We start from the raw sequence: 44,307 nt of genomic DNA on the forward strand, positions 1-44,307 counted from the left end.
TCAGCGTTCGCAGCCTCGATGTCGCCTTCGACGACAAGATCATTCTCGATCACCTCGACCTCGATATCATGCGCGGAGAAATCCTCGGCGTGATCGGAGCATCCGGTTCCGGTAAATCGGTTCTGACCCGTACCATCCTGGGTCTCGTGCCGAAGCGCAGTGGCACCATCGAAATCTTCGGCCAGGACATCGACCCGCTGCCGGAAGCCGAGCGCCGCGTGATGGAGCAGCGCTGCGGCGTGATGTTCCAGCAAGGCGCCCTCTTCTCCTCCTTGACCATTACCGAGAATATCCAGCTCCCGATGCGCGAATGCCTCTCGCTGTCGCCCAGCCTCCTCGCGGAAATGGCGATGCTGAAGCTCGAAATGGTCGGGCTGCCGCGCGACGCGGCAGGCAAATATCCGGCTCAGCTCTCAGGCGGCATGACCAAGCGCGCCGCCTTGGCGCGTGCGCTCGCTCTCGATCCCGAGATCCTGTTTCTGGACGAACCGACCTCCGGGCTCGATCCGATCGCGGCGGATGCCTTCGACCAGCTCATCCTGACGCTCAAGGCCAGCCTCAACCTCACGGTGATGATGATCACGCACGACCTCAGCACCCTGCACACAGCCTGCGACAGGATCGCCGCCATTGCCGGCGGCAAGATCGTGGCGATCGGCACGCTTCAGGATTTGCTCTCCTCTCAGCACCCTTGGGTCAAGGCCTATTTCGAGGGCGAGCGCGGCCGGACAATCTTCGCGGACCGGATTGTGCGCACTGATGTCGCGGCAGCATAAAAGATGATCTTCGCCAAGCCTTCACGTCTCACAAGGCTTGGCGCGGATGACCCTCTGCCCACTTCATTCTATGCCTTTGTGCTTCGTTGCGGAGGTTGGCATCAGCTGCTGCTCTGCTTCCTCTCGATCGCGGTCTTTCTGCTCAACGCCGCACCGATCGAACTGCAGCGGCGCATTATCGATATGGCGGTGAAAGGCGGGCCGGCGGGCGCGATCATGACCGCTCTGCTGGTCAACTGCGCAGTCATTCTGTCCTTCGGCCTGGTCAAGCTGCTGATGAATATCTATCGGGCCTGGCTCGGCGAATGCGCCACCCGGATCCTGCGGCTCACCGTAGACCGGAGTCTCTTCGCGCGGTCCGAGCCGCGACAGAGCCATGCCGGAGATGGCACGGGGCTGTCGATGATCCTCGCCGAGGCCGATGATGTCGGCGCCTTCGTCGGATCCAGCATCAGCGTGCCGATCGTGGAAGCTGGATTCCTGATCAGTGTCTTCATCTACCTCGCCCGGCTCGATTCAGCGATGCTGCTGCTCAGCCTGGTCGTTCTGGCATCGCAGTTTCTATTCGTGCCGATCATGCAGAAGGCGATCAACCGGCGCGTCGCCGACCGGACGCTGGTGCTGCGCCAGCTTGGAGACGGGCTGGTATCGCCCATGGGGATCGAGGCCGGAGCACCGCTCAACGCCGCCTTCGCCCTCGCCATGGGGATCTTCAAGCTGAAATTCTCGCTGAATTTCCTGATGAACCTCAGCTATTCGCTCGGGAACGTCCTTGTTCTCGGTATTGGCAGCCTGTTGGTGCTGCGCGGGGAGTTGGAGATCGCCACGGTCGTCACCTTCGTCTCGGCCATGTCGAAGGTGGTCGACCCTTGGAACGATATGGTCGATTGGGCGCGCAGCCTTGCAGTCACACGAGTCAAATATCGTCTGATTGTCGACGGGTGCTCGCCCATGGACGGCGATCCCGCGGCACCCGGGCGGGCTCCCCTCAGCCCTGCGGCCGCTGGCCCTGCGTGATCCGCCCGTCGACGACCTCGATGATCCGGTCGCAGCGCGTGGCCAGCGCCATATTATGCGTCACGATCAGGAAGGTCGTGCCGGAGGCGAGGTTCTCGTCCCGCATCAGCTGGAAGACGCCTTCCGCCGATTGCGTATCGAGATTACCGGTCGGTTCGTCGGCAAGGATCAGCCGGGGGCGCATCGCCAGGGCCCGCGCGATCGCGACGCGCTGCTGTTGCCCCCCCGACATGTTGAGCGCGCGGTTATTGGCGACCGGCGTGAGTCCGACACGATCGAGCAGATCAAGCGCCCGCTGCTCGATGGCTGCACTTGCGCGGCCATTGGCCACCACCATCGGCATCATCACGTTCTCGCAGGCCGTGAAGGCCGAGATCAGCATATGCGACTGGAAGACGAAACCGATCTCATGGCCGCGCAAATGGGTGATCTCGGCATCGTCGAGGCGGCTCGTCGGCTCGCCGGCGATCGAGAGCGAGCCGCTGGTCGGGCGGTCGAGCAGACCGATGATGTTGAGCAGCGTGCTCTTGCCGGAGCCCGATGGCCCGACCAGCGCGAGAAACCCGCCGGCCTCAAGCTCGAGATCGATCGCATGCAGGACCTCCGTCTCGTTCGGCTCGCCGACATTATAAGCCTTGCAGACCTGTTCGAGCCTGACGATCGCCTCAGCCACGGATCGCCTCCACGGGATCGAGCCGCGAGGCGCGCAGCGCCGGCGCCATCGCCGCGACGACACCGGTCAGCGTCGCCAGCAGCGCCGTGGTCACGAAGAGCTGCGGCTCGATGATCAGGGGAAACAACTCGCTGCCATCCGCCTGCCGCGTCGTCTGGTGCCAGTACACCAGGGCAAGGGCACCGAATGTCGATCCTGTCAGGGAACCCGCAAAGCCGAGAAGCCCGCCCTGGAGCAGGAACAGCTTGAGGATCTGGGTCCGCGTCGTGCCCATGGCGCGCAGGATGCCGATGTCCTTGGAGCGCTGGATGACCGAGACGACGAGAACCGCCGCGATACCGAAGGCGACCGAGAGGCCGACGAACAAGCGGATCAGGAGGTTGGTGTTCTTCTGCGCCTGAACCGCAGTGAAGAATTGCGCATTCGTCTTGATCCAGCTGTCGGCCTGCACGGCGTTCGAAGCCTGGATCTGCCGAGCGATCGTCTCGGCGGCATAGATGTCCCCGACCGAAAGCCCGATCTCGGTGACGCCGCCGATCATGCCGAGCAGGGACTGCGCCGTGCGCAAGGCGACATAGGTGTTGCGTAGATTGGCGCCCTTGTTGCCGAAATCGACGATTCCGCTGATCGTCAGAACCCGGCTCGATCCGCTCGCGCCGTTCAACAGCAGCTTGTCCCCGACTACGGCGCCGAGATCGGCAGCGAGCTCGGTTCCCACCACGATATCGTCGCTGGTCAGGCGAATGCGGCCGGCGACGAGATAGTCCGGCAGCCTCACGATCCGAAGATAGGTCTCGGGCTCGATGCCCAGGACAGAGACCGAGCGGCTGGCACTGCCGCGCACCGCCAGCGCGGCACCCGACATGCTGATCGCGACCACCGTGACCTCCGGCAAGGCCTCCATCCGACGCGCGATCATCTGCCACTGGTCGATCGACAGCACGCGCTGGCTCGGACGCTGGACGAGCGCATCCTCGATTTCGCGCGACGCGCCGCGCAGCGGCCTGGCGACCTGGTCGGGCGGCAGAAGCTGGATCTGCGGCTGCGAGGTCAACACGCGCCTGATGAAGTTCGCCTCGAGCCCGGCCAGCATCGCCGACATGAAGACGATGACGGCGACGCCGATCGTGATGCCACCGACGATGAAGCCTGTCTGCAGACGCCCATCCGCCAGGAAGCGCAACGCGCCCGTCCAGACGAAGGGCATCCAGCGGATCATGGCAGGATCGCCCTGAGCTTCTGTCCGGTGACGATGCCGGCATTGGCCGGGACTGCCGTGTCGCCCTCGGCAAGCCCGTCGAGGATCTCGACGCTGGTCGCGCCGCGCAGACCGAGCCGGACCGGCTGCTTGGCCGCGCGTCCGTTCCTGACGCGCATCACCCACGGGGCCTGAGACACAGCATCGCGCACCGAGCGCGTGGGCAGGACGAGCGTAGCGGCCCGACGTGCCGTCTCGATATCGACCGACACCGTCATGTCCTGGCGCAGATAGGCCGGCGGATCTTCTACCTTGAGCTTCGCCTCGACCGAGGCCCGGCTGATGTCGATGCCGGGATTGATGTAGACGAGCGTGGCCTTCATCCGCTCGTCGGGATAGGCATCGGCCGAGGCCAGCGCCGTCTGGCCGATCGCGATGCGGCCGAGATTGCGCTCGTCGATCTGGATGACCAGTTGCGTCTCGCCGTGCGGCGCCAATACCATCAGAGCCTTGCCCGGCTGGGCGACGCTGCCCCGCTCGACAGCGCGCGAGATCAGCACGCCATCGCGCGGCGCGACGATCCTGGCATAGGACAATCGGGACGAGGCGGTGTCGAGGCTGGCACGCGCCTGGTCCAGCTGGGTCTGGGCCATGACGGCGTCGCTCCCCCCGGGGCTCGCGGTGAAGACCTGCAGTTCGGCGCTGCGAACCTGTGTCCGCGCCACGTCGAGCGCCTTGAGCGCATCGTCGAGCGTCGCCCTGGTGGCGGAACCGGTCCGGGAGAGCTCGGCCACGCGGTCATAGCTGTGCTGGGCATTGAGAAGCACGGCCTGGGCCTGAGCGAGCGTCTCCCGCGCCGACGGCAGGGTGAGTTCCTGGATCTGGCGCAGCCGCGCCTGCGCCTGTGCGACCGCAGCCTGTGCCTGGAGGAAGGCCGCGCCGAGTTCGCGCGCCTCGAGCGTGACGAGCGGCTGTCCCTTCACGACAGGCTGCCCCTCCTCGACGAGCACCTCTTCGACCGTCCCGGTGATCTGGCTGGCGATCTCGACGCGATAGGGCGTCTCGACATGGCCGCTGGCCACGACCGTCTGCACCAGATCGGCCCGCCTGACGACATCGACCACGACTGCGGGGCCGATCAGGACCCGCGCCATTTGCCACGTCCCCACTCCGACAAGAGCGATGACGGCCAGCGCGAACCAGCGATGGGTCCAGAGCCAGTGCAACGCCCGGACCGCCCCGGCGCCGCGGTGGGGCTCCGATGCCGCGCGGGATGCGGGCCGCTTCGGCCCCGCCTTCGGAAAGGCTTGTGCCGCGCCCGACGGATCGACCGGCGGCGGCGCCTTGTCGCCGGAGCCTGGCTCCTGGGGGCGCATATGCAGAGTCATCGTTGGCGGCCATACATGGCCTGAGCCCGCGCCCGGAGGATGGGCTGGCCGTCTTCTCGAAGATCGACTGCGGTATGGCTCATCTGCACCTCAAGTCGGGACGGGAGTCGTGCTTGGCGCCATCTTTGCTCAAAATCGGCCTTACTCATTGATCTCGCGCAAGCCGGCCATGTTAGACTGAAGCCAGCCTGCTCAATGGCGGCGCGCCGTTCCGACGCGCCCCGCCGACTTCGATGACTTAGCGAGGATCAAAGCCCGGGCTCTCGCGATCGCCGTGGAGATTTGGATATCCAGCCTGATTTGCGCGAAGGCGTGTTCCGCCGACACACCTCAAGCTGGATACCGCCTTGGCTGAGGTTGCCCCCTCGGCGGCCAGCCGCCGAGTCTCGCGCCATATGTCAGCGAATGCTTCGAAATTCCGACCATTAACCATCCGAGCGAGTCTGCCGGCGCAGCCAGTTGCAATCGCCTTACGTCATCACGCCTCTATCGAGGGAGTGGTGCGGGGTCACCGAGCCACCAGACTTCGCAACGCCTGTGAATTTTCGACGGAAAGCCAGGAGGTTGCACCGCTATCGGAGCATTCGGTGATTCCTAAATTGGTCGGCTCGATCACGCTGCGCTACTTCTCCGAGGTAGCCGAGCGTGGTTCCTTTCGAGCTGCGGCGGAATCGCTTCGGATCGCGGCGTCGGCGATCAACCGGCAGGTCAGCAATCTCGAGACCGACCTCGGCGTGAAACTGTTCGAAAGAGCGCGCGGCCGCGCCGGGCTGCAATTGACGGATGCAGGCCGCATCCTGCAGTTTCGCCTGCGTTCGGCGATCAACGAACTGCGCATCGCCAACGATGAAATCATTGCGCTGCAAGGACTGCAGCGCGGGCATGTGACCGTCGGCTTCAATGATGTCGTCGTGAATTCAATATTGCCGGGCGCGATCAAGACATTCAACCGGATACATCCGGGCATTACGTTCGGAGTCAGGGTCGATAGTACGCGCGGGCTGGTTTCTCGGTTGAAGGATGGCGATATCGACTTCGCGGTCGCCTATAATTTTGCCTCCGACGTCGAGCTGTCCTGCCTGGAGAGCGTCTCTCTCAGGATGTACCTCGTCGCCTCGCCCGATCATCCGCTGGCCGTGCGCGCGTCGGTTGCGCTTGCCGACCTTGCCGGCTTCAACCTCATCCTGCCGGACGGCTCGGGCTTTCTGCGCCAACTCTTCGACGTCGCGTTTCGTGGGTCGAATGCGCAGATCCATTCTCTCGTCGAGACGAACTCCTTCGAGCTGATCCATTCGCTGGTGGAATACGGCGTCGGTATCAGCATCGTGACGGGACGAGCACAAAGGGAGGATGGCCGGCCGCGGCTTGTTCATGTCGAGATCAAGGATGCACTTCTCTCGCAGAACGTGCTCGCATGCTGCAGATTGCCCGACCGCAGCCTGTCGCCGGCCGCGGCGGCCTTCGCGGAGGTGGTCTGCGATGCTTTAAGGGCCTTCGGACATCGCGAAGCCCGCGCCGGTCAAGCTGGAGAAGGATAGGCAGCTCCCAATCCTGCGGCTCCGTGCCGTGGGCAATTTCGGAGAACGCCAGGGATTCCGAACCGCCAAGCTCGGCATGGCGTCGCGCGGACGAGAACGTTGCCGGGCAAAACGGCAAGGTGCCATGCGGCGAGGACCCCGCCTTGCCAATGAGGCACTCCCCTCCGGTCAGTGAATGGCAGGTCCGCCATGATTTAGCAGCATGCCATATGTCCGAGTGATGCATGACTGATTGCGCGCCGATGCATGGTGGCTGGAGCGCCCGGTCGTGTTTCTCAATTTTTTCCTGATTTTTCTGGCCTCTACACGTCTTTGATCACGTCACAAATTCAATGCGCTAATTTTGTGTCTTCAAAGAGGCCAAATTGGCGCTTTACGCAGACGAGTGGTCATGAGTACGCAACGGAAGCTCAAATAAGCATCCGTCGCGACGATTGGCCAGAATATGAGCGAAAACAATTCGGAATTTGAAATAATTTGCTCAAAAGTCGACGCGGCATGGGCTGCTTTACAGACACAATACGCTGAGAGATTGACCGCGCCGGAGATCGATTTTCTGTTCTCCCGCCTCGTCCTCGGCCTGAGCTCACCATTCTACGCCGAGCGCGAGCCGGCGCTTCATTTCGATGTCTGCGGTGAACTCGTCGGGCGCAAGCTGCCGCCCGAGCGCGTCCACGCGGCGTTGCATGCCGTTCCGCAACCCAGCCAGCCATGGGTCGAAAGGGCCTTTGACCTGGCGGAAGAGCACGGAACCAAAATTGGAATGACGCTGGCCGAACAGCGCGATCGTACCAACCACACAGACGCCAAAGCCGATGCGGCACATCGAGAGCTTTCGAGCGGGGCCAAGGAGCAAGTGGGCTGATGACTGACGGCACTGACAGGCACGCACAGGGTAGGTTCCGTGGCGGCTTCGCCGGCAACTGGGTTTCAGGCGGCGACGGGAGCCGCTCGCTGCGCCGCCGGCTGATGGCGGTGCTGCGCATGGCCCATCGCGTGCTCGGCGTCAGCCGCAAGGACATGGGTCTCGGGACTTTGGGCGTCGGCGGCAGCCTGCGTTCGGCCAGCGCGATCGGCGGCCTGGCCGCGATCTTCGCGCTTTGCCTCTCTGCACCGGCGCAGGCGCAGTATCAGGCCGGCGGCGGCACGGCGTCAGGCGCCAACTCCGTCGCCGTCGGTAACGCTGCCAAAGCGAATAATCCGAACAGCGTGGCGTTGGGCACCTCCAACAGCGCAACGGGCGACGCTTCGATCGCCATCGGCTATTCGATGAGCGTCAATGGCCTCAACGCCATCGGCATGGGTGTCTTCGCGAACGCGACCGGCGTCAATGCCCTCGCCATAGGCGGGAACGCCCGTGCACTCGCGGACGGAGCCTCATCCTTTGGTGTCAATTCCACTGCCAACGGGGCGAACGGGACTGCCATCGGCTCCACGGCCACTGCCGGCGCCGCCGCTACGGCCGTTGGCGTATCGAGCCAGGCAACCGGCGGCAATACTGTCGCTATCGGCAGCCTCAGCCAAGCGACGGATAGTGCAGCCACCGCGGTCGGAAACGGCGCCCGCGCCACGGGAAACAGTTCGCTCGCGCTCGGCGCCCAGGCTCTCGCGATCGGCAGCAGCACGGTTGCGGTCGGACAGGGCGCCGGCGCCGGTTCAACCACCGGCAATTCCAGTTCGGTTGCGATGGGCGTCGCAGCCGGCACGCTCGTGAGCGGCGCACAGAACACCGCCATCGGCAGCGGCATTCCCAGTGTCATGCGGGGCGCCGGCTCAGGCGTCACCGGAGCACGCAACCTCGCCTTGGGAACCGGCGACGGCACCGTCACTTACGATGGCACGCTTTCGGCTTCGGCGGGCAATCTGGTGACGGGCAATGATAATATTGCGATCGGCACCAATGCCGGCATCGGCGTCTCCGCCAATACAACGACATCGATCGGTTTCCATGCCATGGCGACCGCCGCCAATACCATTGCGGTCGGCCCCCAGGCCAATGCCAGCGGGACCAACTCGGCCGCGCTCGGCAATGTCGCCAGCGCTTCGGGAAACTTCGCGCTGGCCCTGGGTAATTCGGCCGTGTCGAGCGGAGTGGGCGCGGTCGCGGCGGGGTCGGGGGCCCAGGCCACGGCCGTCTCCACCACGGCGCTCGGCAACAACGCGACGGCGACCGCCACGAACGCAGCTGCGCTTGGACTGGGCGCAACCGCGAGCGCTCAATCTGCCATCGCCGTAGGCACCAGCTCCGTTGCGAATGCCGTCGCCAGCACGGCCGTTGGCAACACGGCCGTCGCCAGCGGCTTAAACGCCTCCTCATTCGGGTCTGGCGCGAACGCGGCGGGAAACAATTCTCTCGCTGCCGGCGTCAGCGCCAACGCGAGTGGGATCAGCAGTACCGCGCTCGGTGTCGGCGCCGTAACCAGCGCTCAGAATGCGGTCGCTGTCGGCGCTGCGGCGACCGCGTCCGGGCTGAACTCCGTCTATATCGGCTCGCGCACCGTTGGAGCCGGCGCCAGCGCACAGAGCGCCATCGGCATCGGCACGGACGTGTTGGCGTCCGCGACCAACGCCATCGCGGTCGGTCGCGAGGCCACTGCGAGCTCCGCCGATGCTGTCGCCATCGGCACCAGCGCGACCGCGACTGGCGGCAAGGCGGTGGCGATCGGCGCCGGCAATGTCGCCTTTGGCGATGGCGCGGTGGCGATTGGCGATCCCAGCTACGCCAGCGGCGTCGGCGCCTTCACCGGCGGCGCGAACAACATCGCCAATGCCGACGGCACGGCGAGCGCCACCGCCGCCAACCAGGCCAATGGCGCGGTCGCGATCGGCAACAACAATGTGGCCATCGGCCAGGGCTCCGTGGCGCTCGGCAATTTCAGCCGCGCGGGGGCCGCTGGCGCGGTCGCCTTCGGTGACGCAGCCGTCGCAACCAACGCTCGCGACGTCGCTTTGGGCTCGGGCTCGGTCTCGGATACAGCGGTGGGCACGGCGAGTACCGCGATCAACGGCACGACCTATAATTTCGCCGGCACGACGCCGGGCTCGACCGTGAGCGTCGGCGCGGTGGGCACTGAGCGCACCATCACCAATGTCGCGGCAGGCCGGATCAGCGGCTCCTCGACCGACGCGATCAACGGCTCGCAGCTTTTCGCGACCAATCAGGCCGTCGACGCCATCGGCGTCACCGTCAACAACATCAGCACCGGCGGCGGCATCAAATACTTCCACGCCAACTCGACCCTGCCGGATTCTCAGGCGCTGGGGACGAATTCCGTCGCGATCGGCCCCAATGCGGTAGCCACCAACACTGGCGACGTCGCCATCGGCCTCAATTCGGTGTCGGGCACGACGACGGCTGTGGCGGGCGCGACGATCGGCGGCACGGCCTACAGCTTCGCCGGCGCGACGCCTGCGGGCGCCCTCTCGGTCGGCGCGGCGGGCGCCGAGCGCCAGATCCAGAACGTCGCGGCCGGGCAGCTCACCGCCGCATCGACCGATGCGGTGAACGGTTCGCAGCTCTTCGCGACCAATCAGCAGGTCACGGTGAACACGACCGACATCGCCACGCTCGGCACCACGGTCAACACCATCGCCGGCAATGTCTCGACCGTCTACACCGACGCCAATGGCGACGGCATCCGCTATGTCCGCACCAATGACCGGAGCCTTGCGATCACCGATTCCTTCGCCCAGGGGATTGCGGCGACCGCCGTCGGCTACCAGGCGACCGCCGTCGCCGATAATTCGCTGGCGCTCGGTCGCGCCAGCCAGGCCACCATCCTGGGCGGCGTCGCGCTCGGCTCCGGCTCGATCTCCGATCGTGCGCTGGCGCCCCTCACCGGCACGCTTCCGGCCGGATCGGCGATCATCCAGTACAACACGACAGACAAGACGCTGCTCGGCGCGGTCTCGGTCGGCACGGCGACCTCGTACCGGCAGATCACCAATGTCGCCGATGGCACGCAGGCTCAGGATGCCGTGACGATCCGCCAGCTCCAGGGCGCCATCGCCTCGGTTGCGACGACGCCGAGCATGTATTTCCACGCCAATTCGACCGGGCTCGACTCGCTTTCCGTGGGAGCGGAGTCGATCGCGGTCGGTCCCAGGACTGTGGTCAACGGTGATAACGGTATCGGCATCGGTAATGGCGCGACCGTCGACCAGATCGCGCCGGGTGGAACCGCAATCGGCCAGAACGCGCATGTCATGATGGCCGACGGCGTCGCGCTCGGCACGAATGCGACGGCGGGCGGCATCCAATCCATGGCGCTGGGCGCGGGTGCGACCAGCAATTTTGCCAACAGCGTAGCTCTCGGCGGAGGCTCGGCGACGCAGGCCACCGTGGCAACCGCGAGCACCACGATCCGCGGCACGACCTACAACTTCGCCGGGGCCGCCCCGGTCGGCACCGTCAGCATCGGCGATGTCGGCGCGGAGCGGACGCTGACCAATGTCGCCGCGGGCCGCATCTCGGCGACCAGCACCGACGCGATCAACGGCTCGCAGCTCTATGCGACCAATCTGGCGCTGGAGAGCGTGCAGGGCGGCATCGGCTCGATCAATAACAGCGCCGTCTTCTATGATCTCAACGTCGACGGCAGCAAAAAGAACAGCCTCACCCTGCAGGGCGGCGATCCCAATGCGCCGGTCGTCATCTCCAATGTCGCCGAGGGCGTGAAAGGGACCGACGCCGTCAACGTCAATCAGCTGAACAGGGGCGTCGCCGAGGCCAAGTCCTATACGGACAGCCAGATGGGCGCCGTGGCCGATGCGGCCAGGAACTATACCGACCAGAAGTTCGGGCAGCTCAACCAGCAGGTTCGCGCGGCCCGCCAGGAGGCCAGGCAGGCGGCCGCAGTCGGGCTGGCGGCGGCCTCGCTGCGCTTCGACGATCGTCCCGGCAAGGTCAGCGTGGCGGCCGGCGGCGGCGTCTGGCGTGGCGAGGGCGCGCTTGCCTTCGGCGCCGGCTACACCAGCGAGAACGGCCGCGTCCGCGCCAACCTGACAGGCGCGACCACCGGCGGCGAATGGGGCGTCGGCGCCGGCGTCAGCGTCACGCTGAACTGAGGGCGGCATGGCTGGCAGGCGCGCCCTATCCGCTTCGGCCATGGTCATGAGCTTGGCCATGACTTGCCTGCTCCTGTCCGGCCAGCGCTCGGCCGGACAGGCGCCGACCGGCTCCGACTACAGGATCAAGCCCTCCGACGTGACCTTGCCTGCCAATGCGAAGCTGGGCAGCTACCGCCGGATCACGCAGCCCTTCGAGAACTGGACGTTGATCTGCGACGAAAACCTGCAGACGCGGCAGAAGGTCTGCAACGTGACCCAGACCATCGAGGATTCGGCTGGTCGGCTGGCGTTCAGCTGGTCGCTCGCTGCCACGAAGGATGGCAAGCCCTACATGATCCTGCGCTCCACCTCGGATGCGAAGTACCCCGGATCGATCGCGTTGCGGTTTCAGGGCCGGACCGACCGGATCAAGGTCGAACTGGACGGCTGCAACGCCGCGGTCTGCGTCGGAATGCTGCCCGTTGGGCCGGCAGTGCGCGAGCAGATCGCGAAGAGCGCGGCCCCGGAGATCTCCTATGAAACGACCAGCGGAACGACGGTGACGCTTGCCGCCACCCTCAAAGGACTCTCGAAAGCGGTCGAGGCGATCAAATGAACAGGCGGTCCCGATGAATCAGCAATCCATCCATGATCGGATCATGTCGCGGCAGCAAAGCCGTCCGGTCCAGCTCGACAAGAGCCACCTGATCGAACCAAAGCGCAGTTGGGCCAAGGTCGCGGTCTATTCGGTCATCGGCATCACAGCCTTGGTCGGAGTTGCCTATGGCGCGATGAACTATGCCGCGATCCGCGGCCTGATCTCACAGCCGGCGATCGCGGAAACGAACAAGACCGATCGGTCCCGCCCCGAAACGCCCTTCCTGCAGCACGCCAGGCAGGCGGGGCTGAAGAGCTGCTCCACGGTGTTCCCGGTTCTCGGCGAGCTGCTGACGAATGGCGCCAAATACGACGTTCAGTCGTCCTGGAACAATGAAGCCGCCGACAGCCATGCCGTGCAGGCCCTGGTTGGCATGAGCTACACCACCCAGAACTATAGCGGGCCGGCCGCCGGCGTCGTCTTTGCCGCGCCGACGCAATCGACCTGCGAAGGCACGATGGTCCGGGTGGCGCCCTTCTCCGCCTCATGCGCCGAGATTCCGGCCGTTCTTCCGCAAGGCAGCAGGCTCGCCAGCAATCTCGGGCAGATTGCCGTCTACGCCCTCGCCAATAACGGCGGAAACGCCCTGCTTCTCCCGACTGGAAATGGCTGCGTCGTGGTCTCCGTGGCCGCGGCCGCGCGACAATAAGGAACCCATGATGAAACTCCGCTCTGCCATTGCAGCGATCGGCGTGCTTTTCGTCTGTTCAGGGCAACTCGGCGCGGCCGATCTGGCGACGCGGCCGATCAAGGGGCCTGTCCCGCCCCAGACCAAGGAGAGCGGCATCTGGGCGGCGATCGCCTATGCGAGCGCCAATGAGAAGCACGGCTTCTTCTGGGGCGCGGACAAGCGGCAAGAGGCGGCGGAGCTGGCGCTCGAGCATTGCCGGCGGGCCGGAGGCGAAGACTGCATCGTCGTGAGCGTCTTCCGCAATCATCGCCATTGGGACGACGATGACCGCACCGGGTTTCCCTATCATCACTGTGGCGCGCTCGCAGTCGCAAAGGACAAGGGCGACCGCATATCGAGCGACCGGGCCAGGCCTTGGAGCGCAAAGGCAGCCCCCACGCGCCAGCAGGCCGAGGATCAGGCCGTGCAGGCTTGCGAGCGGACAGGCACGCAATGCGCGGTGCGCGAATGGGTCTGCACGTGATGCGCCGCTGACGGCACGAACTGAAGCACGGCCTAAGCTTTTATTATCGATCGCGCCGCATTCGGGCGACACCATCCGAATGCGTCGCGTTTCCTCCGCTCAGGCGTTTTCCAGCTCCCGCTTCATCTCCTCCATGTCCTGGAAACGATCGGCGAGACGCGGATGGGCCCGGCTGCTGTCGCAAGCGCCGATCGCAACCAGGACCTCGTCGGCGGCCGGCGCATCCGGAATTTGGAAGTTCGCGGTCAGGAAATGCGAGCGCTTGCCGGTTTCGCTCTTGTGGATCATCGGCAGCGAGAGCAGCGCGCCTGGCGCATTGCGCGTATTGGTAAAGCTCAGATAGGCCGTGCCTTTGACGGCATCGCGAAACATGTTGCCGAAGCGCAGCGTGTGAATCAGCGCCGAGGCATGCTCGATCTCGCCATTGGTGCCGACTGCCGCGGCCTTGCCGTAAGCCTCGACCTGTTCGGCCGGCATCAATGCGACGAGACGCCTGGTCAGCTCGGTGCCGAGATGGGGCGCGATGCGCAGGATTTCGGGCCGAAGGTTCTCGACGAAACCCTGGCCCGCCCAGGGATTCCTCAGGACGGCGGCGACGATGACCATGCGAACCGGCCGGTCTGCAGCCTTGCCGCCTTCGATGAAGGTTTCCTCGACGAAGGTCGAGATCTTGCGCAAGCCGAAATCCATGGGGTGTTCACCTGTTGTGATAGTCCGATGCGACTGGAGGGTAACGGCCCGATCGCGCGAACGTCTTCCGTCGGATCGCCGGAAGATTCTACGGACGGACCCTGCGATGCGGGGTAAGGTCAGATGCTGGCGTGGGAGGATTGAATGCCGGATCAGGCATCGCAAATGCGTTCGTTGCGGGATGTCGCAAGCCGGATCAATTCCGACGGCGATCTCGAGACGATCCTGCGCGACCTCATCCATGCCGCCTGCGAGCATGGCGGCTGGACGCTGGGGTCGGTCATGGCGATCGACGCGACCCATGGCGAGGCGCATGTCATGGTGCGGCATGACCCGACGCTGTTGCGCCGGCCGCTCGAGAACCGCTGGGAGCTGGCGACGAGCCCCGCCTTGATCGCGCTGCAACGCAACGAGCCGGTCTATATCCGCGACGCTCGCGCCTCCGACGAGTTCCCCGGCTATCGACGCGAGGCCTTCGAGCGCGACTACCGCACGGTGCTCGTGCTGCCGATGAGCTGCGCCGATGCCGAGAACCGGCCGATGGTGCTGAACGTCGTCTCGCGCGGCATCACCGAGGTGTCGCCGGATGACCTCGCCTTCATGAGCATGATCGTCCATCTCGGCGGCATCGCGGTCGAGCGCGAGCATCGGATCAGGGCCCAACGCGAGGCGGCCGAGCAGTTGCAGAAGGCACTACAGACGCAGACGACGCTGCTTCAGGAGGTTCTGTCCGGTGGGTCGACCTCGGCGCTGGCGGCGATGCTGGCGGACCTCCTGCCGGCCCCCGTGCTGGTCGTCGATTTCTCCGGCAATGCGCTGGTCGCCAGCCGCTCGCCGGCACCGCTTCATTTCGACGACACGGCCTGGCAGCGGGCAATCGACACCAGCCTTGGCAGCCAGATCATCACAGCGGCGCGCGACGCCGTCGCCACGCAGCGCAGCGAACCGCGGGGCTTACGGCTCGATGACGGCGAGCGGCAGCTGCAGCTCACGGCCAGGATCGAGCCCCTGAATGTCGATGGGCAGGCCGTCGGCGCGCTCGTGATCTTTCCGACTGCGCAGGCTGCCGGCGATCTCGAGCGGCTCCTGCTCGACAGCGTGAAGTTCGCCCTGAGCGTCCAGATGATGCGCAGCGTCATCCGTTTCCGCTTCGAGACACGGACATTGACCGAGCTGTTCTTCGAGATCATCGAGCGCCGCTGGCGCGATGCCGACGACGTGCGCCTGCGCGGCCGGCGGCTCGGCCTCGCACTCGGCGCGCCGGCGCGCATGGTGGTCGTCGATTTTCCGGACATGCCGTCCCTGCCGGCCGACATCAGCGTCGATTGCCACCATGCGGTGACGCGGCTGGCACGCCAACTGAACGTTCCCGCAAGCGTCGTCGCCGTCGGCGGCGGACTGGTCTGCCTCCTGCCGCATGACGAGGACGGCGACCAGGAACGGATCGGACGCCTGGCGCGCCGCATGGTCGAGACGTTGCGGCACAGCTTCAACCGGGAGCCGATCGTCGTGCTCGGCGGCATCTGCGACGGTCTCGACACCTATCCCAAGGAATGGGAGCGCTGCTGGCGCATGATCCGCATCGCGCGCGCCTTCGGCCGCACGGGGACCCTTTCGGCCTCGGATTTCGGGCCGATGCCGATGCTGATCGGCGCGGCGGAATCGGCCGATGTGCGCAGCTTCGTCGATGGCAGCATCGGCGCGGTCGTCGCCCATGACCGCAAGCACGACACGCCCTATCTGGAAACGCTCGCTGCCTATCTGCGCGAGGGCTGCCGCGCCCAGGCTTGCGCCGATGCGATGGGGCTGCATGTGACGACGCTGCGTTACCGGCTGTCGCGCATCCAGGACCTGTTCGGCATCGACCCGGAGACGGCGGATCGCCGCTTCGCGATCGAACTGGCGATCCGGCTGCATGGCGTCATCGAGAACGGCAACGCCGCTAGCAGCTAGCACGGCCATGCCTTCCTGCTCTTCGCAGAGGAATTCTGCGAATCCATCCTTCTTTTCGCAGGAAGATGCGGACTGCATCGCCGCCTAGCCTTCACCGGTCCCGACTTGATCGAGGTGAAGCGCATGCTCGCTGCAGCCACTAACGCCCCCAATACGATCGATCCCGTCGCGCTGCGTCGTGCACTCGGGACGTTCGTGACGGGCGTGACCATCATCACGACCCGCGATGCCGACGGCGCGCCGCGCGGCATGACGGCGAACTCGTTCACCTCGGTCTCGCTCGATCCGCCGCTGCTGCTGGTCTGCGTCGGCAAGGGCGCGCACAGCTTCGCAGCCTTCAACAGCTCGCCCGCCTTCGCGGTCAACCTGCTGCATGAGGGGCAGATCGACGTCTCGAACCTGTTCGCCTCGAAGGCGGCCAACAAGTTCGACACCGTCAGCCATGACCGCATCCATACCGGCTCACCGGTCCTGACGGACTGCCTGACCTGGTTCGACTGCACGGTCCACCGCCGCGTCAATGCCGGCGACCATGTCGTGCTGATCGGCGAGATTCAGGCCTTCGGCACGAGCCCGTCACCGCCACTCGGATTCTGCCGGGGCCGCTACGCCAACGTCAAGGATCCGCTGCCACCGGGATGGCTCGCCTCGCATGGCATGATCGTGGGCTATCTCATCGAGGCCGATGGGCATCTGCTGTTGCGCTCGGACGGCAAGGGAGGCTGGGTGCTGCCCACGGCGATGCGCCGGATCGCCGATAACGAACTCAAGCTCGACGGCGGCGACGCGCTGACGCTGGTTCCCGACGACACCTTTCTCTACTCGGTGTTCGACGTCTCCGATGGCGACCCCGGATACCTGATCTACCGCGCCCGCCTCGCACAGGACGTCAGCTCGGCGCCCCTGTCGGCGGGGCTGAAATTCTTCCCCGTGGACCAGCTTCCCTACGACCAGATTCCGACGCGCGAGATCAGCGCGATGCTGCGCCGTTATGTGCGCGAGAGCGCCAGCAAGCGCTTCGGGATCTACATGGATTCCAACGATGGCGGGCGTCTCGCCATGGTCGGCGAGGCCCAGCCCTGGGCGCTACCTCCGCAATCCTGAGCCGGCAGAGCAGATATGCAGACCACGGTCAAAACCCTCGAAGGCTCACGCCAGGATCTCTTCATCGACGGCCGCTTCGTCGCGCCGAAGAGCGGCGTCTACCTGCCCTCCTACGATCCGACGACCGCCGAGCCCTGGTACGCCTTCGCGCAAGGCGATGCCGCCGATGTCGATGCCGCCGTGCGCTCGGCGCGCGCCGCGCTGGTCGACCCGGCCTGGCGGCGCATGACCCAGACCGAACGAGGCAAGCTGGTGCGCCGCCTCGCCGAGCTCGTGCTCGAGAACACAGACGAACTGGCGATGATCGAGTGCCGTGACAACGGCAAGCTGCTCAAGGAGATGCGCGCCCAGATGCGGGCGATCCCGGATTCCTATCTCTATTTCGCAGGGATGGCCGACAAGCTCCAGGGCGACACGATCCCGGTCAACAAGCTCGACACGCTGAACTTCAACCTGCGCGAGCCGATCGGCGTCGTCGGGATGATCATCCCGTGGAACTCGCCATTGATGATGCTGACCGGCACGCTGGCGCCCTGCCTCGCGATCGGCAACACCATCGTGGTGAAGCCCTCCGAGCACGCGACGGCCTCGACGCTGGCGCTGGCCGAGCTCGTGATCGAGGCCGGCATTCCGCCTGGTGTCGTCAATGTCGTCACTGGCGACGGCACGACCACGGGCGACGCGCTGACGCGCCATCCCGGCATCGCGAAATATGTCTTCACCGGCTCGACCTTCACCGGCCGCAAGATTGCCGGCAACGCCGCCGAAAACCTCGTGCCCTGCCAGATGGAGCTGGGTGGCAAGTCGCCCCATGTCGTCTTCTCCGATGTCGACATCGACAAGGCGGTGAACGGCGTCGTGTCCGGCGTCTTCGCGGCGGCCGGGCAGACCTGCGTCGCCGGCTCGCGCTGCTTCGTCGAGCAGCCGATCTATGAGCGCTTCGTCGAGGCGTTGGTCGCGCGCACCCGGCGCATCAAGGTCGGCCACCCGCTGATCGAGGACACCGATATCGGGCCGCTGGCGCTCTCCGCACAGCTCGCCAAGGTCGAGGATTATGTCGCCTCCGGCGTGCGGGAGGGCGCGAAGGTCGCGGCCGGCGGGCGCAAGCCGCAGGACGGCGAACTGGCGCGCGGCTGGTATTTCGAGCCGACGGTGATGACCGAGGCCAGCAACGACATGCGCTTCATGCGCGAGGAGATCTTCGGGCCGGTCGTCGGCGTCGTGCCGTTCAAGAGCGAGGAAGAGATGATCGCTCTCGCCAACGACACCGAATACGGCCTGGCGTCGGGCATCTGGACCCAGAACATCGACCGCGCGATGCGCTTCGCCCGCAACATCGAGGCCGGCACCGTCTGGATCAACACCTACCGCTCCGCTGCCTACATGTCCGCCAATGGCGGCATGAAGAACAGCGGCTACGGCCGCCGCGGCGGCTTCGAGGTCATGCGCGAGTTCTCGCGCCTGAAGAATGTGGTGATCGATTACTCGGGCGCCATGCAGGATCCCTTCGTGATCCGCTTGCGCTGAGCAGCCACGACAACAACGCCAGAGCAATTAAGTGTTCTGGATCATTGTTTTAACGCGTTTTCTTCACGCGAACCACAGGCCACTTCGCTCGAAAACGCTCCAGACCGGAGGAACGCCATGAAATTCGCCGTGTCCATCAGCATGGAACGCTTTTCGCCCGACGACTCCATGCAGGATGCCGTCAATAATTTCCGGACCCTGGCGCGCATTGCCGATGAAGGCGGGTTCGAGACGCTCTGGACCGCCGAGCACCACACCATCGAGTGCACGATCTCGCCCAATCCCTTCACGGTGTTGACCTGGCTCGCCCAGCACACCGACCGGATCAGGTTGGGCACAGCAACGCTGGTCGCCCCCTATTGGTCGCCGATCCGGCTCGCAGGCGAAGCGGCGCTTTGCGACCACCTGACCGGCGGCAGGCTCGAATTCGGTATCGCGCGCGGCGCCTATCAATACGAGTTCGACCGCATGGCCGGCGGCATCCCGCAGCAGGAGGGCGTCGCCTTCATGAAGGAGCTGGTGCCTGCGGTGCAGAAGCTCTGGGCCGGCGACTATGCCCATGACGGGCATTACTGGAAATTCCCGGTGGCAACCTCGGTGCCCAAGCCGTTGCAGCAGCCGCATCCGCGCATCTGGGTCGCGGCGCGCGACCCTGGCACCTTCGACTGGGCGATCGGCATCGGCGCCAACATCCTCTCGACGCCGCTCTCCTCGCCTCCAGCCGAGGTCGGCGTGCTCGGCGAGAAGTTCCGCAAGGCCCTGGCCGACCATCCCGAGCGGCCCCGCCCACGCCTGATGATGCAACGCCGGACCTGCGTCTATGACCGGCAGGAGGATTGGGAGGTCGCGGTGCGGCACTCCGTCGATTACGGGCGCTATTTCGAGAACCTGATGCAGAACATCGGCACCGTGACCAACGGCTTCCCCGAAGCGGTGCCGTTCGAGGCTGTGGCCAATCGCGCCAACTACAATCCGCAGGCCGTTCGCGACAATCTGATGTTCGGCACGCCCGACGAGGTCATCGAGAAGCTGCAGGTCTATGAGGACGCCGGCGTCGACCAGTACTGCCTCGGCTTGTCCTTCAACCTGCCCTTCGAACTGCAGGTGAAGACGCTGCGATTGTTCATCGACGAGGTGATGCCCCATTTCGCCGCCCGAGATCGGGATCGCGCGCGGGATCATGCGCAAACGGCGCCGCGCCGCGCCGCTGTGGGGCACTGAGATGGGTGCCGCGACAGGCGCTGCCCGCGTGCCGCAGACCGCTGGCGTCACGAGCCTGAGAGTTGGCGAGGTCACACTGAACTACCGGCTGCAGGGCTCGGGCGAGCCATTGGTCTGCATCCATGGCGTCGGCTCCTATCTGGAGGCCTGGGACGGCGTTGCCGAGCGCCTTTCCGACCGGTTTCGGATCCTGAGCTTCGATCTGCGCGGCCATGGCCGCTCGAGCAAGGTCAGGGGGCGCTACGAGATCGACGATTTCGTCGGGGACGTGCTGGCGCTCGCCGACCATGCCGGCTTCGAGACCTTCCACCTCGCCGGCTTCTCGCTGGGCGGGTTGATCGCGCAGCGCATCGCGCTGACGCATCCGGCGCGGCTCAGGCGGCTCGTGCTGCTGGCGACCGTGGCGGGGCGCACCGAGGAGGAGCGCGAGCGCGTTGCCGCCCGCCTCGCCGCCCTGCAGGCCGGTGATCGCGGTTCGCATTACGACGCCTCGCTGTCGCGCTGGCTCACCGAGGCCTTCCAGGCGCGCAACCCGGATCTCATCGCGACGCTGCGGCAGCGCAACGCCGAAAACGACCCCGAATGCTACGCCGCCGCCTATCGCGTGCTGGCGCAGACCGATTTCGGCGGTTTGCTCGACCAGATCCGCATGCCGGTCCTCATCGCGACCGGCGAGGAGGATGCCGGCTCCAACCCACGCATGGCGCGCCACATGCACGAGCGCATCAGTGGCTCGCAGCTGCACGTCCTGCCCGGCCTGCGTCACTCGATCCTGACCGAGGCTACCGAGCAGGTGGCCGCGCTGATGCGCGGATTTCTCAGCAGCAGCGCCGGAGATGCACAATGATCGTCGAGGAACGGATCTATCGTATCCGCAATGGGCGGATGGCGCGCTATCTCGCGCTTGTGAGGGATGAAGGCCTGGCGATCCAGCAGCCCATCCTCGGCCATCTGATCGGGTACTTCACCACCGAGATCGGCCTGCTCAGCCATGTCACCCATCTCTGGGCCTATGCCGATTTCGAGGATCGGGTGCGGCGGCGCCAGCAACTGGCTGACGATCCACGCTGGCAGGCGTTCCTCCCGCAGCTGTCGGAGAACATCGAGCAGGCGGAAAACCGCATCCTGCTGCCGACCGATTTCTCGCCGCTGCGCTGAGCGTAGGGACCCGCCGGAGCGTCACGGCGTTTCTTAGCGCTTTTCCGACAAGGGACGACGGCATCCGTCCTCCGGATCGCAGGAAGACGGGCCGCGCCGGCCGGCTCTTAATCGATCGCGGCGGGAGTCGGACAAGCCCGAAGACATCGGGCGCCGAAATGAGGGGTTTTCGGACATGACCGAGCGACTGCAGATTCAGAATCTGTACAAGATCTTCTCGGCGGCGCCGGAGGCGGCGCTGCAGATCCTCGCCAATGGCGGGGACAAGAGCACCGTGTTCGACAAGCTCGGCGCCGTCGTCGGGCTCAACAATGTCTCGCTCAGCGTGCCCCAGGGCGCCATGTACATGGTCATGGGCCTGTCCGGCTCCGGCAAGTCGACGCTCGCGCGCTGCATCAACCGGTTAAACGAGCCGAGCGCCGGGAAGATCCTGCTCGATGGGCGCGATATCGTTCCCCTAAGGGAAGAGGACCTGCGCGAGGTTCGCCGCACGCGCATCTCGATGGTCTTCCAGCATTTTGCGCTCCTGCCGAACAAGCGCGTCATCGAGAATGTCGAATTCGGGCTGAAGCTGCGTGGCGCCTCGCCGGCGGATCGCCGCCGCCGGGCCGACGAGGTGCTGAGCGTCGTCGGGCTTGCGCGCTGGGGCTACCATTTCCCCCATGAGCTGAGCGGCGGCATGCGCCAGCGCGTCGGCCTTGCCCGCGCGCTCGCGACCGATGCCGATATCCTGATCATGGACGAAGCCTTCAGCGCGCTCGACCCGCTGATCCGCACCGAGATGCAGGACGAATTGCTGCGCCTGCAGCGCACGCTGAACAAGACCATCCTGTTCATCACCCATGATTTCCAGGAGGCGCTCAAGCTGGGCACGCGCATCGCGATCATGTCTGAAGGCGAATTGGTTCGCGAGGGCACACCGCAATCGATCGTGCTGGAGCCGGGCAGCGACTATGTCGCGGCCTTCACCCGCGAGATCGACCGGGCCCGGCTCTTCGACGCCCGCTCCGTCATGCGCGAAGCCGCCCCGATCCTGCGCTCCGAGCGCGGCATCCTGGTGGGCGGCGCGGAGGCCGGCGATCCCGGTTTCGTTCTCGATGGCGAGGGCCGGATCCTCGGCGCGCTCGACGGCGCGGCGCTGGGCCATGCGCGCCAGAGCGGCGAAATCGGCACGCCGAGCAGTGATTACGTCAGCGTCCCGGAGAACGCCAAGCTCATCGAGGTCGCGCGCAGTTATCGCAATGGCCGGCCGATGGCGGTCATCGACGAGGATGGCAGGCTCGTCGGGACCCTGGGCGTCGGCGAGCTCCTCTCCCGCATGTCCTCGACCTCGCCCAAAACCGCCTCAGCCGGAGATCGCCATGTTTAAGGCCGACGATCTTGCCATTTTCCCGATCGACAGCTGGATCCAGCAGGGCGTCAGCTGGGTCGCGCTCAGTCTGCGCCCCCTCTTCCTCGCCATAAAATGGCCGGTCGAGGGCCTGCTCAGCCTGAACGATACGGTGCTGCACGCCATTCCGTTCCCGGTTTTCGTCGTCGGCTTCACGCTGCTGGCATGGCGCCTGGCGACGCCCGGCATCGCGGCCTTCAGCGCGATATCGCTCGTGGTGGTCGCGATGCTCGGCGTCTGGAACGAGGCGATGACGACGCTCTCGCTGATCTCGACCGCGATCGTGTTCTGCGCCGTCATCGGCATTCCGATGGGGATCTGGTGCGCCAGCAGCGACCGTGTCTGGAACGTGGTGCGGCCGATCCTCGACATCATGCAGACGACGCCGAGCTTCGTCTATCTGGTGCCGGTCGTCATGCTGTTCGGCGTCGGCACCGTGCCGGGCGAGGTCGCCGTCGTCACGGCAGCGGCGCCGCCCCTGATCCGCTTCACCAATCTCGGCATCCGCATGGTGGAGCACGAGATCGTCGAGGCCGGCCTCGCCTTCGGTGCCGACAAGCGCCAGCTCCTGTTCGAGATCCAGCTCCCCCTTGCCATTCCCACCATCCTCGGCGGCCTCAACCAGACCGTGCTCACCGCGATGGTTCTCTCCGTCGTCGTCGCGATGATCGGCGCCGAGGGGTTGGGTCTCGTTGTCCTCCAGGGCCTGGGCCGTCTCGATGTCGGTCGCGCCGCGGTCGGCGGCATCGCCATCGTGCTGCTGGCGATGGTGCTCGATCGCGTCACGCAGAAGCTGGCCGAGCCCAAGCGTGGCGGCGCGACGCGGACCTCGCTGCTCGCCACGGTGATGCGCCTGGTCAAGGGCGGTCGCCCGGAAGAACCGACGGCAACCGCGATAGCGGCAAAGCAAGCGCTCTAACGCAAGCCGCCAAGCGGCCTGCCCGGAGAATAGCCGGAGCGCCCGGGCGCGCCGGCGCGAAGACCCGCCGCGAGGCGGTCAGGGGACATCATAAAACGACCGAACAGGTCGACATCGCGAAGGAGAACGCAATGACTGGCATAACCGGATTGAAGACATTGACGGCTGCGGCGATCGCCATGACCGCGATCGCTTTCGCCACCGCACCTGCGGTTGCGCAGGAGCTTCCAGGCAAGGGCAAGACGATCCGCTACGCCCAGAGCGACAGCCTGGGCGCCAACTACGTCGTTGCGCAGATCGCGATGAAGGCGATGAAGCAGCTCGGCTATGAGGTCAAACTCAGCACCGTCAACACGACGCTGTTCTTCCAGGCGGCGGCGCAGGGCGACCTCGACCTTGCAACCGACGTCAATTTCCCGCAGCGCGAGCCCGGCTTCCGTGCGGTCGAGAAGCAGGCCGAAATCGTCGGCGCCGGCTTGATCGTCGGCGGCGGCATCAATGGCTATCTGATCGACAAGAAGACTGCGGCCGCCCACAACATCACCACCCTCGCGCAGATGAAAGATCCCAAGATCGCGGCGCTGTTCGGCCGCGACGGCAAGGCGGATCTGATCAATTGCGATCCCGGCTGGAGCTGCGGCGACGTCGTCGATTTCCAGCTCGACAAGTTCGGCCTCAAGGACACCGTGAAATCGATCCGCGGCAAATACGAGGCGCTGATGGTGGAGGCCGTCGCCCGCGTGAAACGTGGCGAGCCGGCGTTCTTCTATGCCTGGAGCCCATCCTGGATGAACAATGCCCTCATCCCGGGCGAGGATGTGGTCTGGCTGCCGACACCGGCTGACGCGCTGCCGCCCTCCGTGCCGAACAAGGGCTCGGCGCTGGTCAGCGGCGTCAAGGGCTGCGCCGGCGGGGCCGATCCGTGCCGCATGGCGATGTCGTCATGGAACTGGTCGGCTGTCGCCAATAAGGGGTTCGTCGCCAACAACCCGGCGGTGAAAACCTTCGTGGAGCAGATGAAGTTCCCGCTCGAAGACTGGTCGAACTGGGAAGCCAGCATCAACAAGAATGGCGGAAGCACCACCCTGGTGACCAAGATGGCCGATGAGTGGATCGGCTCGCACAAGGCTCTGTTTGAAGGCTGGGTCGAGGCCGCGCGCTCGACCAAATGAGGTCCGGTCCTTCGCAATCCGGGCCTGGGCGGCGTTCTCCAACTGCTCGATCGGCGTTGCGCGTCAGGCGCGTCCTCCGGCGGGGGAAATCACCCCCCGCCGACTGCGCCGCCAGACGGCCCGAGCAATGATCCCGGGACCTAGAGCATTTTCGAGCGAAGTGGACACCGGTTCGCGTGAAGAAAATGCGATAAAACAAGGTGGTAGAGTATTTCCGCGTTTCGGAGAAACGCGGAAATACTCTAGGCGGCGCCAATGAGGTCGCTGATCGCGGATTCCATGAGCTCGGTGGCCCGGGCGATCTGCGAGGAGGCGGTGTCGACGACCTTCGCGTCAGTGGCGATGATCGCACGACCGGTGGCGACTTCGCGACTGATCGCTTCCGGTGCCGGGCCACCCAGGAGCTTGCGACGCTGAACGAAGACGGCCGGGTCCATCGCCTGGGCGAACACCTTGTCGGACATGCGCGGCGCCGCCAGGCCGAGTTCGATCGCCGCGTCGTCGACTGAAGCCGTCGTCGCCTGGCGCGGAGCGATTCCGGCGGCGATGTTGCGGCGTACGAAGACGCTGACGATCTGGTGCGACGTGCGCCAGTCGATACCGGCCTCTCGCACCAGGGCGGCGGCCAGATCCGTCACCTGCGCCCAGTTGGCGCCGGCGCGCATGCCCATATGCGCGACATTGACCTTGAGGTCGCGCATCAAGGGAGAGAGCGTCTCCAGCCGGACGCCGAGTGCCTTGCCCATGTCCCAGAGGATCGCCTGGCTGTTGCGCCGCTCCATGATCGGGAAGCCGGTCGGGCCTTTCTCCGCCATCATCACGGTGGCGACGATGCCGAGCGACTGGGCTGCGACGCCCTTGATGTCCTCGAGCCCGTCCGGGTTCTTCTTCTGCGGCATGATCGAGCTCGTGCCGCAATAGCGGTCGGGCAATTCGACCATGGCGAACTCCATCGTCGACCAGATGAAGAGGTCGTCGGCGAGGCGGCCGATATTCTGGGCCAGCACGGCCAGCACGCCGGCATATTCCATCTCCAGGTCGTGACTGAGGATGGCGTCCATGGTGTGCGAGAGCGGGGCGTCGAAACCGAGCAGATCCGAGACGCGCTGGCGGTTCAGCGGGAAATCGGAGCCCGTCATGATCGCCGCGCCGGCCGGCGAGCGGTTGACGCGCGTGTAGAAGGAGAGCAGCCGCTCGGTATCGCGGGCAAAGACCACCTCGAACATGGTCAGCCAATGCGCATAGGTCGTCGGCTGGGCATGCTGGCCATGGGTATAGCCCGGCATCACCGTCGCGCGGTGTTCGATCGCCAGATCGAGCAGCGTCCCGCGCAGGACGATCAGGGCCGCCAGCATGCGATGGATGTGGTTGCGGAAGGTGATGCGCCGCGCGACCTCGATCAGGTCGCCGGAGCTGCGCCCGAGATGCAGGCGTCCGCCGATCTCCTCGCCCAGCGTCTTGGTCAGATAATGCTCGCCGGAATGCATGCCGCCATCGGCCTCGGCGCGCGCCGTCTCGACGCCCTGCGCCTCCATCTCGCGGAAGGCCTTGAGGATCGCGATAGCGGTCTGGCGCGGCAGGATGCCCTCCTCGCCCAGCATCAGCGCATGCGCCTTGTCGAAGGCATGGATCGCATGGACGGACTCGCCGAGCAGGCTCGAGCGGTGGAAATCGAGATGGGCCAGCGGCTCTTCGGTCAGGCGGGCGCCGGCGGTGCGGAACCCGCGATAATCCGAGGCTTTGGTCATGATCTTGCTCCAGTCAATCGGTGCGCCGGCCAGCGCCGACGTCATGAAAATCGAGATTTGCAGCTCAGCGCCCCGGCAGATGCAGCGCGCCCAGCAGCTCGGCCGGCTGCACGCCCCGGCCCAGGCGCAGCACCGCATCTTCGAGCGCAGCCGCCTGCCCCGCACCGAGGATCGGCGCCGCCAGCGAACGATATTTTGCGATCACGCCATCGTCGGGCAGCGGATTGGTGGCGGAGCCGGCCGGCACATCGATGCGCATCCGCCGCTGGGCGCCGTCCGTGAAATCGAGCACCAGCTCGGCCGCGACATTGGTCATGGGTTCGACGCTCTCGACCACCTCGACGCGGCGCGCCTGGTCGAGAACCGCGGGATCGCGCCGTACCGCTTCGCTGAACATCGGCAGGTCGGCCGCCCCGCGAACCAGCGCGACCGCAACCGCATAGGGCAGGCTCATCTGGGCATCGAGCAGGGTGGTGACGCTGGTCGCGGCGCACATGCGCACGATGGTCGGATGCACATTGACGCGAATGGCGGAGATGTTGCGGACGCTCGCCCCCTCCCCGCGCAAGCGCAGCATGGCCTCGACAGCCGCATGCGTGCCGCGACAGGAGGCATAGGGCTTGATCGAGGACCGGTGGATGCGCCAATCCGTGCCCAGACCACTGGTCAGTGCCGCCCAATCGGCCTCGTCCCGGGCATAAGTCGGCAGGAAGCCGCCCCAGGGCGCATCGAAGATCGCGGCCGGCCCTGTCATGCCGGAGCGCGCCAGCAGCACCGCCAGCACGCCGGAGGCCGCCGCATGGCCAGGGTGCAAGCGCTTGGTCATCGCGCCATCGCTCATGAACGCCCATGTCCCCGAGGCGAAGGATCCTGCGATCCCGAACGCATTGCGCGTCGTCGCCTCGTCGCAAGCCAGGAGGCGCGCCACGGCCGCGGCGGCCCCGAAAACCCCGCAAGTGCCGGTCGAATGCCAGCCGGCATTGTTGTGCGCATTGTAGCCGCCGGACGCCTCGAGCACGCGCCGGCCGAGATCATAGCCGATCGCGACGGCGGCGATCAGATCGCCCTCGTCAGCGCCGGCAGCGAGAGGCAGTGCGGCCAGCACCGCCGGCACCACCACCGCGCCGCTATGGTCGCAGCCGCTGGCATCGTCGAGCTCAAGCGCATGCGCCGCCGTGCCGTTGACGAGCGCAGCAGCGGCCGGCGCAGCAGTCTGCGCCCTGCCCCAGAGGAGAGCCGGGCCACTGTCGCCATAGGCGATCCGGGCCGTTGCGAAGGCGGCTTCCGGCTCGGGCTGCCGGACGCCTGCGAGCGAGGCGCCGAGCGTGTCGAGCACATGCCGGCGCACGGCGTGGATCGTCTCCGGCGGCAGATCCTCCACACGCACGCCGGCATAGAAGGCGGCGAGCGTCTCGGCGGCCGGACGGGTGTTTTCAGGGCGCATGCGATGATCCTCGGCTCTTCCAGGACCGCTTACTTCCGGCGGGGCTCGGCGTTGATCATCGTCGCCTTGACCGTGGCGTAGGGCATTTCCCATTTGTCGAAGATCTTGCCGTAGGTGCCGTCCTTGATCATGGCGTCGACCGCATCGGCGACGACGTCGCGCAGGGCGGAATTGCTCTTGGCGAAGCCGAAGCCGGCATAGTCGATGGCGACCGGCTCGCCGATCAGGGTGAACTTGCCGCGATCGGGCGAGTCCTTCTGCTCGTTGAGATAGCGGATCGCGTCGACACCCATCGCGGCCGCTACGACGCGGCCCTGCAGGAGCTGGACGCGGGCATCGGCGGTCTTGTCGACGAGCACGTATTTGACCTCTGGCAGGCCCTTGGCGACGCAGGTCTTCTGGTTGAAGTCCTGCATGCGGATATAGAAAATGCCGTTGCGGTTGACCGAGACCGGCTTGCCGCAGACATCCTCGACCTTCTTCAGATCGGCGCCGACGGCCGGCATGGTGAAGAGCTGCGTGCCGGTCGAGAAATAGTCGACGAAATCGGTCTTCTCGCGTCGCGCGGGAATATCGGTCATGCCCGAGGCACCCATGTCGATGCGAGCCGTATCGAGCGAGTTGATGAGCTGGTCGAAGGACTGCTCGCGCCATTCCACCTTGAGACCGAGACGCTTGCCGATCTCCTCGGACAGATCGATATCGAGGCCCGTCAGCTTCAGTGTCATCGGGTCCTTGAATTCGAGCGGCGGATAGGTCGGGCTCGTGCCGACCACGAGCTTTCCTGCCTCCTTGATCCTGGCGGGAACGCGCGCGGCGAGATCCTGGGCCTGCGCCGAGGCGCAGGCGAGCAAGGTCGCGATGCTGAAGCCGAAGGCCAGGCGAAGCGTGCTGTTCGTCGATGGCATGGGAATCCCTCTCATTGTCGTGCCGGGTTCGTGGAATTGAGCCGCTGCAGGAAATCGCGGGTGCGCGGCATCTGCGGGTTGGCGAAGAGCTCGGCAGCGGGCGCGCATTCGACGAGCTGCCCCTGCTCCATGAAGGCGACGCGGTCGCAGACGTCGCGGGCGAAGGCGAGCTCATGCGTGACGACGACCATGGTGCGCCCGTCCCGCGCGAGTTGCCTGATCGTCTCCAGCACCTCGTCGACCAGTTCGGGGTCGAGCGCCGAGGTCGGCTCGTCGAAGAGCAGGATGTCGGGCTGCATCGCCATGGCGCGGGCGATGGCGACGCGCTGCTGCTGCCCGCCCGAAAGCTGCACGGGATAGCGCTCATAGAGCCCCTTCAACCCGACGAGGTCGAGCAGCCGGCGCCCTTCGGCTTCCGCCTCAATACGCGGGGTCTGCTTCACGACGACCGGCCCGCGCACGACGTTTTCGAGCGCCGTCATATGGGCGAACAGGTTGAAGCGCTGGAAGACCATGCCCGTGCGCATGCGCTGAGCCGAGAGCTCCCTGTCGGAGAGCTCGTGCAGGCGTCCGTCGCGGAAGCGATGGCCGACGAACTCGCCATTGACGTAGAGATCGCCGCCATCGACCGTCTCAAGGCTGTTGAGGCAGCGCAGGAAGGTGCTCTTGCCGCTGCCGGACGGGCCGATGATGCCGAAGACCTCTCCCGGCTTCACCTCGAGCGAGATGCCGCGCAGGACCTCGACGCTGCCGAAGGATTTGCGCAGGTCGCGGGCCAAGACTGCCGGGATCGTGACTGCGGGAATGGTGGCCGCCGGGGTCATGCCGGCTCTCCCTGGATCGCCGGAGCTGCCCCGGACGTCCGGCGCGCGGCGCGGCCGAGATGGCGTTCGAGCCAGGACTGGCCGATCGACAGCAGTGTGACCGTAGCGAGATAATAGATCGAGCAGACGATCAGCATCTCGATGACGCGGTTGTTGACGAAATAGATCATCGACGCCGTGTGCATGATCTCGTTGTAGGAGATCACCGCGGCGAGCGAGGTGTGCTTGAGCATGCCGATCACCTCATTGCCGATCGGCGGGGTGATGACGCGCAGTGCCTGCGGCAGCACGACATGGCGCATCACCTGCGGCCCGGTCATGCCGACGGCCTTCGCCGCCTCGACCTGGCCGGCATCGACCGAGGTGATGCCGGCACGGATGACCTCGGCGGTATAGGCCCCCTGACAGACGCCGAGGCCCAGCAACGCTGCCAGGAAAGGCGTCATCACATCGACGGTGCGTGCTTCCCAGAGGCCGGGGATGCCCATTGTCGGGAAGATCAGCGCCAGGTTGAACCAGAGCAGGAGCTGGAGATAGACCGGCGTGCCGCGGAAGAACCAGATGTAAGCGCCTGCGACCACGCGTGCGACCGGATTGACTGAGAGCCGCATCAGAGCCGCGATCAACCCGAGCAGGATGCCGAGCGCCATGGCCAGGATCGTCATCAGCATGGTGTTGGCGAAGCCGGTGACGATGGCCTGCGCCGTCAGGAAGCGACCGACAAAGGTCCATTCGATCTGCCCGAGCGCGAAAGCGCGGACGATCAGGGCCAGGCCGACGAGGCACGCGATCGCCACGACCCAGCGCGAGGGATGGCTGAGCTTCACCCGCGCGACATTCGCTAGGACAGGCAGTTCGGAATCTGTCGTTGTCGCGCTCATGGCGCCAGTCATCCTTTCAGCTGGATCATTCGTTGCGCGCAGATGTGCCGTCACGACATGTCGAGGAAGCGGTCGAGCCCAAGCAGCCATTCGATCGCGAGGACCACGCCGATGCTCAAAAGGATCAGCAGCGTCGCCATCGCTGCCACCGTCGGGTCGTCGATGTCGCGGATATAGCTGTAAGCCTCGACCGGCAGCGTCGTCGTGCTGATATTGGTCAGGAAGACGGCTATCGAGAAATTGTCCATCGCCTCGACAAAGGCGAAGGTGCCGCCGGCGACGAGGCCCGGCGCAAGCTGCGGCATCGTCACCCGCCAGAACGCCGCAAACGGGCTCGCGCCGAGATTGCGCGCCGCCTTCTCCAGATCGGGATCGAGCCCCGACAGGTTGGCGACCAGCGGGCGCAGCACCAGCGGCAGGGTGAAGCAGATCATCGCGACCGTGATCGGCCAGAAGCCGGGGCCGATGCGCGTCTGCGCGACGAAGCTGAGCGCCGCCGTGCCGCTGATGACGCCGGGCACCAGGAGCGGCGCCGAGATCAGCGCCATCATCAGGTCCCGGCCGGGAAAGCGATGCCGGACCGCGACGATCGCAGTCGGCGCGGCGATGGCGAGCGCCACGACGGTGGTGATGGCCGAGATCGCCAGCGAGTTCTGCAGTGCCGCCATGAAACGGTCGTTCTCGAAGAAGCGCTGGAACCATTGCAGCGTAAAGCCCTGCGCCGAGAACAGCGCGTAATTGTTGCGGCTCAGCGCGTAGAGCACGATGAAGGGCAGCGGCAGCAGCACGAAGACGAGCGTCGCCAGCCCCCAAACGGTGACGACCGCCGAAACCGGCCGGGTATGATCGATGGCGCGGCGCGTCATGCCGCCTCCCCCGCGAAGCGCACCGCAACGAGGCGGCGCAAGCCCCCGACGACCGCAAGCATGAGCAATACGAGCAGGAAGAACAGCACCGCCAGTGCCGCTGCGGAGGGAATGTCGTAGCTTGCCTGGATGCGGTCATAGATCGCTGTTGCCAGCACATGCACGCGCCCGCCGCCGAGCATCTGCGGGAACAGGAAGGCGCCAAGCGAGAGCGCGAAGCACAGCGAGGTCGCAGCCGCCAGCCCCGGCAGCGAGAGGGGCAGCGTGACGGAGACGAAGCTGCGCAGCCGCGAGGCTCCAAGATTGCGCGCGGCGTGTTCGAGCTGCTCGGGAATGGTCCGCAATGCGCCAAACAGCGTCAGCACGAAGAAGGGCAGCACGAAGTTCAAGACCGAGACGACGACGGCGAACTCGTTGTTGATCAGCGCCGCCCTCGGCAGTCCAACCGCCCGCAGCCCCTGGTTGATCAGCCCCTGATTGCCAAGGATGATCAGCCAGGCATAGGCACGCGTCACCCCGCCGGACAGGAATGTCGCGACGAGGCAGAACAGGATGACGCGGCGCAGGCTGCGGGAGTGGGAGCGCGCCAGGACGCGAGCCAGCGGGTAGCCGAAGAGCACGCATAGAACGGTGATCTCGGCCGAGAGCCGCAATGTCGTCAGGACGGCGCGCCAGGCGCCTTCGGAGCCCAGGAGCCTGGTATAGTTCGCCAGCGTCGGCGGCCCGTGGAACACGGCGCTGCCGGGATCGAGCACCATCAGGCTGACGCTCGCGAAGGAGGCCAGCACGACCCCAAACAGCGTCAGGACCAGCAGCGCCGGCAGCATGAGCAGGATGGTGGCGCGGCTCATGACGCCAGCACCGAGCAGCGGCTGGCCGCGAGCCTGATCGAGACGGCGGCGCCAAGTTCGAATGGTGGCGCATCGCGGCGCACCTCGGTCACCGTCACGGTCAGGCCGGTTGCGATCGCCACCTCGTAGCGTACGGATGCGCCGAGCATCTGGACGAAGCCGATCGTGCCTTCGATATCACCCTGCCCGGGCGGCAGCACGGTGATCGCCTCGGACCGGATCGCCAGCGTGACTGCGCCGGGTTTCGCAGCGGACGCCTGGACCCCGACAATCCGCTGGCCGGCCAGCTCGACGACATCCTCGCCGTGGAAGCGCCCGGGCAACAGGTTCTCGACGCCGGTGAAGGTCGCGACATAATGCGTCCGTGGATGGTCATGAATGTCGAGCGGCGTGCCGATCTGCTCGATGCGCCCCTCCTTCATCACCGCAATGCGGTCCGACAGCACGATCGCCTCGCGCTGGTCATGGGTGACCATCACCGTGGTCAGGCCGAGATTGCGCTGGAGCTTGCGCAATTCGACCTGCATTTCCTCGCGCAGATTCTGGTCGAGCGCGCCGAGCGGCTCGTCGAGCAGCAGCAGGCGCGGCTCGGTGACGACGGCGCGCGCCAGCGCCACGCGCTGGCGCTGGCCGCCGGACAGCTGCGCCGGGCGCCGCTCTGCCAATTGCGTGATGCGCACCAGCGCGAGCGCCTGCTCGATGCGCCTGGCGGCTTCCACCTTGGGAACCCGCGCCATGCGCAGGCCGAAGCCGATATTGTCGCGCACGCTCATATGCGGAAACAGCGCATATTGCTGGAAGAGCATCGCCGTGCGGCGCTTCTCCGGCGGTGTCACCAGAATCGAGGCGCCATCCAGCCGGATATCGCCAGCGTCAGGCACCACGAAGCCGGCGATCGACTGCAGCAGCGTCGTCTTCCCGCAGCCCGACGGTCCGAGCAGGGCGAGCACCTCGCCCGGCTCGACCGCGAGCGAGACGCTCTCGACAGCCTTGACCGCGCCATAGGCCTTGGCGACGCCGTCGATCTCCAATCGGGACGAGGATGGGGTGCTCATCGCGTAAACCGCTTTCTTCAGGGTTTTGGGTCCGCGGGAGCGCTACTTCGCGATGGCCTTGTTGAACTCTTCGGTCCATTCGCCGAGGCGCTGGTTGATCTTCGCCTCGTCGAAGGTCACGGCGTTCTCCGGCGTCGGCAGCACCTTCACCAGCGCTTCGGCCGGGGCGACCTCCTTGTTGACCGGGCCGAGATTGTAGATGTCGGTCATGTGCTTCTGCCAATCGGCGGCAAGCGAGCGGTTGATGAAGGTGGCGGCGGCGTCCTCATTGCCGTTCTTGACCATCATCATGCCCTCGAAGATCAGCGGCGTCGGCTTCGGGCTGACCATCGCGACCGCGATGTTCTGATCGGCCAGTTCCTTCACCGCCGAGGGCGAGCCGATCATCGCCATGATCTCGCCGCGCGCCAGCGCCCGGCGGGCGTTGGTGTCGGAGGAATTGAACATCGCGACATGGTCACGCATCTTGCCGAGGAACTCGATGCCCGGCTTCACATTGTCGATCGAGCCGCCGTTCAGAAGCGAGGCGATCAGGATGGTGCGGCCGGGATAGACGGTCGGCGCCGGCAGCGCGATGGCGTTCTTGAAGGCCGGCTGGAAGATGTCGCTCCAGGCTGTGACCTTGCCTCCGGGCACCAGATCGGGCCGGTAGACGATGCCGGTTGGGAAGTACCAATAAGCGACGAACATGTCGTTCGAGGCGCCGGGGATCAGCTTGCCGAGATTGGGCAGCTTGTCCTTGGGGAGCGGCACGAACAGCTCCTTGTCGGTCGCGGCGCGCATGGCGATGGCCTCGCCGGTGAACCAGACATCGACGCCCGGGCTCTGGCGCGAGGCCTGCAGCTTTGCCAGCCCCTCGGCGGAGCTGTTTTGGATGATCGGCACGATCTCGATGCCGGTCTCCTGCTTGAAGGCGGGCGCCAGCGGCTTCAGCACGCGCTCCCAGGTCGAGCCGAAGGTCATGACCTTGACCTGCTTGCCCTGGGCGAAGGCATTGGACCCGGCGCCGAGAACCGCCGTGGCCGCGATCGCCGCCAGCAGGCAGCGCCTGGAAATTGTTGTGCTCGATGTCATGACCGTCCCCTTTTCATCATTGGTTGGCGTCATCTGCTCTGCTGAAAACCAGCCGACCGGAGCTCATCACCCAGGCGATGCGGTCGTCCTCGCCGATGAAGACGAGGTCTGCATCCATGCCCGGCGCGATGCCGCCCTTGCGGCCGGCAAGACCCAGCACCCGGGCGACGTTGCTCGTCACGAACGGCAATGCCTGCGCCCAGCCGAGCCCGCCCTCGGTCGCGAGGCGCTTGAGATCGCGAAACAGGATCGATGGTGGCACGGCGACGAAGCCGCCCTGCCCGCCCGCCGCCGGCACGGCCACACCAGCGTCCGACGACAGGGTGATCCGGTCCTCCGGCACGCCGGCATCGAGCGCGCGCTGCACGGCCTCGACAGCGTCGAGACCCGCGGGAATGCCGTCTCGCGGCCCCAGACAGCAGGTGAAATCGATGATGCCGCCAGCGTTGGCGAAGCGGATGCCCTGCTCGAAGACGGGCGAACCATCGGGAGAGCGATTGACATGGGTCGGAACCGCCTGTGCCGGCGGGAAATCCATGCTTTCGACGAGATCGAACAGCGTGGTCAGCCCGCTTTGCAGCCGGCCGACATGGAGATGCAGCACCGCAGCCTTGCCGCTCATCGCCTTCGCTTGCGCCAGCTCCCCCGCCAGAGCGGCGAAGCCGGGAAAGTCGAGATTGGGGAAGGCGCGCTCGGCAATCGCGCTCTTGGCGCCGATGACCTTGTCGACCAGGACGATGTCCGAGCGCACGCTCTGCGTCAGACAAGGCGCCGGCAGCGCCATCGCGCCGGAATAGATGAAGCTGGTGAGCCCGGCCCGGTCGAGCTCATGCGCCTTGCGCAGGAGCAGCGGCAAGGTCTTGGCCTCGATCTCGCTGCCGAGCAGCCCGACGGCCGTCGTGACCCCGGCCGAGGCAAAGGCCTCGAAGGACAGTTCGGGCATGCGTGCGTGGGGCCCATCGCCCTCGCCGCCGCCGATGAAATGAACATGCTGGTCGATCAGGCCCGGAACCAGCTTGCCAGCAGGCAGCCTTACCACTTCGACGAGGCCGGGCAGCGTCGCGGTCGCTGCCAAATCAGGCCCGATCGCCAGGATCCTGCCGCCGCCGATCAGAATCTCCTGCGACCCGATCGCAGCCGGTGCGAACACCTCCGGCGCGCGCAGCAGCCGCAATGGCGCCGCGCCTGCGCTCATGACGATGCCTAAACCGTGACGGTCTCCACGGCTCATTGCGATCCCCTCTATCGCGGCGCCCGCATGGCGCTCGCCAACCGGGCTCTCGCGGCCCTTGCCCAGCTATCAAGCAAGACGCGACCCGCCGGGGCAAATGATGAATCCTCAGTCAAATCATGACGTAGATTCACGTATAAAACGAAGCCGTTTCGATTAATTGTTGAGCGAAGGCGCCATAGCTGAAAATCCCTCACCTGAAGGCTGATGAACCTTCACTTCACCGCCTGCGCCCGACATGTCTAATCTCGCTCCGCGGACAGCAAGGAGCGCACCTTGAAACATCTCGATCTTCTCCCACCCGGCCTGATCGTCAACACCATGAAGGGCGATGTGGCGGAGCATCGCGCCGGCGCCTGGCTGAGCTGGGACGGCACGCTCGATCTCGACTGCGCCATCGTCGGCGTGCCCTATGACGGTGCTTCGGTGGTCAGGACGGGCTCGCGGCATGGCCCCGATGCGGTGCGCCAGGGCCTGATGTATTTCACCACCTATTCGAGCCGCGACCGCCGCACCATGACGGATTTCCGCGCCGCCGATATCGGCGACGTCCAGGTGGTGCTCACCGATATGGAAGGCACCTTCAAGCGCATCACGCAGACGGTCAGCACCCTGGTCTCGCGCGGGATCGTGCCGGTGATGATCGGCGGCGACCATTCGATCGCCTATCCCAATATGCGCGGCGTGATCGAGGCGATGGGCCCGGGCAAGAAGCTCGGCGTGATCCATTTCGATGCCCATCACGATTTGCGCAAGGCGCATCTGGGCGCTGAATCGAGCGGCGTGCCCTTCCGCAAGACGCTGGAAATGCCCGGCACGCTGCTGAGCGGCCCCAATCTGGTGCAGATCGGCATGGCCGAGTTCACCAACTCGCCGCAACTCGACGATTACGCCAAGGAGATGGGTGTCACCGTCATCTCCGGTCTCGAGGTTCGCGAGCGCGGCATGGCGGCCGTGGTCGAGCAGGCGCTCGAGGTCGCCGGGAACGGCACGGACGCGATCTACGTTTCCGTCGACATCGACGTACTGGACCTGTCGCAGGCGCCGGGCACCGCGGCCCCCAACCCGTTCGGCCTTCCCGCTCACGACATCCAGTATGCGCTGCGCCGGATCGGCGCGAGCGGCAAGGTGATCGGCGCCGATCTCGTCGAGATCTCACCGCCCTTCGATCCCCGCAACATCACCGGCTCGACTGGCGCCTCTTTGATCCTGAGCCTGCTCTACGGGCTGTCGTCGAAGCCTGTTGCCGCCGCCTGATCGCCTCCGTTCAGATTGACGGTCTGGCCGAAACGCCCGAGCAGCCAGTGCAGGAACAGCCTGGTGTTCGAGCGTTCCAGCCTGGAGGTATCGCACAGCACGTACCAGCCGCCCGTCGCCTGGATCGTGCCGGCGAAGGGGCGCAGCAGCGTGCCTTCGCCGATATGCGAGGCCGACAGCGTGTCGCTGACGAGGACCACTCCGGCGCCCTCGGCAGCGAGATCGATCGCGATGCTGAGATCGTTGCAATACAGATGGCGGCGGAAGATCTCGAAATCATGCTCGCCTTCGCCGGCAAGCCAGCGCCGCCATTCCGTACCGTCGTCCTGATGCAACAGCATCACGTCCTGAAGGTCGGACGGCTTGGCGAAGCTGCGGCCGGCGCGCTGGAACAGGAGCGGGCTGCAGGCGGGCGCGATGGCGATGTGCTCGAGCAGGGCCGCCCATTTCGCCTTCCATGAGCCGCTGCCGAACTGGATGCCGAGATCCACGTCGGCAACCTCGGCGACGCGATCATTCTCGACCAGCTGGATATGGCATTCGATGGCTGGGTGGTCGTAACAGAAATCGGCGAGATTTTTTGCGAGCCATTTGCTGGCGAACATCGGCGAGCAGGCGATGGTCAGTCGCCCTCCGACCTGATCGGCATCCGCGAGACTATGGGCCGTGCGGGCGATATCCTGCAGCGCCGTGCCGACCGTGCGCGAGAAAATCCGCCCGGCATCGGAGAGGACGACGCCCCTGCCCGATTTCTCGAACAGATCGACGCCAAGCGCCTCCTCCAGCCGCCTGAGCTGATGGCTGACGGCGCTGTCGGTCAGGCTGAGCTCGACGGCGGCCTTCGCCAGGCTCTGGTGGCGGGCGGCGGCCTCGAAGGTGCGCAGCGTGGCGAGCGGCAGGTTGCGGATCACGGCGTCGAGATTCCAGGCATCGTTCCAGGGATCGGCAATCGTAGTGCCAAATTGCCCGCCGTCGTCAAATTCCGGCCGCGCGGCCGGCCGTCTTGGCCCCGAGCCTATCGCCCATATTTGGGCGGCGTCCATCGCAGGTAAAACGCTTTAGAACAACGACATAGATAAATTTTATGATCCAACTTGATCGGAAGCCGCTCTAGGACAGGCCCAGCGCGACCGTCTCCAGCTGCGCGTGCGGAAGATGGCACGCCATCATGACGCCATTGCTCAGCCGGCGCTGCACCGGCACCTGCGTCCGGCACAGGCTGGACGTCCCGGCGCGCAGGCCGCTGCAAATTTGTGCGACAACCTTAGCTATGGCTCGTTCAAGAAGTGCTGAAGCCGCGGGCTGACGAAATCGAGGAAGATTCGGACGCGCTGCGGCAACCGGGGGCCGCCAAGATAGAGCGCGTGGATCTCCTCCTCGTCGCCCTTGACCGCATCCGACAGAACTTCGACCAACCGCCCGGCGGCGATATCGGCGCGGGCGTGATAGTCGCCGAGGCGTGCCAGGCCGACCCCCGCGAGCGCCATGCGCCGCACGGTTTCTCCATTATTGGCGAGCAGCGCGCCATTCACCGTGCGATCGACGGTGCGGCCGCTTTCCTTGAGCGGCCAGACCGGAGCAGCGCGGCGGAAGTTGAAGCCGAGGCAGTTGTGCCGCGCAAGATCGTCGATCGTCCGCGGTGTCCCGTAGCGGGCGAGGTAATCCGGCGCCGCGACGATCTTGCGGTGCGCGACGCCGATCCGCCGCGCCATCATGGTCGAATCCTGCAACGTCCCGACGCGGAAGGCGACATCGGTACGGTCCAGATAAAGATCCACGATCTCGTCTGACAGCGACAGATCGACGATGATGTTGGGATGCGCCTGCCAGAATGCCGGAAGCAAAGGCTCCAAGCCGAGCACGCCGAAGGCGACGGAGGCATTGACGCGAACGGTGCCGCCGGCATTCGCCCCACCCAGCGCCAGGTCGCGCTCCATGTCCTCAAGCTCGGCCAGCAGCGCGAGGCTTCGCTCGTAGTAGATCTGGCCCTCGGTGGTGAGCGAGAGACGGCGTGTCGAACGCTCCAGCAGGCGTACGCCCAGGCGCGCCTCGATCCGCCCGATCAGCTTGCTGACCGTCGAGGGCGTCATGCGCAGCAGCCGTGCCGCCTCGGATAAGCTGCCGGCTTCGACGACCCTGAGGAAGACCTGCATCTCGCCTGCGCGGTTATCCATCGCGGTCCTCGCATCTGTGAATCTGCTTCACAGATAATGTGGAGGATGAGCGGATTATCAAGCGCGTCCGCGGGGCCCATCTTCCCCCACATGTCAAAGATCTCCGCACTGGACCTCATCAGGACGACCGGCCGGCTGACGGTCGGAATCGAGCTCCCGCTCGACAATGACTGGTCTCCCGACGGCGAGGCACGTCGCCTCGCCGAGCGACGTCCGCGCGGCGTACCCAGCCTCTCCGCGCAAAGCGACCCTGTCTGCCTGACAACCACAGGAGAACGACCCATGCAGATCGTAACGGCGCACGGCGCCCAAATTCCCGCCCTTGGCTTCGGCGTGTTCCGGATGTCGGATGCGGAGGTGGAGCGCGTCGTTCCAGCCGCTCTGGAAGCCGGCTTCACCCATTTCGACACCGCCCAGATCTATGGCAACGAAGCGGCACTCGGCCGGGCCTTGCAGGACGCCGGCGCGCGGCGGCGGGATCTCTTCCTGACCACCAAGGTCTGGGTCGACAACTACAGCCCGCAAAAATTCGCGGCGTCGGTCGATGAGAGCCTCGACAAGCTCAGGGTCGATCAGGTCGACTTGCTCCTGCTGCATTGGCCGGCCGACAAGGTCGCGATCGCGGATCAGATCGAGATGCTCAATGCCGTGCAGGCCGCCGGCAAGACCCGCTTCATCGGCGTCAGCAACCAGAACGTCGCGCAGCTCAAAGAGTCGATCTCATCGAGCAAGGCACCGATCGTCACCAACCAGATCGAACTGCACCCCTATCTCCAGCAAAGCGCGATGATTGATGCTGCCCGGGCGGCCGGCGTCGCGATCTCCGCCTATTACGGCATGGCCGACGGCGCAGTGCCGCGCGATCCGGCGCTCCAGCGCATTGGCAAGACCTACGGCAAGAGCGCCGCGCAGGTCGGGCTGCGCTGGCTGATCCAGCAGGGATTCATTGCGCTATCCAAGACGGCCAAGCCCGAGCGTGTGGCCGAGAACTTCGCGGTCTTCGATTTTTCTCTCAGCGACGAGGACATGGCGGCGATCGGCAAGCTGGCTCGTCCCGACGGCCGGCTTGTCAGCCCTCCCGGCCTGGCCCCCGCCTGGGACGCATGAAGAACAGGGACATGACCACTGCAACCTCAGGCATCCAGCCCGGACAGGGTGATACGGCCGGTATCAACTGGCCGCTGCTCGCCCTGGCCGTCGGCGCCTTCGGCATCGGTACGACCGAATTCGCGCCGATGGGGCTCCTGCCCGTCATCGCGGAGGGGGTGAATGTCTCGATCCCGACCGCCGGCCTGCTCGTCAGCGCCTATGCGCTCGGGGTGATGATCGGCGCCCCGGTGATGACGCTCACCTTCAGCCGGTTCGGCAAGCGCACCGCGCTGATGCTGCTGATGGGCATCTTCACCATCGGCAATCTCCTGTCGGCGCTGTCCCCCGACTACTGGACGCTCCTGGCCGCGCGCCTCGTCACCAGCCTCAATCACGGCGCCTTCTTCGGGCTCGGCTCGATCGTCGCCGCGAGCGTGGTGCCGAAGGAGAAGCAAGCCAGCGCCGTCGCAACCATGTTCATGGGGTTGACCATCGCCAATATCGGCGGGGTGCCGGCGGCGACCTGGATCGGCCAGCAGATCGGCTGGCGCATGGCCTTCGCGGGCACGGCGGGACTAGGGCTCCTCGCCATCGCGGCGCTGTGGCTCGCCTTGCCCAAGGGCGAAGCCGGCACGATGCCTGATGTCACGCGGGAGCTGCGCGTCCTCACGCGCCCGGCCGTGCTGCTCGCCATGGCGACGACGGTGATGGGGGCCGGCGCCATGTTCACGCTCTACACCTATGTCGCTCCGGCCTTGACCGAACTGACCGGCGCCTCGGAGAGCTTCGTCACGCTCGCACTGGTGCTGATCGGCGTCGGCTTCACCATCGGCAACGGACTCGGCGGATGGCTCGCCGACTGGTCGCTCGATGGTGCGACCAGAATCTTCCTGGCCGCACTCGCGCTCGTCATGCTGGCGCTGCCCTTCCTGCTGTCCAGCCATGTCGGCGCGGCGATCGGGCTTCTCGTCTGGGGCGCAGCGGCCTTCGCTATCGTGCCGCCGGTCCAGATGCGGGTGATGCAGGCGGCATCGGAGGCTCCGGGCCTCGCCTCGTCGATCAATGTCGGCGCGTTCAACCTTGGCAATGCGCTCGGCGCGGCCGTCGGTGGCGCCGTGATCAGCCTTGGCCTCGGCTATGCCGCCGTGCCGGTTGCGGGCGGGCTGCTCGCGGCGGCGGGGCTGGGCCTGGTCTGGCTCGGACGCGCCCGCCCCAAGCTACAGGCATGCGAAGCGTGACGTGCCGCGTTTTCCGATCGAACAGGAATGAATGAGATGTCTTTTCCTCTGGCCGGACAACGCTTCGAAGTCGACTATGGCGATCTCGTCGCTACCAACGCCTATGCCCAAGCGGGCCTCTCGCTGACCTACGAGATCACCGGCGGTGCGCTCACCGGAAACAACGCGACCGTCGGGTTCGAATGGCGCCATCTTTTCGGTGGCACCTATGCGATCTCCTGGCAGGAGGCCGACGGCTCGACCGTCGTTCACATCGACGATTTCGAAGCAGGCCGCTCATTGGCCTTCTTCACCACTCCCGACGCTCGGTTCTTCCGCCTGGAAGGCAGCCTGAAGCCGCTGGAACCCCTCCACCAGAATTGAGGAGACGCCCCCATGGACCTGCAACTCACCGGCAAGACCGCGCTCGTCACCGGCGCCACCGCCGGCATCGGACTGGCGATCGCCCGCTCACTGGCCGCGGAAGGCGCGAAACTCGTCATTTGCGGTCGCTCGCAGGCCAATCTCGACACGGCTGCCACCGCGATCGGCGGCAGCATTCGCGCCGTGCTGGCCGACCCGGCCAGCGCTGAAGGATCGGCGGCGCTGACTGCTGCCGTGCCGGACGTCGATATCCTCGTCAACAATCTCGGCATCTACGAATCCAAGGCGTTCGGCGAGATCACCGACGAGGACTGGCGCCGCTTCTTCGAGATCAACGTTTTGAGCGGGGCCCGCCTCTCGCGGCACTATCTGCCGGGCATGCTCGCGCGCGACTGGGGGCGGATCATCTTCATCTCCAGCGAAAGCGCGGTCCTGGTTCCGCCGAATATGATCCATTACGGCATGACCAAGACGGCGCAGCTCGCAATCTCGCGAGGGCTGGCGGCAACGACCAAGGGCACGCGCGTCACCGTCAATTCCGTCCTGCCGGGCACGACGCGCTCTGCGGGCATCGAGGATTTCCTGCGCAGCGTCGCCAGCGACCCCAACCTTCCCGCCGGCGAGATGGAGCAGGAATATTTCGCCAAGGAGCGCCCGAGCTCGCTGATCCAGCGCATGATCGAGCCCGAGGAGGTCGCCAGCCTCGTCGCCTATCTGGCAAGCCCGCTCTCGGCGGCGACGAACGGCGCCGCGTTGCGGGTCGATGGCGGCATCACGCCGACGATCATATGAGCCCCGCCATGACCGAGCCCAGACGCCATATCGCGACACAGACCGGTTTCCTGATGGTCCTGCGCCAGGGCGACGATGTCTTTGCCCGGCTTGAAGCCCTGATGCGGGAGGAGGCGATCCCATCCGCCTTCATCGCGGGCCTCGGCTTCGCCGGCCATGTGACCTTCGGCTTCTTCGATTACGAGAAGAAGGAATATGCGCCGAAGACGATGCACAACCTGGAGCTGACGAACCTGACCGGGACGCTGGCATGGAAGGACGGCAAGCCCTCCATCCATGCCCATGGCACAGCCGGAGACGACAGCTTCCGCACCTTCGGCGGCCATCTGCTGGCGCTCGAAGTGGGGCGCGGTTCGCTGGAGATCAGCGTGACCGTGATCCCGACGCGGCTGGAGCGTGCGGTCGATCCCGGCATCGGCGCAAACGTGCTGCAGCTCTGAGCGATCGACCCAAGCGCTTCATGCCGGCGCGATCGGAAGGTGCGCCACCTGCGCACCGACCTCGTAATAGGCCTCCTTCACTGTCCGGAAGGCTGGCATCGCGACCTCGGAGACCGGCAACGGCATGCCTTCGAAATCGATTTCGCCGAGTATGAGGCGGGCGAGCTCGCGCCCGAAGACCGTGCCTGGCGCGATGCCGCGTCCGTTGTAGCCGTTGAAGCCCATCGCGTTCGGGCCGAAGCTGTGCAGCCTCGGCAGGTGATCCGGCGTCATGCCGATCTTGCCGTACCATTCCGTCTCGAGCTCGAATTCGCCGAGCTGCGGGAACAGCTTGCGGATATGCCGCTTGATCCAGGCGCGATGAACGCCGAGCCCGGTCCCCCGCAATGCGCCGACGCTGCCGACGATCAATCGCCCCTCCGCATCGAGCCTGAAACCGCTCAGGATGGTCTTGGTGTCCCAGCCCGCGCCGCCATTCGGCAGGATGGTCTTGCGGAGATTGTGGCTCAGCGGTGCGGTCGAGACATGGAAATAGGGCAGATGGACCTGCTCCTCGCGGATGGCGGAGGTCGATCCGGTCGAATACGCGTCCGTCGCCAGGATGAGCCAATCGGCGCTGACGCTGCCGCCGGCGGTCTTGACCTGCCAGGTATCGCTGACGCGGTCGAAGGACGTTACCGCGCTGCCAGTGTGGATGGTCGCGCCTTCGGTCATCGCGGCGCTTGCCAGGCCGCGCGCATAGGCGAGCGGCTGGATCGTGCCGGCGCGGGGGTCGAACAGCGAGCCGGTATAGCCGACAGCCCCGGTCCTGGACTGCGTGTCGCCGGCGCTGAGCAGTTCGACCTTGGCGCCGAGCCGGCTCCACTGCGCCTGGCGTGCCTGAAGCTGCTTCAGGCCGCTGGCCCCGACAGCGCAGTGATAGGTCCCGCGATGGTCGGCCTGGCATTGCATGCCATAGCGTTCGGTCAGGGCGAAGACCTCGCGCGGCGCCTCGCCGAGCAGTCCGATCAGGCGGTTGCCATAGACCGGACCGAGCGTCGCGATCAGATCGTCGGGCATGACCCAGAGGCCGGCATTGACGAAGCCGGAATTGCGGCCGGATGCGCCGAAGCCGATCTCGGCCGCTTCGAGCACGACGACCGACCTGCCGGCCCTGGCGAGATGGAGCGCTGCCGACAGCCCGGTATACCCCGCGCCGACGACGACAACGTCGGCCGAGACGGACCCGGTCAAAGCGGCGGTCGGCGGCGGGGGCGGCGCGGACAGCTCCCACAGCCCGTGCGACCGCTTGTCATCCAGCATATGTCTGCTCCGTTCCAACTGTTCTGTTCAGGCCGCATCGTCATTGCGAGCGTAGCGACGCAATCCAGGAGCGGCCGTGTTCCACGCCCCCCTGTTGGGGTGGACGGCCCCCGATCGGCATCTTTGTGCCAAGGTGAGGTTGTCGAAGCATCACCTGAGGGGACCGTCCATGGATCATGTTATAC

40 protein-coding genes (1 of these 40 cut by a window edge) are annotated in these 44,307 nt (G+C 65.9%); 23 read left to right on the forward strand and 17 right to left on the reverse strand.

The features are described from left to right. Both CYD53_RS24605 and CYD53_RS24610 read left to right on the forward strand, forming a co-directional pair. A protein-coding gene (locus CYD53_RS24605) for an ABC transporter ATP-binding protein (RefSeq protein WP_103720725.1) crosses the window boundary here: on the forward strand, positions 1–776 show its 3' portion. The gene continues 55 nt to the left of window position 1, outside the view; the window shows 776 of its 831 coding nt (coding positions 56–831); its start codon lies off the left edge, out of view; its stop codon occupies positions 774–776. Between the two features lie 3 nt (positions 777–779). Beyond that, positions 780–1,793 carry an ABC transporter ATP-binding protein gene (locus CYD53_RS24610; RefSeq protein WP_103720726.1) on the forward strand — a complete coding sequence of 338 codons (1,014 nt, stop codon included), beginning with the start codon at positions 780–782 and terminating at the stop codon, positions 1,791–1,793. Here the strand turns inward: CYD53_RS24610 and CYD53_RS24615 are convergent. Genes CYD53_RS24615 through CYD53_RS24625 form a run of 3 tightly spaced genes read right to left on the reverse strand, consistent with a single transcriptional unit; the run spans position 1,765 to position 5,052 of the window. Continuing rightward, positions 1,765–2,466, reverse strand: a complete 702-nt coding sequence (locus CYD53_RS24615; protein WP_103720727.1) for an ABC transporter ATP-binding protein — start codon at positions 2,464–2,466, stop codon at positions 1,765–1,767. The two genes, CYD53_RS24610 and CYD53_RS24615, sit on opposite strands and share 29 nt — an antisense overlap. After that, complete coding sequence (locus CYD53_RS24620) at positions 2,459–3,685, reverse strand: ABC transporter permease (protein WP_103720728.1); 1,227 nt, start codon at positions 3,683–3,685, stop codon at positions 2,459–2,461. The genes CYD53_RS24615 and CYD53_RS24620 overlap by 8 nt, the downstream gene beginning before the upstream one ends. Beyond that, positions 3,682–5,052 carry an efflux RND transporter periplasmic adaptor subunit gene (locus CYD53_RS24625; protein WP_245928415.1) on the reverse strand — a complete coding sequence of 457 codons (1,371 nt, stop codon included), beginning with the start codon at positions 5,050–5,052 and terminating at the stop codon, positions 3,682–3,684. The genes CYD53_RS24620 and CYD53_RS24625 overlap by 4 nt, the downstream gene beginning before the upstream one ends. Positions 5,053–5,399: 347 nt before the next feature. On the opposite strand from CYD53_RS24625, the gene CYD53_RS24630 reads away from it, so the two are divergent. The 6 genes from CYD53_RS24630 (at position 5,400) to CYD53_RS24655 (ending at position 13,451) form a co-directional block, all read left to right on the forward strand. Beyond that, positions 5,400–6,590, forward strand: a complete 1,191-nt coding sequence (locus CYD53_RS24630) for a LysR family transcriptional regulator (RefSeq protein ID WP_146056003.1) — start codon at positions 5,400–5,402, stop codon at positions 6,588–6,590. Positions 6,591–7,035: 445 nt separating this feature from the next. Continuing rightward, the gene (locus CYD53_RS24635) at positions 7,036–7,455 is read left to right on the forward strand and encodes a hypothetical protein (protein ID WP_103720731.1); all 420 of its coding nucleotides are present in this window, start codon (positions 7,036–7,038) and stop codon (positions 7,453–7,455) included. Continuing rightward, positions 7,455–11,657: a YadA-like family protein gene (locus CYD53_RS24640; protein ID WP_103720732.1), complete on the forward strand. Its 4,203-nt coding sequence runs from the start codon at positions 7,455–7,457 to the stop codon at positions 11,655–11,657. The genes CYD53_RS24635 and CYD53_RS24640 overlap by 1 nt, the downstream gene beginning before the upstream one ends. A gap of 58 nt (positions 11,658–11,715) precedes the next feature. Continuing rightward, positions 11,716–12,255: an invasion associated locus B family protein gene (locus CYD53_RS24645; protein ID WP_245928416.1), complete on the forward strand. Its 540-nt coding sequence runs from the start codon at positions 11,716–11,718 to the stop codon at positions 12,253–12,255. Between the two features lie 13 nt (positions 12,256–12,268). Further along, positions 12,269–12,946, forward strand: coding sequence for a hypothetical protein (locus CYD53_RS24650; protein WP_103720734.1), 678 nt, complete (start codon positions 12,269–12,271; stop codon positions 12,944–12,946). A 10-nt stretch (positions 12,947–12,956) separates the two neighbouring features. Then, positions 12,957–13,451, forward strand: coding sequence for a DUF4189 domain-containing protein (locus tag CYD53_RS24655; protein ID WP_103720769.1), 495 nt, complete (start codon positions 12,957–12,959; stop codon positions 13,449–13,451). A gap of 99 nt (positions 13,452–13,550) precedes the next feature. Here the strand turns inward: CYD53_RS24655 and CYD53_RS24660 are convergent, their stop codons facing one another. Next, positions 13,551–14,141, reverse strand: coding sequence for an amino acid synthesis family protein (locus tag CYD53_RS24660; RefSeq protein WP_103720735.1), 591 nt, complete (start codon positions 14,139–14,141; stop codon positions 13,551–13,553). A 165-nt stretch (positions 14,142–14,306) separates the two neighbouring features. Here CYD53_RS24660 and CYD53_RS24665 point away from each other — a divergent pair, with 165 nt between their 5' ends. The 9 genes from CYD53_RS24665 to proX all read left to right on the forward strand — a co-directional run bounded on the left by CYD53_RS24665 (position 14,307) and on the right by proX (position 24,585). Beyond that, a complete protein-coding gene (locus CYD53_RS24665; RefSeq protein WP_245928417.1) occupies positions 14,307–16,094 on the forward strand; it encodes a helix-turn-helix domain-containing protein in 1,788 nt (595 codons plus the stop codon). Between the two features lie 123 nt (positions 16,095–16,217). Next, complete coding sequence (locus CYD53_RS24670; RefSeq protein WP_103720770.1) at positions 16,218–17,198, forward strand: flavin reductase; 981 nt, start codon at positions 16,218–16,220, stop codon at positions 17,196–17,198. Positions 17,199–17,213: 15 nt separating this feature from the next. Further along, on the forward strand, positions 17,214–18,725 hold the full coding sequence (locus CYD53_RS24675; protein ID WP_103720737.1) for an aldehyde dehydrogenase: 1,512 nt from the start codon (positions 17,214–17,216) through the stop codon (positions 18,723–18,725). Positions 18,726–18,842: 117 nt separating this feature from the next. Beyond that, positions 18,843–19,946: an LLM class flavin-dependent oxidoreductase gene (locus CYD53_RS24680; RefSeq protein ID WP_103720738.1), complete on the forward strand. Its 1,104-nt coding sequence runs from the start codon at positions 18,843–18,845 to the stop codon at positions 19,944–19,946. 1 nt (position 19,947) lies between these two features. Continuing rightward, the gene (locus CYD53_RS24685; RefSeq protein WP_103720771.1) at positions 19,948–20,793 is read left to right on the forward strand and encodes an alpha/beta fold hydrolase; all 846 of its coding nucleotides are present in this window, start codon (positions 19,948–19,950) and stop codon (positions 20,791–20,793) included. Further along, positions 20,790–21,104 (forward strand): NIPSNAP family protein, encoded by a 315-nt coding sequence (locus CYD53_RS24690; RefSeq protein WP_103720739.1) that lies wholly within the window; start codon positions 20,790–20,792, stop codon positions 21,102–21,104. The genes CYD53_RS24685 and CYD53_RS24690 overlap by 4 nt, the downstream gene beginning before the upstream one ends. 175 nt (positions 21,105–21,279) lie before the next feature. Further along, on the forward strand, positions 21,280–22,473 hold the full coding sequence (locus CYD53_RS24695) for a quaternary amine ABC transporter ATP-binding protein (RefSeq protein ID WP_103720740.1): 1,194 nt from the start codon (positions 21,280–21,282) through the stop codon (positions 22,471–22,473). Beyond that, positions 22,466–23,413: an ABC transporter permease gene (locus CYD53_RS24700; protein WP_103720741.1), complete on the forward strand. Its 948-nt coding sequence runs from the start codon at positions 22,466–22,468 to the stop codon at positions 23,411–23,413. Before CYD53_RS24695 ends, CYD53_RS24700 begins: the two co-directional genes overlap by 8 nt. Positions 23,414–23,544: 131 nt before the next feature. After that, positions 23,545–24,585, forward strand: coding sequence for a glycine betaine/L-proline ABC transporter substrate-binding protein ProX (gene proX, locus CYD53_RS24705; RefSeq protein ID WP_103720742.1), 1,041 nt, complete (start codon positions 23,545–23,547; stop codon positions 24,583–24,585). 242 nt (positions 24,586–24,827) lie between these two features. On the opposite strand, the gene argH is transcribed toward proX, so the two are convergent. The 10 genes from argH to CYD53_RS24755 all read right to left on the reverse strand — a co-directional run bounded on the left by argH (position 24,828) and on the right by CYD53_RS24755 (position 35,467). Continuing rightward, a complete protein-coding gene (gene argH / locus CYD53_RS24710; RefSeq protein ID WP_181012012.1) occupies positions 24,828–26,333 on the reverse strand; it encodes an argininosuccinate lyase in 1,506 nt (501 codons plus the stop codon). Positions 26,334–26,397: 64 nt separating this feature from the next. Further along, positions 26,398–27,777, reverse strand: a complete 1,380-nt coding sequence (locus CYD53_RS24715) for an MmgE/PrpD family protein (RefSeq protein ID WP_181012013.1) — start codon at positions 27,775–27,777, stop codon at positions 26,398–26,400. A 29-nt stretch (positions 27,778–27,806) separates the two neighbouring features. Then, the gene (locus CYD53_RS24720) at positions 27,807–28,685 is read right to left on the reverse strand and encodes an ABC transporter substrate-binding protein (protein ID WP_103720745.1); all 879 of its coding nucleotides are present in this window, start codon (positions 28,683–28,685) and stop codon (positions 27,807–27,809) included. Positions 28,686–28,696: 11 nt separating this feature from the next. Further along, complete coding sequence (locus CYD53_RS24725; RefSeq protein WP_103720746.1) at positions 28,697–29,509, reverse strand: amino acid ABC transporter ATP-binding protein; 813 nt, start codon at positions 29,507–29,509, stop codon at positions 28,697–28,699. Next, the gene (locus CYD53_RS24730; RefSeq protein ID WP_181012014.1) at positions 29,506–30,402 is read right to left on the reverse strand and encodes an amino acid ABC transporter permease; all 897 of its coding nucleotides are present in this window, start codon (positions 30,400–30,402) and stop codon (positions 29,506–29,508) included. The genes CYD53_RS24725 and CYD53_RS24730 overlap by 4 nt, the downstream gene beginning before the upstream one ends. A gap of 38 nt (positions 30,403–30,440) precedes the next feature. Then, on the reverse strand, positions 30,441–31,256 hold the full coding sequence (locus CYD53_RS24735) for an ABC transporter permease (RefSeq protein ID WP_103720748.1): 816 nt from the start codon (positions 31,254–31,256) through the stop codon (positions 30,441–30,443). Next, the gene (locus tag CYD53_RS24740; RefSeq protein ID WP_103720749.1) at positions 31,253–32,107 is read right to left on the reverse strand and encodes an ABC transporter permease; all 855 of its coding nucleotides are present in this window, start codon (positions 32,105–32,107) and stop codon (positions 31,253–31,255) included. The genes CYD53_RS24735 and CYD53_RS24740 overlap by 4 nt, the downstream gene beginning before the upstream one ends. After that, on the reverse strand, positions 32,104–33,162 hold the full coding sequence (locus tag CYD53_RS24745) for an ABC transporter ATP-binding protein (RefSeq protein ID WP_103720750.1): 1,059 nt from the start codon (positions 33,160–33,162) through the stop codon (positions 32,104–32,106). The genes CYD53_RS24740 and CYD53_RS24745 overlap by 4 nt, the downstream gene beginning before the upstream one ends. Positions 33,163–33,204: 42 nt before the next feature. Beyond that, a complete protein-coding gene (locus CYD53_RS24750) occupies positions 33,205–34,236 on the reverse strand; it encodes an ABC transporter substrate-binding protein (protein ID WP_103720772.1) in 1,032 nt (343 codons plus the stop codon). A gap of 16 nt (positions 34,237–34,252) precedes the next feature. Then, positions 34,253–35,467 (reverse strand): amidohydrolase family protein, encoded by a 1,215-nt coding sequence (locus CYD53_RS24755; protein ID WP_210202426.1) that lies wholly within the window; start codon positions 35,465–35,467, stop codon positions 34,253–34,255. A gap of 276 nt (positions 35,468–35,743) precedes the next feature. Here CYD53_RS24755 and CYD53_RS24760 point away from each other — a divergent pair, with 276 nt between their 5' ends. After that, on the forward strand, positions 35,744–36,724 hold the full coding sequence (locus CYD53_RS24760; protein ID WP_103720752.1) for an agmatinase family protein: 981 nt from the start codon (positions 35,744–35,746) through the stop codon (positions 36,722–36,724). Here the strand turns inward: CYD53_RS24760 and CYD53_RS24765 are convergent. Together CYD53_RS24765 and CYD53_RS24770 are read right to left on the reverse strand one after the other, a co-directional pair. After that, positions 36,688–37,635 carry a LysR substrate-binding domain-containing protein gene (locus CYD53_RS24765; RefSeq protein WP_181012015.1) on the reverse strand — a complete coding sequence of 316 codons (948 nt, stop codon included), beginning with the start codon at positions 37,633–37,635 and terminating at the stop codon, positions 36,688–36,690. The two genes, CYD53_RS24760 and CYD53_RS24765, sit on opposite strands and share 37 nt — an antisense overlap. A gap of 357 nt (positions 37,636–37,992) precedes the next feature. After that, positions 37,993–38,898: a LysR family transcriptional regulator gene (locus CYD53_RS24770; protein WP_103720754.1), complete on the reverse strand. Its 906-nt coding sequence runs from the start codon at positions 38,896–38,898 to the stop codon at positions 37,993–37,995. A 282-nt stretch (positions 38,899–39,180) separates the two neighbouring features. On the opposite strand from CYD53_RS24770, the gene CYD53_RS24775 reads away from it, so the two are divergent. From CYD53_RS24775 to CYD53_RS24795, 5 genes are read left to right on the forward strand one after another with little or no spacing between them, the layout of a single operon-like run. After that, complete coding sequence (locus CYD53_RS24775; RefSeq protein ID WP_103720755.1) at positions 39,181–40,005, forward strand: aldo/keto reductase; 825 nt, start codon at positions 39,181–39,183, stop codon at positions 40,003–40,005. Between the two features lie 11 nt (positions 40,006–40,016). Further along, entirely contained in the window at positions 40,017–41,225 is a 1,209-nt protein-coding gene (locus CYD53_RS24780) for an MFS transporter (protein WP_103720756.1), read from the forward strand. Positions 41,226–41,261: 36 nt separating this feature from the next. Further along, on the forward strand, positions 41,262–41,588 hold the full coding sequence (locus tag CYD53_RS24785) for a MoaF-related domain-containing protein (RefSeq protein ID WP_245928418.1): 327 nt from the start codon (positions 41,262–41,264) through the stop codon (positions 41,586–41,588). A gap of 12 nt (positions 41,589–41,600) precedes the next feature. After that, entirely contained in the window at positions 41,601–42,380 is a 780-nt protein-coding gene (locus CYD53_RS24790) for an SDR family NAD(P)-dependent oxidoreductase (protein ID WP_103720758.1), read from the forward strand. Between the two features lie 8 nt (positions 42,381–42,388). Next, positions 42,389–42,820, forward strand: a complete 432-nt coding sequence (locus CYD53_RS24795) for a PPC domain-containing DNA-binding protein (protein ID WP_245928419.1) — start codon at positions 42,389–42,391, stop codon at positions 42,818–42,820. Between the two features lie 18 nt (positions 42,821–42,838). Here CYD53_RS24795 and CYD53_RS24800 read toward each other — a convergent pair whose 3' ends face one another. Further along, a complete protein-coding gene (locus tag CYD53_RS24800; RefSeq protein ID WP_103720759.1) occupies positions 42,839–44,122 on the reverse strand; it encodes an NAD(P)/FAD-dependent oxidoreductase in 1,284 nt (427 codons plus the stop codon). Positions 44,123–44,307: the final 185 nt, after the last annotated feature.

The sequence above is a fragment of the Allobosea psychrotolerans genome, from assembly GCF_002917105.1.
In the GTDB taxonomy this organism is placed as follows: Bacteria; Pseudomonadota; Alphaproteobacteria; order Rhizobiales; family Beijerinckiaceae; genus Allobosea; species Allobosea psychrotolerans.

Coding starts and splice junctions, on each gene's coding strand:
- CYD53_RS24730 (WP_181012014.1), bottom strand. CDS start 30,402: ATGACTGGCGCCATGAGCGCGACAACGACAGATTCCGAACTGCCTGTC.
- CYD53_RS24715 (WP_181012013.1), bottom strand. CDS start 27,777: ATGCGCCCTGAAAACACCCGTCCGGCCGCCGAGACGCTCGCCGCCTTC.
- CYD53_RS24655 (WP_103720769.1), top strand. CDS start 12,957: ATGAAACTCCGCTCTGCCATTGCAGCGATCGGCGTGCTTTTCGTCTGT.
- CYD53_RS24745 (WP_103720750.1), bottom strand. CDS start 33,162: ATGAGCACCCCATCCTCGTCCCGATTGGAGATCGACGGCGTCGCCAAG.
- CYD53_RS24670 (WP_103720770.1), top strand. CDS start 16,218: ATGCTCGCTGCAGCCACTAACGCCCCCAATACGATCGATCCCGTCGCG.
- CYD53_RS24720 (WP_103720745.1), bottom strand. CDS start 28,685: ATGCCATCGACGAACAGCACGCTTCGCCTGGCCTTCGGCTTCAGCATC.
- CYD53_RS24680 (WP_103720738.1), top strand. CDS start 18,843: ATGAAATTCGCCGTGTCCATCAGCATGGAACGCTTTTCGCCCGACGAC.
- CYD53_RS24790 (WP_103720758.1), top strand. CDS start 41,601: ATGGACCTGCAACTCACCGGCAAGACCGCGCTCGTCACCGGCGCCACC.
- CYD53_RS24625 (WP_245928415.1), bottom strand. CDS start 5,052: ATGACTCTGCATATGCGCCCCCAGGAGCCAGGCTCCGGCGACAAGGCG.
- CYD53_RS24650 (WP_103720734.1), top strand. CDS start 12,269: ATGAATCAGCAATCCATCCATGATCGGATCATGTCGCGGCAGCAAAGC.
- CYD53_RS24665 (WP_245928417.1), top strand. CDS start 14,307: ATGCGTTCGTTGCGGGATGTCGCAAGCCGGATCAATTCCGACGGCGAT.
- CYD53_RS24635 (WP_103720731.1), top strand. CDS start 7,036: ATGAGCGAAAACAATTCGGAATTTGAAATAATTTGCTCAAAAGTCGAC.
- CYD53_RS24750 (WP_103720772.1), bottom strand. CDS start 34,236: ATGACATCGAGCACAACAATTTCCAGGCGCTGCCTGCTGGCGGCGATC.
- CYD53_RS24640 (WP_103720732.1), top strand. CDS start 7,455: ATGACTGACGGCACTGACAGGCACGCACAGGGTAGGTTCCGTGGCGGC.
- CYD53_RS24725 (WP_103720746.1), bottom strand. CDS start 29,509: ATGACCCCGGCGGCCACCATTCCCGCAGTCACGATCCCGGCAGTCTTG.
- CYD53_RS24610 (WP_103720726.1), top strand. CDS start 780: ATGATCTTCGCCAAGCCTTCACGTCTCACAAGGCTTGGCGCGGATGAC.
- CYD53_RS24740 (WP_103720749.1), bottom strand. CDS start 32,107: ATGAGCCGCGCCACCATCCTGCTCATGCTGCCGGCGCTGCTGGTCCTG.
- CYD53_RS24755 (WP_210202426.1), bottom strand. CDS start 35,467: ATGAGCCGTGGAGACCGTCACGGTTTAGGCATCGTCATGAGCGCAGGC.
- CYD53_RS24620 (WP_103720728.1), bottom strand. CDS start 3,685: ATGATCCGCTGGATGCCCTTCGTCTGGACGGGCGCGTTGCGCTTCCTG.
- argH (WP_181012012.1), bottom strand. CDS start 26,333: ATGACCAAAGCCTCGGATTATCGCGGGTTCCGCACCGCCGGCGCCCGC.
- CYD53_RS24775 (WP_103720755.1), top strand. CDS start 39,181: ATGCAGATCGTAACGGCGCACGGCGCCCAAATTCCCGCCCTTGGCTTC.
- CYD53_RS24770 (WP_103720754.1), bottom strand. CDS start 38,898: ATGGATAACCGCGCAGGCGAGATGCAGGTCTTCCTCAGGGTCGTCGAA.
- CYD53_RS24685 (WP_103720771.1), top strand. CDS start 19,948: ATGGGTGCCGCGACAGGCGCTGCCCGCGTGCCGCAGACCGCTGGCGTC.
- CYD53_RS24700 (WP_103720741.1), top strand. CDS start 22,466: ATGTTTAAGGCCGACGATCTTGCCATTTTCCCGATCGACAGCTGGATC.
- CYD53_RS24780 (WP_103720756.1), top strand. CDS start 40,017: ATGACCACTGCAACCTCAGGCATCCAGCCCGGACAGGGTGATACGGCC.
- CYD53_RS24695 (WP_103720740.1), top strand. CDS start 21,280: ATGACCGAGCGACTGCAGATTCAGAATCTGTACAAGATCTTCTCGGCG.
- CYD53_RS24795 (WP_245928419.1), top strand. CDS start 42,389: ATGACCGAGCCCAGACGCCATATCGCGACACAGACCGGTTTCCTGATG.
- proX (WP_103720742.1), top strand. CDS start 23,545: ATGACTGGCATAACCGGATTGAAGACATTGACGGCTGCGGCGATCGCC.
- CYD53_RS24660 (WP_103720735.1), bottom strand. CDS start 14,141: ATGGATTTCGGCTTGCGCAAGATCTCGACCTTCGTCGAGGAAACCTTC.
- CYD53_RS24735 (WP_103720748.1), bottom strand. CDS start 31,256: ATGACGCGCCGCGCCATCGATCATACCCGGCCGGTTTCGGCGGTCGTC.
- CYD53_RS24690 (WP_103720739.1), top strand. CDS start 20,790: ATGATCGTCGAGGAACGGATCTATCGTATCCGCAATGGGCGGATGGCG.
- CYD53_RS24785 (WP_245928418.1), top strand. CDS start 41,262: ATGTCTTTTCCTCTGGCCGGACAACGCTTCGAAGTCGACTATGGCGAT.
- CYD53_RS24675 (WP_103720737.1), top strand. CDS start 17,214: ATGCAGACCACGGTCAAAACCCTCGAAGGCTCACGCCAGGATCTCTTC.
- CYD53_RS24645 (WP_245928416.1), top strand. CDS start 11,716: ATGACTTGCCTGCTCCTGTCCGGCCAGCGCTCGGCCGGACAGGCGCCG.
- CYD53_RS24800 (WP_103720759.1), bottom strand. CDS start 44,122: ATGCTGGATGACAAGCGGTCGCACGGGCTGTGGGAGCTGTCCGCGCCG.